General features: G+C 59.1%; 54 protein-coding genes (1 of these 54 running past the window's edge). 25 read left to right on the forward strand and 29 right to left on the reverse strand.

The features are described 5' to 3' along the window. Positions 1-118: 118 nt before the first annotated feature. From JSY17_RS22565 to JSY17_RS22580, 4 genes are all read right to left on the reverse strand, one after another. Positions 119-1,288 (reverse strand): PAS domain-containing sensor histidine kinase, encoded by a 1,170-nt coding sequence (locus tag JSY17_RS22565; protein ID WP_206402663.1) that lies wholly within the window; start codon positions 1,286-1,288, stop codon positions 119-121. Further along, positions 1,278-2,099 (reverse strand): alpha/beta fold hydrolase, encoded by an 822-nt coding sequence (locus JSY17_RS22570; protein ID WP_117181046.1) that lies wholly within the window; start codon positions 2,097-2,099, stop codon positions 1,278-1,280. Before JSY17_RS22570 ends, JSY17_RS22565 begins: the two co-directional genes overlap by 11 nt. 81 nt (positions 2,100-2,180) lie before the next feature. After that, positions 2,181-2,618: a nucleoside deaminase gene (locus tag JSY17_RS22575; RefSeq protein ID WP_206402662.1), complete on the reverse strand. Its 438-nt coding sequence runs from the start codon at positions 2,616-2,618 to the stop codon at positions 2,181-2,183. Between the two features lie 35 nt (positions 2,619-2,653). Beyond that, a complete protein-coding gene (locus JSY17_RS22580) occupies positions 2,654-3,160 on the reverse strand; it encodes a hypothetical protein (protein WP_232849607.1) in 507 nt (168 codons plus the stop codon). A gap of 162 nt (positions 3,161-3,322) precedes the next feature. On the opposite strand from JSY17_RS22580, the gene JSY17_RS22585 reads away from it, so the two are divergent. After that, positions 3,323-3,736 (forward strand): GNAT family N-acetyltransferase, encoded by a 414-nt coding sequence (locus tag JSY17_RS22585; protein ID WP_206402665.1) that lies wholly within the window; start codon positions 3,323-3,325, stop codon positions 3,734-3,736. Position 3,737: 1 nt separating this feature from the next. Here JSY17_RS22585 and def read toward each other — a convergent pair whose 3' ends face one another. The 3 genes from def to JSY17_RS22600 form a co-directional block, all read right to left on the reverse strand. Next, complete coding sequence (gene def, locus JSY17_RS22590) at positions 3,738-4,277, reverse strand: peptide deformylase (RefSeq protein ID WP_206402661.1); 540 nt, start codon at positions 4,275-4,277, stop codon at positions 3,738-3,740. Positions 4,278-4,323: 46 nt separating this feature from the next. Continuing rightward, complete coding sequence (locus JSY17_RS22595; RefSeq protein ID WP_117185101.1) at positions 4,324-5,286, reverse strand: YihY/virulence factor BrkB family protein; 963 nt, start codon at positions 5,284-5,286, stop codon at positions 4,324-4,326. A 183-nt stretch (positions 5,287-5,469) separates the two neighbouring features. Further along, entirely contained in the window at positions 5,470-5,661 is a 192-nt protein-coding gene (locus tag JSY17_RS22600; protein ID WP_206402660.1) for a CsbD family protein, read from the reverse strand. Between the two features lie 219 nt (positions 5,662-5,880). On the opposite strand from JSY17_RS22600, the gene JSY17_RS22605 reads away from it, so the two are divergent. After that, complete coding sequence (locus JSY17_RS22605) at positions 5,881-6,261, forward strand: hypothetical protein (protein ID WP_117166113.1); 381 nt, start codon at positions 5,881-5,883, stop codon at positions 6,259-6,261. Positions 6,262-6,265: 4 nt separating this feature from the next. Here the strand turns inward: JSY17_RS22605 and JSY17_RS22610 are convergent, their stop codons facing one another. Beyond that, complete coding sequence (locus JSY17_RS22610) at positions 6,266-6,667, reverse strand: DUF2177 family protein (protein ID WP_117166112.1); 402 nt, start codon at positions 6,665-6,667, stop codon at positions 6,266-6,268. A 15-nt stretch (positions 6,668-6,682) separates the two neighbouring features. Beyond that, on the reverse strand, positions 6,683-7,519 hold the full coding sequence (locus JSY17_RS22615; RefSeq protein WP_117181041.1) for a CvfB family protein: 837 nt from the start codon (positions 7,517-7,519) through the stop codon (positions 6,683-6,685). A 298-nt stretch (positions 7,520-7,817) separates the two neighbouring features. Here JSY17_RS22615 and JSY17_RS22620 point away from each other — a divergent pair, with 298 nt between their 5' ends. The 4 genes from JSY17_RS22620 (at position 7,818) to JSY17_RS22635 (ending at position 10,540) form a co-directional block, all read left to right on the forward strand. Continuing rightward, the gene (locus tag JSY17_RS22620; protein WP_025261417.1) at positions 7,818-8,006 is read left to right on the forward strand and encodes a hypothetical protein; all 189 of its coding nucleotides are present in this window, start codon (positions 7,818-7,820) and stop codon (positions 8,004-8,006) included. Between the two features lie 151 nt (positions 8,007-8,157). After that, a complete protein-coding gene (locus JSY17_RS22625; protein WP_117166110.1) occupies positions 8,158-8,673 on the forward strand; it encodes a hypothetical protein in 516 nt (171 codons plus the stop codon). A gap of 144 nt (positions 8,674-8,817) precedes the next feature. Further along, positions 8,818-9,549 (forward strand): TorF family putative porin, encoded by a 732-nt coding sequence (locus tag JSY17_RS22630; RefSeq protein ID WP_117185100.1) that lies wholly within the window; start codon positions 8,818-8,820, stop codon positions 9,547-9,549. Positions 9,550-9,655: 106 nt separating this feature from the next. Further along, complete coding sequence (locus JSY17_RS22635) at positions 9,656-10,540, forward strand: DUF6279 family lipoprotein (RefSeq protein ID WP_206402659.1); 885 nt, start codon at positions 9,656-9,658, stop codon at positions 10,538-10,540. On the opposite strand, the gene JSY17_RS22640 is transcribed toward JSY17_RS22635, so the two are convergent. Both JSY17_RS22640 and JSY17_RS22645 read right to left on the reverse strand, forming a co-directional pair. Further along, a complete protein-coding gene (locus JSY17_RS22640) occupies positions 10,528-10,917 on the reverse strand; it encodes a transcriptional regulator (protein ID WP_117166107.1) in 390 nt (129 codons plus the stop codon). The two genes, JSY17_RS22635 and JSY17_RS22640, sit on opposite strands and share 13 nt — an antisense overlap. Before the next feature lie 194 nt (positions 10,918-11,111). Further along, a complete protein-coding gene (locus tag JSY17_RS22645; protein WP_117166181.1) occupies positions 11,112-12,452 on the reverse strand; it encodes a DEAD/DEAH box helicase in 1,341 nt (446 codons plus the stop codon). A 274-nt stretch (positions 12,453-12,726) separates the two neighbouring features. On the opposite strand from JSY17_RS22645, the gene JSY17_RS22650 reads away from it, so the two are divergent. Further along, positions 12,727-14,124 carry an MATE family efflux transporter gene (locus JSY17_RS22650; protein WP_206402658.1) on the forward strand — a complete coding sequence of 466 codons (1,398 nt, stop codon included), beginning with the start codon at positions 12,727-12,729 and terminating at the stop codon, positions 14,122-14,124. Between the two features lie 7 nt (positions 14,125-14,131). Here JSY17_RS22650 and JSY17_RS22655 read toward each other — a convergent pair whose 3' ends face one another. Next, positions 14,132-14,584 (reverse strand): MarR family winged helix-turn-helix transcriptional regulator, encoded by a 453-nt coding sequence (locus JSY17_RS22655; RefSeq protein ID WP_201012320.1) that lies wholly within the window; start codon positions 14,582-14,584, stop codon positions 14,132-14,134. Positions 14,585-14,690: 106 nt separating this feature from the next. Here JSY17_RS22655 and JSY17_RS22660 point away from each other — a divergent pair, with 106 nt between their 5' ends. Next, on the forward strand, positions 14,691-14,828 hold the full coding sequence (locus JSY17_RS22660; protein WP_117166105.1) for a DUF2256 domain-containing protein: 138 nt from the start codon (positions 14,691-14,693) through the stop codon (positions 14,826-14,828). Between the two features lie 21 nt (positions 14,829-14,849). On the opposite strand, the gene JSY17_RS22665 is transcribed toward JSY17_RS22660, so the two are convergent. The 3 genes from JSY17_RS22665 to JSY17_RS22675 all read right to left on the reverse strand — a co-directional run bounded on the left by JSY17_RS22665 (position 14,850) and on the right by JSY17_RS22675 (position 16,950). Further along, positions 14,850-15,716 carry a carboxylate/amino acid/amine transporter gene (locus JSY17_RS22665; protein WP_206402656.1) on the reverse strand — a complete coding sequence of 289 codons (867 nt, stop codon included), beginning with the start codon at positions 15,714-15,716 and terminating at the stop codon, positions 14,850-14,852. A 179-nt stretch (positions 15,717-15,895) separates the two neighbouring features. Beyond that, positions 15,896-16,495 carry an FMN-dependent NADH-azoreductase gene (locus tag JSY17_RS22670; RefSeq protein WP_200998508.1) on the reverse strand — a complete coding sequence of 200 codons (600 nt, stop codon included), beginning with the start codon at positions 16,493-16,495 and terminating at the stop codon, positions 15,896-15,898. A 140-nt stretch (positions 16,496-16,635) separates the two neighbouring features. Then, positions 16,636-16,950: a 3-phosphoglycerate kinase gene (locus JSY17_RS22675; RefSeq protein ID WP_117166103.1), complete on the reverse strand. Its 315-nt coding sequence runs from the start codon at positions 16,948-16,950 to the stop codon at positions 16,636-16,638. A 64-nt stretch (positions 16,951-17,014) separates the two neighbouring features. Between JSY17_RS22675 and JSY17_RS22680 the strand changes: the two genes are divergently transcribed. From JSY17_RS22680 to JSY17_RS22695, 4 genes are all read left to right on the forward strand, one after another. Continuing rightward, positions 17,015-17,938, forward strand: a complete 924-nt coding sequence (locus JSY17_RS22680) for a LysR family transcriptional regulator (protein WP_117166102.1) — start codon at positions 17,015-17,017, stop codon at positions 17,936-17,938. Between the two features lie 15 nt (positions 17,939-17,953). Next, the gene (locus JSY17_RS22685) at positions 17,954-18,742 is read left to right on the forward strand and encodes an alpha/beta fold hydrolase (RefSeq protein WP_122369915.1); all 789 of its coding nucleotides are present in this window, start codon (positions 17,954-17,956) and stop codon (positions 18,740-18,742) included. Between the two features lie 117 nt (positions 18,743-18,859). After that, positions 18,860-19,429 carry a peptidylprolyl isomerase gene (locus JSY17_RS22690; RefSeq protein WP_117166100.1) on the forward strand — a complete coding sequence of 190 codons (570 nt, stop codon included), beginning with the start codon at positions 18,860-18,862 and terminating at the stop codon, positions 19,427-19,429. 107 nt (positions 19,430-19,536) lie between these two features. Next, positions 19,537-21,369, forward strand: a complete 1,833-nt coding sequence (locus JSY17_RS22695; protein WP_117181031.1) for an ABC transporter ATP-binding protein — start codon at positions 19,537-19,539, stop codon at positions 21,367-21,369. A 122-nt stretch (positions 21,370-21,491) separates the two neighbouring features. Here JSY17_RS22695 and JSY17_RS22700 read toward each other — a convergent pair whose 3' ends face one another. Beyond that, on the reverse strand, positions 21,492-22,619 hold the full coding sequence (locus JSY17_RS22700) for a GNAT family N-acetyltransferase (RefSeq protein ID WP_206402654.1): 1,128 nt from the start codon (positions 22,617-22,619) through the stop codon (positions 21,492-21,494). Between the two features lie 271 nt (positions 22,620-22,890). Here JSY17_RS22700 and JSY17_RS22705 point away from each other — a divergent pair, with 271 nt between their 5' ends. Beyond that, positions 22,891-24,156: a putative porin gene (locus JSY17_RS22705; RefSeq protein WP_117185093.1), complete on the forward strand. Its 1,266-nt coding sequence runs from the start codon at positions 22,891-22,893 to the stop codon at positions 24,154-24,156. Between the two features lie 132 nt (positions 24,157-24,288). On the opposite strand, the gene JSY17_RS22710 is transcribed toward JSY17_RS22705, so the two are convergent. From JSY17_RS22710 to fadD1, 3 genes are all read right to left on the reverse strand, one after another. Continuing rightward, positions 24,289-25,410, reverse strand: a complete 1,122-nt coding sequence (locus tag JSY17_RS22710; RefSeq protein WP_200998512.1) for a beta-ketoacyl-ACP synthase III — start codon at positions 25,408-25,410, stop codon at positions 24,289-24,291. A 298-nt stretch (positions 25,411-25,708) separates the two neighbouring features. Continuing rightward, positions 25,709-29,620, reverse strand: coding sequence for an ATP-dependent RNA helicase HrpA (hrpA, locus tag JSY17_RS22715; protein ID WP_206402652.1), 3,912 nt, complete (start codon positions 29,618-29,620; stop codon positions 25,709-25,711). Between the two features lie 127 nt (positions 29,621-29,747). After that, complete coding sequence (fadD1, locus tag JSY17_RS22720; protein WP_117185090.1) at positions 29,748-31,439, reverse strand: long-chain-fatty-acid--CoA ligase FadD1; 1,692 nt, start codon at positions 31,437-31,439, stop codon at positions 29,748-29,750. Between the two features lie 445 nt (positions 31,440-31,884). Here fadD1 and JSY17_RS22725 point away from each other — a divergent pair, with 445 nt between their 5' ends. After that, complete coding sequence (locus JSY17_RS22725) at positions 31,885-32,829, forward strand: alpha/beta hydrolase (RefSeq protein WP_200976909.1); 945 nt, start codon at positions 31,885-31,887, stop codon at positions 32,827-32,829. 39 nt (positions 32,830-32,868) lie between these two features. Next, on the forward strand, positions 32,869-33,339 hold the full coding sequence (locus tag JSY17_RS22730) for a MaoC family dehydratase (protein ID WP_117185089.1): 471 nt from the start codon (positions 32,869-32,871) through the stop codon (positions 33,337-33,339). Between the two features lie 566 nt (positions 33,340-33,905). Here JSY17_RS22730 and ccoM read toward each other — a convergent pair. From ccoM to JSY17_RS22740, 3 genes are all read right to left on the reverse strand, one after another. Then, positions 33,906-34,016: a cytochrome c oxidase subunit CcoM gene (gene ccoM, locus JSY17_RS25915; protein ID WP_025261439.1), complete on the reverse strand. Its 111-nt coding sequence runs from the start codon at positions 34,014-34,016 to the stop codon at positions 33,906-33,908. Positions 34,017-34,173: 157 nt separating this feature from the next. After that, positions 34,174-34,332, reverse strand: a complete 159-nt coding sequence (locus JSY17_RS22735) for a hypothetical protein (protein WP_117166093.1) — start codon at positions 34,330-34,332, stop codon at positions 34,174-34,176. 81 nt (positions 34,333-34,413) lie between these two features. Next, a complete protein-coding gene (locus JSY17_RS22740) occupies positions 34,414-34,752 on the reverse strand; it encodes an aspartate-semialdehyde dehydrogenase (RefSeq protein ID WP_200980509.1) in 339 nt (112 codons plus the stop codon). A 215-nt stretch (positions 34,753-34,967) separates the two neighbouring features. Between JSY17_RS22740 and rapA the strand changes: the two genes are divergently transcribed. Beyond that, positions 34,968-37,814 carry an RNA polymerase-associated protein RapA gene (gene rapA, locus JSY17_RS22745; protein ID WP_206402649.1) on the forward strand — a complete coding sequence of 949 codons (2,847 nt, stop codon included), beginning with the start codon at positions 34,968-34,970 and terminating at the stop codon, positions 37,812-37,814. A gap of 156 nt (positions 37,815-37,970) precedes the next feature. Here the strand turns inward: rapA and JSY17_RS22750 are convergent, their stop codons facing one another. After that, on the reverse strand, positions 37,971-39,308 hold the full coding sequence (locus JSY17_RS22750; protein ID WP_206402647.1) for a spinster family MFS transporter: 1,338 nt from the start codon (positions 39,306-39,308) through the stop codon (positions 37,971-37,973). A gap of 321 nt (positions 39,309-39,629) precedes the next feature. Between JSY17_RS22750 and JSY17_RS22755 the strand changes: the two genes are divergently transcribed. After that, positions 39,630-41,942 (forward strand): putative bifunctional diguanylate cyclase/phosphodiesterase, encoded by a 2,313-nt coding sequence (locus JSY17_RS22755; protein ID WP_206402646.1) that lies wholly within the window; start codon positions 39,630-39,632, stop codon positions 41,940-41,942. Between the two features lie 54 nt (positions 41,943-41,996). Here the strand turns inward: JSY17_RS22755 and JSY17_RS22760 are convergent, their stop codons facing one another. Then, on the reverse strand, positions 41,997-42,302 hold the full coding sequence (locus tag JSY17_RS22760; protein ID WP_200980513.1) for a DUF2288 domain-containing protein: 306 nt from the start codon (positions 42,300-42,302) through the stop codon (positions 41,997-41,999). Positions 42,303-42,635: 333 nt separating this feature from the next. On the opposite strand from JSY17_RS22760, the gene JSY17_RS22765 reads away from it, so the two are divergent. The 7 genes from JSY17_RS22765 to JSY17_RS22795 all read left to right on the forward strand — a co-directional run bounded on the left by JSY17_RS22765 (position 42,636) and on the right by JSY17_RS22795 (position 50,181). Continuing rightward, entirely contained in the window at positions 42,636-43,763 is a 1,128-nt protein-coding gene (locus tag JSY17_RS22765; protein WP_117166087.1) for a branched-chain amino acid ABC transporter substrate-binding protein, read from the forward strand. Between the two features lie 261 nt (positions 43,764-44,024). Then, positions 44,025-44,954 carry a high-affinity branched-chain amino acid ABC transporter permease LivH gene (gene livH, locus JSY17_RS22770; RefSeq protein WP_117166086.1) on the forward strand — a complete coding sequence of 310 codons (930 nt, stop codon included), beginning with the start codon at positions 44,025-44,027 and terminating at the stop codon, positions 44,952-44,954. After that, positions 44,951-46,207, forward strand: coding sequence for a high-affinity branched-chain amino acid ABC transporter permease LivM (locus JSY17_RS22775; RefSeq protein ID WP_117166085.1), 1,257 nt, complete (start codon positions 44,951-44,953; stop codon positions 46,205-46,207). The genes livH and JSY17_RS22775 overlap by 4 nt, the downstream gene beginning before the upstream one ends. Continuing rightward, entirely contained in the window at positions 46,204-46,971 is a 768-nt protein-coding gene (livG, locus tag JSY17_RS22780; protein ID WP_117166084.1) for a high-affinity branched-chain amino acid ABC transporter ATP-binding protein LivG, read from the forward strand. Before JSY17_RS22775 ends, livG begins: the two co-directional genes overlap by 4 nt. Continuing rightward, on the forward strand, positions 46,972-47,673 hold the full coding sequence (locus JSY17_RS22785; RefSeq protein WP_117166083.1) for an ABC transporter ATP-binding protein: 702 nt from the start codon (positions 46,972-46,974) through the stop codon (positions 47,671-47,673). It abuts the gene before it with no gap. 114 nt (positions 47,674-47,787) lie between these two features. Continuing rightward, positions 47,788-48,480, forward strand: a complete 693-nt coding sequence (locus JSY17_RS22790; protein ID WP_117183424.1) for a COG3650 family protein — start codon at positions 47,788-47,790, stop codon at positions 48,478-48,480. Between the two features lie 93 nt (positions 48,481-48,573). After that, positions 48,574-50,181, forward strand: a complete 1,608-nt coding sequence (locus tag JSY17_RS22795) for an NAD(P)/FAD-dependent oxidoreductase (protein ID WP_201012324.1) — start codon at positions 48,574-48,576, stop codon at positions 50,179-50,181. A gap of 131 nt (positions 50,182-50,312) precedes the next feature. Here JSY17_RS22795 and JSY17_RS22800 read toward each other — a convergent pair whose 3' ends face one another. Further along, the gene (locus tag JSY17_RS22800; protein ID WP_117183422.1) at positions 50,313-51,407 is read right to left on the reverse strand and encodes a PLP-dependent cysteine synthase family protein; all 1,095 of its coding nucleotides are present in this window, start codon (positions 51,405-51,407) and stop codon (positions 50,313-50,315) included. Positions 51,408-51,646: 239 nt separating this feature from the next. Here JSY17_RS22800 and nhaA point away from each other — a divergent pair, with 239 nt between their 5' ends. Next, complete coding sequence (nhaA, locus tag JSY17_RS22805; protein WP_117183421.1) at positions 51,647-52,831, forward strand: Na+/H+ antiporter NhaA; 1,185 nt, start codon at positions 51,647-51,649, stop codon at positions 52,829-52,831. A gap of 57 nt (positions 52,832-52,888) precedes the next feature. On the opposite strand, the gene JSY17_RS22810 is transcribed toward nhaA, so the two are convergent. The 4 genes from JSY17_RS22810 to JSY17_RS22825 form a co-directional block, all read right to left on the reverse strand. Continuing rightward, entirely contained in the window at positions 52,889-53,353 is a 465-nt protein-coding gene (locus JSY17_RS22810) for an outer membrane lipoprotein (protein ID WP_117166078.1), read from the reverse strand. A gap of 149 nt (positions 53,354-53,502) precedes the next feature. After that, the gene (gene pdxH / locus JSY17_RS22815) at positions 53,503-54,150 is read right to left on the reverse strand and encodes a pyridoxamine 5'-phosphate oxidase (protein ID WP_122371959.1); all 648 of its coding nucleotides are present in this window, start codon (positions 54,148-54,150) and stop codon (positions 53,503-53,505) included. 78 nt (positions 54,151-54,228) lie between these two features. Beyond that, the gene (locus JSY17_RS22820; protein ID WP_117185082.1) at positions 54,229-55,263 is read right to left on the reverse strand and encodes an OmpA family protein; all 1,035 of its coding nucleotides are present in this window, start codon (positions 55,261-55,263) and stop codon (positions 54,229-54,231) included. Between the two features lie 158 nt (positions 55,264-55,421). Continuing rightward, a protein-coding gene (locus tag JSY17_RS22825; protein WP_200998522.1) for a serine hydrolase domain-containing protein crosses the window boundary here: on the reverse strand, positions 55,422-56,222 show its 3' portion. 348 nt of this gene lie beyond the right edge of the window; the window shows 801 of its 1,149 coding nt (coding positions 349-1,149); the start codon falls outside the window, past its right edge; the stop codon is at positions 55,422-55,424.

The following is a 56,222-nucleotide window of genomic DNA, read 5'->3' on the forward strand; positions in this document are numbered from 1 at the left end:
CTCAATGGCCTGAGCCCTGTCGACTACAGGGCTCAGGCTGCTGGCTAAAATCGTCCAACTTTTGGGGGGCAGTTCAGGACTGTGGGAGGCAGCTTGCTGGCGACTTCACCGTTCGCATTCAGGCTCTCTGCGGAATGCTCGCGGTAAAGGTCGTGCCATGTTCGGGACTGGAAAGGACGGTCACGTCACCCAGGTGCGCCCGGACAATCTCCCGGACAATGAACAGCCCCAGCCCGACACTGCGACTTTCGGTGTCACTGGCACTACGCACGGCAGGCTCGAACAGGCTCTCGATCTGCTCGGGCGGTATCGGCTCACCGAAGTTATGCACCGACAGGCGCATCATGTTCGGCTCCAGGGTTGAGGTCACCACGATTTCGCCATCCGCCGAACCGTAGTTGATGGCGTTGGCCACCAGGTTGCCGATGACCTGCCCCAGGCGATCGGCATCGGCATTGCAGGTGCCCTGGCCTTCCTGGCGATGAGTGATGACATGGCCGGGAAATGACTGACGCAACTCTTCGACACAGCGCTCGGTCACGGCATGCAGGTCGATGGGCTGTGGCGTGACCGAAATGCCACGCCCGACCCTGGCATCGGTGAAGTCCAGCAGGTCAACGATCATGCGCTGGGCACGGTCGGTCGCATGATTGATATGGCCCAGCATGCGCTCCTGTCTTGGCTCCAGTGCACTGCGCCCCAACAGACCCGAGGCCATCTTGATCGCCGACAGCGGGTTGCGCAGGTCGTGGCTGAAAATGCTCACCATCTGCTCGGCAAAGATCGCCCGGATTTCCGCCTCGACATGGGCCAGACGCAAGCGGTTGCGGGCCGATGTCAGTTCGGTCTGAACGCTCATCTGTTGCAACAGCAATTCTTCGGCAAGCTTTTGCGCCGACAGCAGCTCACGTTCGTATTTGTTGCGTTCTTCGGCGATAAACAGCGCCAGTTCATTGAAAAATTCGTCACCATGCTCCCGGCGTATGCCATTGAGCATCATCGGGATGGAGCGACCGTCCGCATGAATCAGCTCAAGTTTGACTTCGGCAACCGAACCCCGGGCATGAAGCAACGGTGCCCAGTGAGTCTGATGGAAAATCTTGCCCGCCATATTCAGCAGGTCCTGAAAACGCCGCCCCAGCAGCGCTTCTTTTTCCACACCCAGCCAGACACAGAAAGTCTGGTTGACCCGCACGATGGTGCCGTTTTCCCGGGTCAGCAGCAAACCGCAGGGAGCACCATCGAACAGGTCGTTGCCGTCGGGTACGGCAGGCCCGTCAGGCGACATGTTCTGTATATCCAAAAGGTTGCAAAAACTCACTCATTGCCGCAATGCAAGCCTTTGGCGCACTCATATGAGGGTAATGACCCACGTTTTCGATCACACGCAATGTACTGTTCTCAATGACACGGTTGAGGTATTCGCCCACCTGGACCGGGACAACCATGTCATCACTGCATTGCAGAATCAGGGTCTGGCTGGAAAAACGCTCCACGTCCTTGCGGTGATCCGACATGAAGGTCACGCGGGCAAACTGCTTGGCGATATCGGCGTTGGTACGGCAGAAGCTGTCGGCCAGCTCCTGGCCCAGCTCCGGCCGGTCGGCAGACCCCATGAGCGTGGGTGCCATGGTGCTGGACCAGCCCAGATAGTTGCTTTCCAGAGTGTGCAGCAAGGAGTCGATATCCGTCTGGCTGAAACCGCCAACGTAGCCTTCGTCGTTCAGGTAGCGCGGCGACGGGCCCACCATGATATGCGCGGCAAAACGGCCGGGCTCCTGAAGCTCGGCCAGTACGGCGATCATGGCGCTGACCGAATGCCCGACATGAATGACCGGGCCGGGGTTGGCGAACTCACTGACCACTTCCAGAAGATCCCTGGCATAGCCGCGCAGGGAGGCATATCTGTGCGGGATATAAGCCGACAGTTCGGACTTGCCGCTGCCTACCAGATCGAACAGCACGACCTTGAAATGCCTGGCGAATACCGGAGCAATAAAGCGCCACATGTTCTGGTTGCAGCCAAAACCGTGAGCAAAAATCAATGTGGCCGGTCCATCGCCCATGACGTTTACGTTATTGCGTCGCTGAACCGACATGACGGGCCCCGTACTTCAAAGTGACTGAGTCGAGATTATCACCCTTCAGAGAGCCCGCGAAGGCTTGCCAGCATAAAGCCTCTACTCGCCGATATCTTCATTCCACAGCTCGGGCCGGCTGGCGATAAAACCGTGCATCATGTGCTGGCAGGTCCTGTCGTGCAGCACATCGACTTGCACCCCGCGAGAGCGCAACAGCTCTTCTTCGCCCATGAATGTCTCGTTTTCGCCCACGATGACCTTGCCGATTCCGTAAAGCAGAATCGCCCCGCTGCACATCGCACAGGGCGACAACGTGGTATAGAGCACCGAGTCGCGGTAGACGCTGGCAGGCTGACGACCCGCGTTTTCCAGCGCATCCATCTCGCCATGCTTGATGGCGCTGCCTTCCTGGACGCGACGATTGTGTCCACGACCGATGATCTTGCCATCGTGAACGATGACCGAACCGATAGGAATTCCGCCCTCAGCCAATCCCTGTTGCGCCTCGTCAATGGCGGCCTGCATGAATAGGTCCATGGTGTTTTCCTCGCTTTCGTTGTTGCTTACCGTGCCTATCGGGCAAGCGACTTCTGCGCATTGCCCAGCGCTTGGGCAACGAAAGTCTCCAGCAGTTCGGACGAACGCTCCTTCATCCGGATGCCGACCTCGTTGCTCCTGACCTTGAGTTTGTTCAGCAAGGGCAAGGAGCCGCTGCCCTCATTGAGGGACTGCAATTCCTGCGCCGAAAAGGACTGCGCATAGGCTGCCGCGAGGTTGCGGTCCCATTGCACCTGATAGTCTGGTTGCAGGCGCTGCAGTTCCTTGTGCACCAGATCCTGAGCCTGGTTCTTGCCAACCGCCTCCACGATGCTGGCAAAAGTGACGGAACGCGAAGCGACCTGATAACCCAGCCAGCCAAGGCTGTCGCCCAGATGGCGCTCCTGGACGAACAGCAGCGCCGTATCGTCCGCTTCATCGGCCTGGACGCTCTGGGCCAGCGTCCAGCTCAGCAGCAGGCTGCATCCCAGGAAAGTCAGACGTGTCCTGGATACGACGGGCAGACCGCGATGGTTGTTCATGGCCTCCTCCTGAGCTCAATGGACTGCATTCCTGAACTTAACAGTTAATCTGCGCTTTACCAGAACCGGGGTCGCATCCCGGCGATTCATGCCGCTATCAGGAATATCTGTGTGCCGGAGCGATGATTTATGCTTGCCCGCCGCGAAGACCAGAGCCCGATCATGCCCGACATTCAGTTCAGCACCCTGCCCGAAACCTGCCGCCCTTTGCTGGACAAGTTCTACCGCGAACACAAATCGTCCATGCGCGCCGTGCCTCACGGGACGTTGTGGGTGGCGAAGCAGACGCAGATCGTCGGCGCGCTTTGTCTGAGCGAAGTCGCTGACGGGCACTGGCTGACCGGTCTGTTCGTGGCCCCGCAAGTGCGTGGCCAGGCAATCGCCCGTCGTCTGATCGGCCATGCACTGGAGCCCTTGAAAGGCCCGGTCTGGCTGTTCTGCCACCCGGACCTTCAGGCGTTTTATGAATTGAGCGGTTTCGAGACAGCCCAGCGGCTGCCGCATTCACTGGGCGAAAAGTTCATGCGTTTCAGCCGCAGCAAGGCGCTGGTCGCCTTGTGCCGGAGCGGCGCCTGACTCACTCGTCGGCGTTGGGGTCCATGTCCGGGAACATGACCTCGATAAAGCCGAACTTGCTGAAGTCGGTGATGCGCGAAGGGTACAGACGGCCGATCAAGTGATCGCATTCGTGCTGGACCACACGGGCATGAAACCCTTGGGCGGTGCGCTGGATCGGCTGGCCGTCCGGGTCGAAGCCTTCGTAGCGAATGCTCTGATAGCGATCGACCATGCCACGCAAGCCCGGCACCGACAGGCAACCTTCCCAGCCCGCTTCAAGGGTCGGGCTCAAAGGCGTGATCAGCGGGTTGAGCAGAATGGTCTGGGGCACGGCTTCGGCCTGGGGATAGCGCTCGCTGCGCTCGAAACCGAATATCACCAGTTGCAGATCGACGCCGATCTGCGGGGCCGCAAGACCCACGCCGCCGATACTTTCCATGGTCTCGAACATGTCGGCAATCAGCGTCTTGAGCTCACTGCTGCCGAACATCTCGCGGGGCACGGGAGGCGCGATGCGCAGCAGGCGCTCGTCGCCCATCTTGAGAATCTTGCGGATCATGATGAGTGTCGGTCTCTTGAACGGAAAGGCGATTCTGGACCCTGATTCAGGATTCGTCAGCCTTTAATGTGCTGTGCACCGAATGATCGCGCCCCAGCCCCGAAACATGCTGTTTGGCGGTGGATTCCACGCCATTGTCGCCGGCTTCCTTTTCCCCGACATCCTTGCCTTCCCGGGACATGTGCTCGATCACCGCATTCATCTCCGCACCGAGCAGCAACACCGCAGCCGAAATGTAGAAGTACAGCAGCAGCACAATGATCGCGCCGATGCTGCCGTACATGGCGTTGTAGTCGGCAAAGGTCTTGACGTAGAAACCAAAGCCCAGGGAAGCGATGATCCACACCACTACCGCCAGCACGGAGCCCGGGGTAATGAAGCGGAACTCCTGTTTCACGTCGGGCATGACGTAATAGATCACGGCCACGGCAACCATCAGCAGCAGGATGATCATCGGCCAGCGCAGCACGGTCCACAGCGTAACAATGAAGTCTTCCATGCCGATCTGCGAGGCAAACCAGCTCATGACCTGCGGGCCGACCACCATGAACCCGGCAGCGGCCAGCAGCATGCCGGCAATACCCACGGTGTAGAGAATCGATAACGGAAAACGCTTCCAGATCGGACGTCCTTCGACCACATCGTAGGCCGCGTTCATGGCGCTCATCATCAGGCGCACGCCTGCCGAAGCGGTCCACAGCGCAATGACGATACCGATGGATAACAGGCCGCCCTTGGATTGCTGCAACTGGTCGATTACCGGGTTGACCTGTTCCAGTGCCTGCGGCGGCAGGACCAGTTCCGATTGCAGGCGCAGCCAGGAGAAGAAATCCGGCAGGTGCAGGAAACCGATCAGGGCAATGAGGAACAGCAGGAACGGAAACAGCGAGAACAGCATCTGGTAGGCCAGTGCCGATGCGTAAGTAGACATCTCGTCATCGAGAAACTCGGTAACGGTACGAACCATCACTTTGCCCAGAGGCAACTGACGCATGTGAGGAAAGATCATGGCGTCTCCTTGCGCTAAACCCTTTTGCATTATATCGCCGGGCCGACAATTGCGATTATGCGGCTGCCCATATGCCAACAGTGTTGCAGTGGCGTCAAATGGACTGGGCGAGTTGTAAAAGGTTTCAAGCCATGATGGATAAAGGCCATCTCGCGATGACCTTTATCCGGTTTCCCTGACACTCTACGCCTTGTCTGCGCCCTTCTTCACGGCGTCCCTGGCTTTACCCTTGAGCTGCTGGGCTTCGCCCTTGAGCTCCTGAGCCTTGCCTTCGGCCTTCAATCTGGTGTTGTCGGTCGCCTTGCCAATACCTTGCTTAACGTTACCAACCGCTTCATTGGCCATGCCTTTGATTTTATCGCCAGTACTACTCATGAAGTATCTCCCGGGTCTTGAAGACCGTTCTGGATCGGATGTCGTAACCTCGACATAAGGATTGACCGGGGGCCTTCGCGCAGAGTTTCAATTATTTTCAGGCCAGAGAGTGCCGTTCGTCCGCTCATGGACAGGCCTTGTTTACGGTGTTTGTGAGAGAATGCGCGTCGCAGTCAGTCTGTGCCCGGCACACTGAACAAACCGATCCACAGGAACGTTATGAAACTCGATAAAAAGCTGGCCATCGCACGCAGGAACCAGGATCTGGGCGGCGCCGTGCTGGGCGTCAACAACACCCATTTCGCCATTCTGGACCCCAAACGCAACATCTGGTGGTTCGACCTGCCTGTGACACGCCTGCAAGTCGGCCAGTACGAATGGCTGCATCTGCTGCTGCACACGCCGGCGACCGATCAACTGCTGCACCTGAAGGTGACCACCGTCTTCATGCGTGACCACATGGAAGGCCTGGAAGTGCGCAACGCCGGCAAACGCAAGCCAACCGTAAGCCTGGAACTGAGCGCCGACAAGGACTCGTTCCTCAAGGACATGCGCCCCCGAGGCAGCAACCTGAGCTTTGCGGGTTTCCTGCAGAAGTAAGGCGTCAGGCCAGGCGGCGTGTCACCAGATACCCCGCCGTTGCGGCCAGGGCCGAAACTACGGTTCCCCAGGCCAGATCGACAAGCGCCAACTGTGCAGGCCAGCCTTGCAGGGTCGCCCAGTTGGTCAGATCGTAAGTGCCATAGGCGATCAGCCCCAACAGCCCGCCATACAGTCCCGCATGCCCCGTGCGCTGCACCTTGAGCGCGGGCAGGACCGCGAATATCACCAGCCCCGCCGCGTACAGCAGATAGAACACCAGCGCAGGCCCGAGCAGCGGCGTGGCCAGCATCAGCGAGCCGAGCCAGTCCCGATAGGTCGAGCCCATGAGCAATCCCAGCCAGATCCCGTCCAGAATCAGAAAGGCCAGAAGCGTACCGAAGTAAGCCGTAAGGATTCTTTTCATGGGCACACCCCGATATCAGGTCAATTCGATACGGTCAGGGTGAATCACAATCTGACCTTGCTTATACAAGGCACCGATCGCTTTCTTGAAGTTCCCTTTACTGACACCGAACAGACCGCTGATGACCTGCGGATCGCTCTTGTCGCTGACCGGCAGCACGCCGTTGTTCTCACGCAGTCTGGCGAGGATCTTGGCATTCAGGCTGCCAGCGGCCTCTGCACCCACCGGTTGCAGGCTCAGGCTGATGTTGCCGTCGGCACGGACTTCCTTGATGAAGCCTTTTTCCTGTTTGCCGGGGCGCAGGAACTTGAACACCTCGTTCTTGTGGATCAGGCCCCAGTGCTTGTTGTTGATGATTGCCTTGAAGCCCATGTCGGTGGCTTCGGCAACCAGCAGGTCGACTTCCTGACCGGCGCTGTAATTGGCAGGCGTCTTGTCCAGGTAACGGTCCAGGCGCGCAGTGGCGGTGATACGTCGCGTCTTCTTGTCCAGATAGACATGCACCACGCAGTAATCGCCCGCATGCAGGGTGCGCTTTTCTTCGGAGTACGGCAGCAGCAGATCCTTGGGCAGCCCCCAGTCCAGGAACACACCGATGCTGTTGACCTCGACCACCTTGAGGCTGGCGAACTCGCCGACCTGCACCTTGGGCTTTTCAGTGGTGGCGATCAGTTTGTCTTCGCTGTCCAGATAGACGAAAACGTTGAGCCAGTCTTCATCCTCAGTAGGAATATCCTTGGGGATATACCGATTGGGCAGCAGGATTTCTCCATCCGGACCACCGTCCAGATACAGACCGAAGTTGGTGTGCTTGACCACTTGCAAGCTGTTGTAACGCCCGATTAACGCCATTTGCAGATACCCTCATTACGTGGGCGGCATTCTACCCGACTTTACGTTCGCATTCGCGATACACACGGCTCGCCCTGCCCGCCCGAGCCCCGCTCGTCAGTTGCTCCGGGCAGCAAAAACGTTCTCTCCCTGTCGCGCAGCACAACAACTCTTCATTTAAAACAGTCGGTTAAGTGCGTCATGCCGAGTTCCGGGGCAGGTCGAGACAGGGCATTCAGGCCGCTCAGGCCCCAGATAAGCCAGCAGGATCCTGCCATTTGATGTACGATGGCTGGCCGTACTGAAGTTTATGAAGGTTATGGCAGTCATGCGTATCAAGGCATCCCACACCAAGGCAAAACCCGCTCCAGCCGTTGAAACGAGCGATTCGATCAATGCCCAGATCGCAGCTTTCCTCAAGTCCGGCGGCGAAATCCAGCAAATCGCCAAAGGCGTGAGCGGCCAGACTTTTACCCCGTCCAAGCACATCAATCTCGGCAAGAAGTAATTCTTCCCGACTGCTTCGCGGTTTCCATGCGCCCTGCGAAACAGGGCGCTAGCTACATCTCCCGTCTCACTGCTAATCTCTTTCGGTATCTCCAAACCAAGAGCAGGAAACGCTCTGGTAGCAGACCCCTTTTGCTTTGCGGAATGCTTGAATGAAGAACTGGATGCTTTTCGGCGCTCTGATTTACCTCGGTGGTTGTGCTTCGCATCACTGCGAAAACGGCCCCAATGAAAATCCCCTCACTGACAGTCCGTGCCGTGCAGGTCATCTGCTGTATCAGCACGACATGCTGCAGGCCAAGCTGTTGATCAGCGAGGCGGATCGCGAAAACTATGAGCTGGCCGAAGCCATGCTGCGACGCGCAGCCATAGACGATGCTTCCGGCGAAGCCGAGTTCTATCAGGCCGTGCTGCTGATTCGCGAGCAGGCCGATCAGAAGCAGATCATCGATCTGTTGCAGACCGCAGCAGACAAATACAGGCATCCCCTGGCCATTGCCCTGCTCTCCCAGCAACTGAGCATGAGCGATCCGAAAAAGTCCGAACACTATCGCGCCGAATACGCCGAACTCGATGTCGCCAAGAGCGGCTACCCCTCGTTCGAACAGGCACTGGTGGTCATTCGCGGGCTGATCATCCCGCCCAGCCCGACAACAGCCAGCAACTGAAGATCCTGCGGATCGACGAACGGTCCGCATCCCTGTCATTTCATCGGTATGCTTGCGAGGCTCTAGCTCGCGGCTTGTGTCGGGCCCTGCGCCGATTTCGATACGCCATTATGACCACACTCCTCGACACACAAGGAGTGAGCCATGCTCAACCCTCGATTACCGATACTGGCCCTCGGCACCTTGTTGGTGTGTCAGCAGGCGTCTGCCCAGATCATGGAGCGCAGCCTTGGCGACTTCAGTCTGAAACTGGCAACCACACCCACTCGCAGCATGGCACAGGGGCTGGTGACGCCCAGCGGCAGCAGTTCCGGCTCGTTTCACGGCGGTCTGGACCTGACCCATGACAGCGGCTTCTACTTCGGCCAGTGGTCCCCGAACATGGGCATCAATGCCGATACCGCCCTTGAAGTCGACTCCTACATGGGCTTCAAGAAACCCTTCGACAACACCCTGGGGTACGAACTGGGGGTCATCCGCTACAGCTATCCCGATACCAGCCAGGTCGACAGCCATGAGTTCTATGCCGGGTTGCGCGTCCTCAACAGCCGGGTCGGCGCGGCCTTCAGCAATGATGTCGGCACCCGCAACAGCACTGTCTTCATTGACCTGGGCGGGATCGAGCGACTGGGCCTCGGGGTTCGCCTGCAATACGCCAACCACCAGTTCGATACCCCACAAGCCGGCGAAGACGGCTCATTGGTCAACGGTTTCAACGACTGGTCCCTGAACCTGTCGCGCCCCTGGCTGGGGATCGACATGAACCTGATCTACAGCGGATCGAGCCTCAGCGGAAGCGATTGCAGTGTCTACAGCGGTCACAACCCGTACTGCGAAGGGACCTTTACCATCAAGGCCGTTCGCTCGTTTTTCTAGGCTCTGCACGACACTTCCCGTAACCGGTTTCCTGCGACGCCGCGAGTAAGTTGAACTGCCAGCTCCTACACTCCTCTACAGTCACTCAGCCTGTCGAGGAGTTGTCATGCATTGCTTCAAAGCCTTCATTACGCTGTTGATGGCCTTGCCATTGCTTGTTGCATGCAACCAGGTGGGCCTGGCGTATCGCAATCTGGATGTGATCATTCCCTGGACGCTCAGTGACTATCTGGACATGAGCAGCCCACAGAAAAGCTGGCTCGACGAGCGCCTCAAACAGCATTTGAGCTGGCATTGCAGCACCCAACTGCCCGACTACCTGATGTGGTTCAACCGCCTTGAGCAAATGGTGCAGACCGATCAGGTCACCCAGGCCGAACTTGAAGCACGCACCGAGGAAGCCAAGGAAGCCCTCGCGAAAATCTCCCGCCAGGTCACGCCTTCGGCCATCGAACTGCTGTCCCGCTTCGATGACAAGCAGGTTCAGGAAATGCAGAACGCCTTTGCCAAGGATCAGCGCAAGCAGGAAAAGAAATACCTCGACGAACCTCTGGAAAGACAAATCGCCGAACGCGCCGCACGTATGGAAAAGCGCATGACACCCTGGCTTGGCAAGTTGAATCCGGCGCAGAAGGCACGGGTACAGGCCTGGTCGGCGTCACTGGGCGAACAGAGCCGGGGCTGGGTAGAAAACCGCGCCCGCTGGCAGAACCTGTTTCTGGCGACGGTACAGCAGCGCCAGGCCAAGGACTTCCCGCAACGCATCACCGCACTGCTGCAGAATCGCGATACCTTCTGGACCCCGGAATACCGCGAGAACTACAACAAGGCCGAGCACGCCGCGATTTCACTCATCGTGGACGTGGTCGGCCAGAGTACGCCTGACCAGCGCAAGCTCCTGCTGGCCAGGATCGCGGACATGCGTGAGGACTTCGCGGACCTGGATTGTCTGAAAGCCTCACAGAAGGCTGACGGGCGTCAGGCCACCTGAGCCTTGGACGCCACCTCATCGAAAGTCGCCGGCTCCAGCGCATCGGCCTGTTCATCCAGTACCTGACGCGGATGATCATTGCCCGGAATGCTGCTGTCGATCATGGCCAGCAGGCTTGAGCCGCGTGGTGTCAGGATAAAGTTCGTACCGGTGCCGCCCTCGTCTTCAGGGCGTGGTTCGATGTAACCGTGCTTGAGCAACAGCGCTTCCAGATCGGCCGCCTCGGTCTTGAGGTGATCCAGATTTCCCACTGCTTCGCCTTCGGCGGCCTTGGCAACCGCATGATCTTCGGCGTATTTGCGCGGAGCAAAAGACTCGCCAGCGCTGTTCTGAACTTCATGAAGCAGACGTTCGATAAGGTCCCAGTTGTAAGCCATTTTGTAAAACCTCCGTCCAGCATGGATGAATAGCCCATGACATCCGGCCATGGGCTTGCTACTCAGAGGTTGTGACCTGTTGCGAGGGTGGCCGTTCAGCCTGTGCGCCCGGCGGCAGAAAGGTATAGCGCCGTCGCGGCAAGCGCGCTCCTACAGGGTTGCAGGAGCGCGCTTGGCCGCGACGGTATGTGACATCACTCAGCAGCAGGTGCCGGCGTACTGCGTTTTTTCAACGGAGCCATGCCGTCCTTGCTCACCAGCGAATCGGACTTGGGACGGTTGACGGTCTTGCGCTTGGTCGGCCCCTTGGCGGCAACCTTTTTCTTGTCGCCCTTGGTATCGGTCTTTTTCTTCTTGGTGCCAGCGGCCTTGCCCGACGCCTTGACCTTCTTCGGTCCGCCGTAGGTGCCTTTGACTTCCTTGATGGTGCGGCGCTCGAAGCTTTGCTTGAGGTAGCGCTCGATGCTGGACATCAGGTTCCAGTCACCGTGGCAGATCAGGGAAATCGCCAGGCCTTCGCTACCGGCACGACCGGTACGACCGACACGGTGGACATAATCGTCGCCGCTGCGTGGCATGTCGAAGTTGATGACCAGATCCAGGCCATCCACATCCAGGCCACGCGCTGCGACATCGGTAGCCACCAGAACCTTGGCACCGCCCTGCTTCAACCGTTCGATTGCGGCCTTGCGATCCTTCTGGTCCTTGTCGCCATGCAGCACGAATGCCTTGTATTCCTGGGCGACCAGACGTCCGTAAAGACGGTCGGCCATGGCTTTGGTGTTGGTGAACACAATGGCTTTCTGGTACGTCTCGTTGGCCAGCAGCCAGTTGAGGATCTGCTCCTTGTGGACGTTGTGGTCAGCCGTGATGATCTGTTGACGAGTACCGGACGCCAGCTCGCTGACGTTGTTGAGCAGCAGATGCTGTGGATCTTTCAGGACCTTCTGGATCATTTCCCGCAGACCGGCACCGCCGGTGGTCGCCGAGAACAGCATGGTCTGCTGACGATCGGCGCATTCGCCCGCCAGACGTTCGACGTCTTCGGAGAAGCCCATGTCCAGCATGCGGTCGGCTTCGTCGAGGACCAGCACTTCGACCAGTTTGAGGTCCAGGTTGCCCGCGTTGAGGTGTTCCAGCAGACGACCCGGGGTGCCGATCAGAATGTCCGGCACCTTACGCAACATCGCGGCCTGAACCTTGAAATCCTCGCCACCGGTGATCAGACCGGCCTTGATGAAGGTGAACTGCGAGAAACGCTCGACTTCCTTGAGGGTCTGCTGCGCCAGCTCGCGGGTCGGCAGCAGGATCACGGCGCGGATATCGACACGCACCTTGGCCGGGCCGATCAGGCGGTTGAGGATCGGCAATACAAAAGCGGCCGTCTTGCCGCTACCGGTTTGCGCAGTCACCCGCAGGTCACGCCCTTGCAATGCCAGCGGAATGGCGGCGGCCTGCACAGGCGTAGGCTCGACAAATTTAAGCTCGGCCACAGCTTTAAGCAGGCGTTCGTGCAGGGCGAATTCGGAAAACACGGGTACTACCTCGACGAAATACAAAAATACAGCTGCATAGCGTAACGGTTTCGAGCGCCGGGGCCGAGTTTCTTTACCACTCTGGGTGGATTTTGTTGCTTGATCCGGCCCATGAACGGCTCGAATGGCCTCAGCAGATGGCCAGTTTCACGCGTGCATCATCATCGATCAGCGGGCGACGATTGCCGTCGGATCGAAAATCGTCTTATTATGGGCATATACCCATTAAATCAGTGACACTCGCTGATGCCCTCCTGCCGAGACCGGATCTGCCATGTCAAAAGTTCCCCCCATGGTTGCGGAGCAACTCACAGCAAAAGCATCGCCGCCCGTTGACTCTGCCCGCGAAAGGCTTCTCAACGGACCGATTCTTTCGACGCTACTGCTGCTCGCCTGGCCAACGGTCGCCGTCCTGCTGGCACAGACCGCCGTTACCATGGCCGAGGCCTATTACGTGGGGCTGCTGGGCACCGCGGCCCTGGCAGGCGTCGCTCTGGTATTTCCGTTCTACATGCTCATGGTGACGATGTCCGCAGGTGGAATCGGCAGTGGCGTGGCTTCTGCGGTGGCGCGGGCCGTGGGTGCCGGAAACGGACAGGATGCCGATTCCCTGCTGATGCACTCCATCATCCTCGCAGTCTTCATCGGTCTGTCATTTACAGCCGCCGCACTGCTGCTGGGGCCTGTTCTCTATCATGTGATGGGAGGGCGAGACACAGCACTGGCCGCTGCGCTGGAGTACTCCAACTATCTGTTTCTGGGCGCGGTCCCGATGTGGATCGTCAATCTGATCAGCGCATCGCTGCGTGGCTCGGGGAACGTCAAGGTTCCAGCGCTCATCACCCTGACGGGTGCGCTCATTCTGATTCCCGTCTCCCCGGCGCTGATTTTCGGCTTTGGCCCGGTTCCGGCCATGGGTATCGCCGGGGCCGGTATAGCCTTTGCCATCTACTACGTGGCTGCCGCCTTGTTCCTGGTGCGCTACATGATGTCGGGCAAGGCGAACCTCAGCATCACAAAGGTCGCGTTCGAGTGGCGCCTGATCAGGGAAATCATGAAAGTAGGAATTCCCGCAGCGCTCAGCACGGTCATGACCAACCTGATTGTCATCCTCATCACAGGTGCCGTCGGGCTGGCGGGCACCGATGCACTGGCCGCCTTCGGAATTGCTTCGCGCCTGGATTACGTGATGATTCCCTTGCTGTTCGGTCTGTCCGCAGCCGTATTGACCATGGTGGGCATCAACGTCGGGGCCGGCAGGATCGATAGGGCCAGACGGGTTGCCTGGATCGGGATGCTGGTGGGCACCGGCTTCGTCGGGGTCATTGGCCTGATCGTCGCGATTTTCCCGATGCTGTGGCTGCAGTTTTTCAGTACCGACCCCGCCGTGCTGGAACCGGCGAAAAACTACCTGCACATTGTTGCGCCTTTCTATGCCGCGCTCGGGTTCGGCTTCGTGTTTGGCTTTGCCGCACAAGGCGCTGGCCATGCAGGCGCGCCTTTCCTGGCGATCACTACCCGCATGCTGCTGGCCACGTCGTTGAGCTGGCTGGCCGCGCTGTATCTGGAGCCCGATCTGACAAACATCGCGATTGCCACCGCCTTTTCACTGGTGGCGTATGCACTGGTCAGTTACCTGGCCATGCTCAAGGGAGTCATCCGGTCGTCTTGAACGATGATCAGTCCTCGGTCAGCACCAGACGCTCGTCGTAGGCGATATCGAGCAATGCCTTGCACAATTCGGCCGCCGCTTCCTCGCCGAAGGTCTTGAGAAAGCGTTCCTGAGCCTGTCGCCACAAGATACGGGCTGAGTTGAATGCCGCCTGGCCCTGCGCTGTCGCCACGATCAGCCGCCGACGGCGATCTTCAAGGCTCACCTGCTGCGCCACCAGCCCATCGCGCTCCAGAGGTTTGAGGTTATGGCCGAGCGAAGAGCGGTCCAGTACCAGAGCATCGGCCAGCTCCTGTAACGTGGGCGGCGAGTCGGTGCGGGGAACCAGCTCCGCAAGAATCGCAAACTGGGTCGAACGCAGTCCCGAAGGGGCCAGAGCATCGTCATAGAGTTGGGTAAGCCGCCTTGAAGCCTTGCGCATCGCCGTCGCATAGCAGCGGACGGGGAGTTGAACAGCCATTGGGAAACGCTCTATTGAATGAACACGGAGTCGGATATGTGGCCTGACGGAGTATAACGAGGTCGACAGGTCCGTCACCAATGACAACTGGGCGGAGAAAATCGGTTTGAAGAAAAGTGAGCTGCCCGTAAAAACCTGTGCGACTTGCGGATTGCCTTTCACCTGGCGCAAGAAGTGGGCGCGCTGCTGGGATGAGGTGCGCTATTGCTCGGAGCGTTGCCGGCGGCATAAACGTGTCGAGTGAATGCGGCCCTCAGGATTCCGCCTACCCCCGTGCCAGCAAAGGCCTGGCTCCGAACCGGCTGATCCACAGCGACACCACGATCAGTGCCCCGCCTATGAACAGGCGGCTCAGTGACTCGTGCTGGTTCCAGATCAGCAGATTGACCAGCAGACCGACCGGCACATGCAGGACGTTGAACACCGCCAGGGTTGAACCTGATACCAGACACGCGCCCTTGTTCCACCAGTACATGCCCAATGCCGTGGAACACAACCCCAGGAACAGCAGGACGCTCCATTGCCGGGTGTCGTTGGGCACATTCTGCGGGTTGCCGAACATCAGGAAGGCAGGCAGCACCACCGCCAGCGCACCGAGGAAGAAATAGCCGAAACGCCGATAGTGCGGCAAGTCGCTCGGATGGCGCGCCACCAGATGCTTGTAGAGGACTTGTCCGGCGGCATAGGTGAAGTTGGCCAGTTGCAACAGCAGGAAACCGCCGAGGAAATCGCCATCCAGCCCGTCATAGCGGATCACCCCTGCCCCCAGCACCGCGACGCCGGCCGCCAGCAAGGACCATGGGTTGAAGCGCCGGTTGAGGGCGTCTTCGATCAGAGTGACGTGCAGCGGCGTCAGGATGGTGAACAGCAGCACTTCCGGCACCGTCAGCACGCGGAAGCTCAGGTACAGACAGACATAGGTGATGCCGAACTGCAGCGCGCCGATCAACAGCATGCCACGCATGAACTTCGGCTCGACCTTTCGCCAGTGAGTCAACGGAATGAACACCAGCCCCGCCAGCACCACGCGAATCAGCACAGCGAGGTAGCTGTCGACATGGCCTGCCAGATAGACACCGATCAGGCTGAAGGAAAACGCCTGGATCAGCGTCACGATAAGTAGATAGCCCATGTGCGCCCCTTTTTTGAAGGTCGCGAACATAGCGGGTTGCTGGTTTGGGTGTCCAGCTTGAATCTTACGAAGAGGTTAGCCACAACCCGTGGGAGAGGCCTTGGCTGCGACGACCAGTAGAAGTGCAACACATTTTCAATGCCTGGCTGCGCGGCCAAGGCCCCTCCCACAAGTGACAATCAGGCGACTTCAGCCAGCTTGGCGAGCGCTTGGCTCAGGCCTTTTTCACTGAATTCAGGCCCCATGTTCAGGCCCTCTGCATTGATGAAAGTGACATCGTGAATACCTACAAAAGCCAGCACCTGACGCAGGTAGGGTTCCTGATGATCCTGGCTGCTGCCGGCATAGATGCCGCCACGGGCGGTCAGCACGAAAGCGCGCTTGCCGGTCAGCAGGCCTTGCGGGCCGGTTTCCCCGTACTTGAAGGTCACGCCAGCACGCAACACATGGTCGAACCAGGCCTTGAGCGTGCTGGGGATCGAGAAGTTGTACATCGGTGCCGCCAGAACCAGCACGTCTGCGGCGATCAGCTCACCGGTCAACCGGTCAGAGCGCTCCAGCGCCGCCTGTTCGGTGGCGGTGCGCTGCTCAACAGGTTTCATCCAGCCCCCCAGCAGGGTCGCGTCCAGATGAGGAACAGGCTCGCTGCCCAGGTCACGCACGGTGACTTCATCACCGGAATGAGCGCTCTTCCACTGACTGATGAATTGCTGCGTCAGTTGACGTGAAACCGAATCCTGCTGGCGGGCGCTGCTTTCGATAACCAGTACACGGGACATGACCTTTGATCTCCATCCAAGAGTGTGTTGTTTCAATGGAGGAGAAGGCTAAACGTGAACCTATCGATTAAAAAGCGCAAAAATCTGCTTCTATATATCTAATAATTTGTCTTATCCGCTGGAGCGCTCTACCCTCAGTTTTACGCAGGCTCACAATTGAGCGTGATCCGCAGCTTGATGATGCTGCGATTGAACTTGGAAGAGACATCGACGCTTTTGCCGGCGGCGACCTGAACGCGACGCGTGCGTGGCGCTTCGGGACCGTTGCGAAACACTACCGAACACTTGGCATCGACACTGCCGTAGTTGTTCACGGTAATGGAGCCGGTGTCGTGGTAGGTGTCGTGGCTGTTGTAGTCGATCTGCACCCCCTGGTAATGCTTCTCCACCTCGATGGGGTAGGCAAAGGCACTCAAGGGCAGCATCGCCAGCAACACACAGCACAATCTGTTCATCGGGCAGTCTCCAGAGAAAGGACTGTCAGATTAGGACAATAGGGATGGAAAGAGGAATAACAGAATGAAAGCCCCTCGCGTGACCCTCGATCAATGGCGCACTTTGCAGGCCGTTGTCGATCACGGTGGTTTTGCCCAGGCCGCCGAGGCTCTGCACCGTTCCCAATCGTCGGTCAGCTATACCGTGGCGCGCATGCAGGATCAGCTGGGTGTGCCACTGCTGCGCATCGATGGGCGCAAGGCCGTGTTGACCGAAGCCGGTGGCGTGCTGCTGCGCCGTTCGCGACAACTGGTCAAACAGGCCAGCCAACTGGAAGACCTGGCTCATCATATGGAGCAAGGCTGGGAGGCCGAGGTGCGTCTGGTAGTCGATGCGGCCTACCCCACGGCGCGACTGGTACGTGCCCTGAGCGCATTCATGCCGCAGAGTCGTGGCTGCCGCGTGCGTCTGCGTGAAGAAGTACTGTCCGGGGTCGAAGAAGTCCTGCTCGAAGGCACGGCCGATCTGGCTATCAGCGGCTTCAGCATTCCCGGTTACCTCGGCACCGAAATGAGCACCGTGGAATTCACTGCCGTTGCCCACCCCGAACACCCCTTGCATCAGGTCAATCGCGAATTGACGTTCCAGGATCTGGAAAGCCAGTTGCAGGTAGTCATTCGCGACTCCGGTCGCCAGCAGCCTCGCGACATCGGCTGGCTCGGTGCCGAACAGCGCTGGACCGTCGGCAGCCTCGGCACGGCAACCACTTTTGTCAGCAGCGGCCTGGGGTTTGCCTGGCTGCCCAGGCACATGATCGAACGAGAGCTCAAGGAAGGCGTGCTCAAGGTCCTGCCACTGGACAAGGGGGGCAGCCGCAACCCGTCGTTCTATCTGTACTCCAGCAAAGACAAACCGCTGGGCCCGGCAACCCAGATACTGATCGACTTGATCAGCACCTTCGACACAGCTCCGCTGACAGCGGCATTCGCGGCGCCTCAACAAGTCTGACAGGGGAAGGACCCTATGAACTTTTTCGAACACGACGGATGTTCGCTGCACTACGAGGAATACGGCCAGGGCGAACCGGTCTTGCTGCTGCACGGCCTGGGTTCCAGTTGCCAGGACTGGGAATACCAGATCCCGGCGCTGGCCGAGCATTACCGGGTCATCGTCATGGATGCACGAGGCCATGGTCGCTCGGACAAACCCCGTGAGCGCTACAGCATCAAGGGCTTCAGCGCCGATGTCGAAGCCCTGATCGAGCATCTGCACCTGGGGCCGGTGCATATCGTCGGCCTGTCCATGGGCGGGATGATCGGTTTTCAGATCGCGGTGGATCAGCCTGGCCTGCTCAAGAGCCTGTGCATCGTCAACAGTGCGCCGCAGGTCAAGGTCCGCAGCTTCAGCGACCTGAGGCAACTGATCAAGCGCTGGACGCTGGCGCGGGTGGTGAGCATGAACACCCTGGGACACGCCCTGGGCAAGCTGCTGTTTCCCAGACCGGAACAGGCCGAACTGCGCCAGAAGATGGCCGAGCGCTGGAGCCGGAATGACAAGCGCGCCTACCTGGCCAGTTTCGATGCGATTGTCGGCTGGGGCGTGGAGAAAAAACTGTCACGGATCACCTGCCCGACGCTGATTATCAGCGCCGACCGCGACTACACGCCGGTGGCCCTCAAGGAAGCCTACGTCAGAGAGTTGCCCAACGCCCGGCTGGTGGTCATCGAAAACTCCCGCCATGCCACGCCGCTGGACCAGCCCGAGCAATTCAATCGCACCGTTCTGGAATTCATCGCGTCAACCAAGGTCTGAAAACCGCATGCGCTTCACATGCGGGGTTTCAGGCTTCGATCACGCTGGGCAAAAAAAGCCAAACGTGGTTACCTTGCCAGCCACAGTCGACATCATCACTGAAGGATTCTCTGCCCCATGCTGAAAAAAATCGCCCTCGCCGCCTGCTCCGTGTTGTTCGCAGCCAACCTGATGGCGGCCCAGCCTCCAGCCAAGGCCACTCATGTGGTGCTCGACACCAGCTTCGGCCAGATTGAACTTGAACTGGCCGACGAAAAAGCGCCGATCAGCACCCAGAACTTCCTGGGCTATGTCGACAGCGGTTTCTACAACAACACCATTTTCCATCGCGTGATCCCGGGCTTCATGGTTCAGGGCGGTGGCTTCACCCAGTATCTGGTGCAGAAGAACACCAAGGACCCGATCAAGAACGAAGCGCAGAACGGTCTGCACAACGTGCGCGGCACCATCGCCATGGCCCGCACTTCGAGCGTGAACTCGGCAACCAGCCAGTTCTTCATCAACACCAATGACAACGCCATGCTCGACAACGGCGTGCGTGACTACGGTTACGCGGTGTTCGGCAAAGTGGTCAAGGGCATGGACGTGGTGGATCAGATCGTCAACGCCCAGACCAGCAACCAGAAAGGCATGCAGAACGTGCCTGTCGACCCGATCCTGATCAAGTCGGCCAAGCGCGTCGAGTAAAGGAAATTCGGACGCATGCAGCCGGGCTCGAGGCCGGCTGCATGTGCTCTGTCAGGGAGAGCCTCCAATCATCGAGGAGAACCCACATCGCGTGGGGATCATAGCCAATGCTTTATCGTCGTTTTGAAAAACTGATCGATACCTTCCGAGACGCACCTACCGCCTCCCCGCCCAATACAGTCCTAGCGTTCTACGTCTATTACCTGCGTCAGGTATGGCCGGTTTTCACCGCGCTGCTGGTGGTCGGGCTGATCGGCGCGCTGATCGAGGTCGCGCTGTTCAGTTACCTGAGCCGCATCATCGACCTGGCCCAGACCACGCCCGCCAAGGATTTCTTCACGGTCCATGGCAGCGAACTGATCTGGATGGTGATCGTGACCCTGCTGCTGCGCCCGGTCTTCGTCGGCCTGCATGACCTGCTGGTGCATCAGACCATCAGCCCTGGCATGACCAACATGATTCGCTGGCAGAATCACAGCTATGTGCTCAGGCAGAGCATCAACTTCTTCCAGAACGACTTCGCCGGGCGCATCGCCCAGCGCATCATGCAGACCGGCAACTCGCTGCGCGACTCGGCCGTACAGGCCGTGGATGCCCTCTGGCATGTGCTGATCTATGCCATCAGCTCACTGGTGCTGTTCGCTGAAGCCGACTGGCGCCTGATGATTCCGCTGATGCTCTGGATCGCGGCCTACATCCTGTCGCTCGCCTACTTCGTGCCAAGGGTCAAGGAACGCTCGGTGGTGTCCTCCGATGCGCGCTCGAAACTCATGGGGCGGATCGTCGATGGCTATACCAACATCACCACGCTCAAGCTGTTCGCTCATACCAATTTCGAGCAAAGCTATGCTCGCGAAGCCATCAGCGAACATACCCACAAGACCCAGATGGCTGCCCGGGTCGTCACCGCCATGGATACGGTCATCACCACCATGAACGGTCTGCTGATCGTCTCGACCACCGGCCTGGCCCTGTGGCTCTGGACCCAGTCGCTGATCTCCATGGGCGCCATCGCTCTGGCGACGGGGCTGGTGATCAGGATCGTCAACATGTCCGGCTGGATCATGTGGGTGGTCAACGGCATCTTCGAGAACATCGGCACCGTGCAGGACGGGCTGGAAAGCATCTCGCAACCGGTCACGGTCACCGACAAGCCTGACGCGCCGCAGTTGAAGATCGACAAGGGCGGCGTGAAGTTCGAGGGCGTGGATTTTCACTACGGGAATGGCAACGGCATCATTCACAATCTCAACCTGGAGATTCGTCCCGGAGAGAAGATCGGCCTGATCGGCCCTTCAGGTGCCGGCAAATCGACGCTGGTCAACCTGCTGCTGCGCATGTACGACGTACAGGCGGGCCGGATTCTGATTGATGGCCAGGATATTTCCGAGGTCACGCAGGAAAGCCTGCGGGCACAGATCGGCATGATCACTCAGGATACGTCGCTGCTGCACCGTTCGATCCGCGACAACCTGTTGTATGGCAACCCAGGTGCGACCGACGAACAGCTGTGGGAGGCCGTACACAAGGCCAGCGCCGAAGAGTTCATCCCGCTGCTGTCCGACTCCGAAGGCCGCACCGGTTTCGATGCCCATGTGGGGGAGCGTGGGGTGAAGCTGTCCGGTGGTCAGCGCCAACGTATCGCGATTACCCGTGTACTGCTCAAGGACGCGCCGATCCTGATCATGGACGAAGCCACTTCAGCGCTGGACTCGGAGGTCGAAGCCGCGATTCAGGAAAGCCTGGAAACCCTGATGCAAGGCAAGACCGTCATCGCCATCGCACACCGCCTGTCCACCATTGCCCGTATGGACCGTCTGGTGGTGCTGGAAAAAGGCCAGATAGCCGAAACCGGCACCCATGCCGAGCTGCTGGCCCATGGCGGGTTGTATGCACGGCTGTGGCAGCATCAGACCGGCGGGTTTGTCGGAGTGGATTGATACGACCTGTTGGAGGGCCTTGGCCGCGACAGCCAGTTCAGGCGCTGAAAATGTGTTGCCTGTCAGCTGGTCGTCGCGGCCAAGGCCCCTCCCACAAGTGACAGGTATGTCTTGACTGATTCCTACACGCCTGACTGCCGATACGGCAAAGCCCCCCGCGCATCTTCGGCGTAAGCCAGAATGCCGACTCTTTCCTGCTCCAGAAAATCACTTACGGCGTCCTTCAATCCGGGGTGCAGCAGGTAATGCCAGGAATGAGTGATCTGCGGCTCGAACCCCCGAATCAGTTTGTGCTCGCCCTGGGCACCGGCATCGAAACGCTGTAATCCCTTTTCGATAGCGTAATCCATGCCCTGATAGAAACAGGTCTCGAAATGCAGCCGGTCGAATTCGGCCAGGCATCCCCAATAGCGGCCATAGAAACTGTCGCCCCCTGTCAGGCTGAATGCCATGGCCACTGGCCGATGCCCCTGACGCGCCAGCACCACGCGAATCGCTTCGGGCATGCGCTCGGCCAGCAGGCTGAAGAATGCTCGCGTCAGGTACGGTGCCTGCCCACGGATTTCATAGGTATTGGAATAGCAGGCATACACGAAGTCCCACAGCACTTCGCTCATCTGCGCGCCTTCCAGCCACTCGAACTCGATCCCCTGCCCCGCGACCTGTTCGCGTTCCTTGCGCATCTGTTTGCGTTTGCGCGAACTCAAGGCGTCGAGGAAATCCTGAAAGTCCCGATAACCGCGGTTATGCCAGTGGAACTGACAACCATAGCGCTGCAACCAGCCAGGCTGAGCGACCAGCAAGGCATCGGCGGCAGGATCGGTGAAATTCACATGGGCGCTCGACAGGCCTTCGCCCTGCAGATAATCCGGCAGCCCCGCGAGCAATTGCAGTCCGGCTTGCGGCGTTTGCGCCAGAACACGCGAACCGCTCACCGGACTGAACGGTACAGCCGCAAGCAGTTTGGGGTAGTAGGCGATGCCCGCACGGCGACAGGCATCGGCCCAGCCGTGATCGAACACGTACTCACCGTAGGAATGCCATTTGCGATAAGCGGGCAAGGCTGCGATCAGTTCGCCTTTCTCGTAATGCACCAAATGCTCGGCCTTCCAGCCCGAACGGGGACCGAGGCTGCCGCTGTCTTCCAGAGCACTGAGAAAGGCGTGTCGCAGAAAGGGCTGACCCTCGGGAACCAGCGCATCCCACTGGGCAGGCACGACATCACTGAGGCTGGCGGTCGGGACGAACATGGGGACGTTCCAGGCAGATCGAAGGACGCAGCAGTATCCCTCATCGAAACGCAATGTTCACGATTTGTTGATCGGAAGGCTCTAGCTCGCATGTTTCAGACATTCAATCGTCACCAACATGCCATCGTATTGCCACCCTTCTGAAATAACCAGCCGCAATACTGGCGCCTGTTTTTAGAACAGAGGGTGCTAACCCTCTCCGCGCCCTGCCTGTTGGGTGGTTTTTACAAGGATGGCTTCCCCCATCCGCTATTCAGTTATGGAGATTGACATGCGTCTTGTTTCTAAACGTACTGCAGCCGCCCTTTCCGGCAGCCTGGCACTGGCCATGAGTGTTGGGGCCAATGCCGCAGTCGACGCCAAGCTGTTGGACATGCTCAGGGCCAACGGCTCGATCAACGAGGCTCAGTACGCTGAGCTGCAGACCGAACTGGCAAAAGACCAGCAAGCTCAGAAACAGGCTCTGGCCGATATCCAGCAGAGCAAATCCGCCTCTCAGGCAGAATTCGAGAAAAAGATCGCCTGGGCCACCAAGACCCAGTTCAAGGGCGATGTGCGGGTACGTCAGGAAACCGTCAAAATCGACGGCCAGACCAACGCTCAGGATAAAGACCGCCAGCGTATCCGCGCCCGTCTGGGTGCCTACACCGAAATCAACCCGCAGGTGAGCACCGGCATCCGTATCGCCACGGGCGGCAGCAACGATGCACGCTCCACCAACCAGGATCTGGACGGCTACTTCGTCAAGAAAGACCTGTGGCTGGACCTGGGCTACATCGACTACGCTCCGACCGCAGTCAAGAACCTGCATGTGATCGGCGGCAAGATGAACCAGCCGTGGGTCAGCATGGGCGACGTCATCTGGGATAGCGACATCAACCCGGAAGGTCTGGCCACCACCTACAAACTCCCGCTGGGCGGCAACACCGAGCTGTTCGGCAGCGCCGGTTACTACACCCTCAAGGACAACATCGACGGCGAAGGCACCCAGTTCCGTCATGACCTGAGCATGTACGCAGGCCAGATAGGTGCACGCTTCGCACCGACCGACGACCTGAAAGTCACCCTCGGCGGCAGCCTCTACGGTTTCAGCAACGACAAGGACAGTGCTGCCCTGCGCGTCAACGGCAACACTACCGATCAGTTCCGTCTGTATGAAGGTTTCGGCCAGATCGACATCAACGGCCTGGGCTTGCCGCTGTCCCTTTATGGCCAGTACATCGTCAACAACGACAGCACTGACGATCAGGACACTGCCTGGCTGACCGGCGTGAAAACCAAGGTGTTCGGCTTCAACCTCGACTACAACTACCGCGACACTCAGCGTAACGCCGTGGTCGGTGCCTTTACCGATTCGGATTTCGCCAACGGCACCACAGGTTCACGCGGCCACAAGCTAAAAGTTGGTTACGAAATCGACAAGAATTTCGCTGTCGGCGCGACCTACTTCCTGACCAAAGCCGACTACGCTACTTCAGCAAGCCCGCGTGATTCGGATGTGAAGACGCTGCAACTGGATGTAGAAGCCAAGTTCTAAGCAAGACTGGCTGCGCGTCGAGTTTTCATTAACGCTGCACGCTCTCGTTTTTACAGGCTGGCCTTGGCAGATCGCTCCCCATCATCCGTCGATCTGCCAATGCCGGCCTGTCTTTCTTTTCAGGCAGTGTGATCAACGCTTGCGCAGGATCACACTGCCAATCGAATACCCCGCCCCGAAAGAACTGAGCACACCCAGCGCGCCCTTGGGCAAGTCATCCTGGTAGGAGTGAAAGGCAATCACCGAGCCTGCCGAACTGGTGTTGGCGTAGGTGTCGAGAATCACCGGTGCCTCTTCGACGCTGGCATCGCGCCCCAACAGCTTCTTGACGATCAACTGATTCATGCTCAGGTTGGCCTGATGCAGCCAGAAACGCTGCACATCGCTGGCATTCAACCCGTTCTCGCTCAGATGAGTCCCCACCAGCTCCGCCACCATCGGACAGACATCGCGGAATACCTTGCGGCCTTCCTGGACGAACAGTTTGTCCGGCGCGCCTTCGCCTTCATCCGAGGTGCGATTGAGAAAGCCGAAGTTGTTGCGGATGTTATTGGAGAACGTGGTCAACAATTTGGTGCTGACGATATCGAACTGGTACGGGGAAGTGGCCAGATCGGCGCGCTCCACCACCACCGCCGTGGCACCGTCGCCAAAGATGAAATGGCTGTCGCGGTCGCGGAAATTCAGATGCGCGGTACAGATTTCCGGGCTGATGACCAACAAGGCACGGGCCTGACCCAATTGCACGCTGTTGCAGGCGGCCTGAATGCCAAAGGTGGCCGAGGAACAGGCGACGTTCATATCGAAGCCATAACCCTGAATGCCGAGAGCCGACTGGATTTCGATGGAGATGGCCGGGTAAGCGCGTTGCAGATTGGAGCAGGCAACGATCACCCCATCGATATCGGCAGCCGTCTTGCCTGCACGCTGCAAGGCCTGTTCGGCCGCCGCCACGCCCATCTGGCAGAGAATCGACCATTCGTCATTGGAGCGCTCCGGCAGGTTCGGCTTCATGCGCTGCGGATCGAGGATGCCTTGCTTGTCCATCACAAAGCGACTTTTGATACCCGAGGCCTTTTCGATGAACGCAACGCTGGACTCGCTCAGCGCCTCGACTTCGCCGCGCTCGATGGCGGCGGCGTTATCGCTGTTGAACTGGGCCACATAGGTATTGAAAGACTGCACCAGCTCTTCGTTCGAGATGCTGTTGGCCGGGGTGTACAGGCCTGTGCCGCTGATGACGACGTTGTGCACGGTCGTTCCTCTCTTATGAGTGTTGCAGGTAGTAGTACGGTAAGTGGCGACCAACAACTTATTGGAACCAGCGTACCAATACGCATGTAAATACTGGCTGTCGGGGCAAGGCAACACCCCGCAGCATACTTAAAGGCAAGGCGCGAAGTGTGCCATAACGGCGGGGGTTTGGCGCTAGTCAGGCGACCGGGAACTCATGTACGGAACCTGTAGGACCGGATTTATCCGGGAAGGCATCCTCTGCCTCCCACACGTGATTGATTGGCCTTGACTGACAGGCATTGGACCCAGACGGTTCTCAACCTTCCACCTGACTCCATTGTTTGCTCAGGCGCTTGTCCGAAACGGGGATTTTGGTACCCAATTGCTGGGCAAACAGAGACACACGATATTCCTCCAGCCACCAGCGGTAGACCGCCAGTTCCGGGTCGCGCTTGCCTTCCTGAGCATGTTTGGAGGCGCGAGCCTCGTACTGCGCCCACAGGCCGGACAGTTCGATACTCCACACCCGGTCCTTCTGCACCTGGCCCGGCAGTTTTTCCAGACGCATTTCGATGGCCTTCAGATAACGTGGCAGCTCCTTGAGCCATTGAGCCGGGGTTTCTCGCACAAAGCCCGGATAGACCAGATGCCCCAACTGGGACTTGATGTCGTTGAGGGCCACGGCCTGGGACAGGTCGATCTTGCCCTTGAAACGCTTTTGCAGGCCGTGCCAGAGCTTGAGAATGTCCAGAGTCAGTTTCGCCAGACGCTCGGCATGCTCGCTCCAGTTGCCGCGCTTGCGCTCGGCCAGCGACAGCAGGCCTGCGCCGTCACGCGGCAGCTGCGCCTCGCCTTCCAGAATGCAGGTGTCGAGGCTGGCCAGCAGAATATCCTCCACCAGCGCATCGATACGCCCAAGCTCGCGATGCAGCAAAGCCAGTTCGGTCTGCCCTGGCAGCTTGCTGCGCAGGAACTTCGCCGGCTCGGCCAATTGCTGCAGAAGCAAACGCTGCAAGGCTCGGCGGTGTTGATACTCGGCTTCGGCCTGGGTCGAGAAGCGCCCTTCCTTGACTGTGCCCGCCTCTTCCACCAGCGCCGGATAAACCGTCATGGACAGGCCCGCAATGTTCTGCTGGGTTTTCTGCGCCACCGGAGCGAACACCTTGGCCTCCACCGGCTGCTGACTTTTCGCACTTTGCGGTACGGCCAGTGCAGCCTGGCTGGCTTCGGCAAAGCGTGCCGTCAGCGCGGCCAGATCGCGTCCTTCACCGAGGAACTTGCCGTTCCCGTCGAGGACTTCCAGGTTCATCTTCAAGTGGCTTTCAAGTTGTTCAGCCGCTTCGGCCCAGGCTTCGTCGGCCACTCTGGCGCCGGTCATGCGCAGCAGTTCACGGCCCAGCGCCTGAGGCAACGAGCCTTCGCCGAAGGTAATGCGCTGCAAGGCGGCCTTGACGAAATCCGGCACCGGCACGAAGTTCTTGCGGATGGCCTTGGGCAGGTTGCGGACCAGCGCGATGCACTTGGTTTCCAGCAGCCCCGGCACCAGCCACTCCAGACGTTCGGCCGGCAGCGAGGGCAGCAGCGGCGCGGGCACGCGCAGGGTCACACCGTCACGCGGATGGTTGGGCTCGAAGTGATAAGTCAGCGCCAGACTCAATTCGCCCAGACGCAGGGTGTCAGGGTACTGCGCTGCCGTCACTTCACTGGCTTCACGGGCCAGCACGTCCTCTTCGCGCATGATCAACAGTTGCGGGTTTTTCTGGCTGTTGACCTTGTACCAGCTATCGAACGTTGCAGTCTGGTGAATCTCGGCCGGAATCCGCGCCTCGTAGAAACTGTACAGCGTGTCTTCGTCGGCCAGAATGTCGCGACGCCGGGCCTTGGCTTCCAGTTCGTCCAGTTGTTCCAGCAGACGCGTGTTGGCGCTCAGGCATTTGGCACGAGACTGGATATCGCCACGCACCAATCCTTCGCGGATAAACAGCTCGCGGGAAACCACCGGGTCCACAGGGCCGTAATGCACCGGACGACGACCAACCACAATCAGACCGAACAGGGTAACCTGCTCGAAAGCCACCACCTGCCCGCGCTTCTTCTCCCAGTGCGGCTCGAAGTGGTTTTTCTTGACCAAATGCCCGGCCAGCGGCTCGATCCAGTCGGAATCGATTTTGGCGACCATCCGCGCATACAGCTTGGTGGTTTCCACCAGTTCGGCGGTCATCAGCCATTGCGGGCGTTTCTTGCCCAGGCCAGAAGACGGATGAATCCAGAAGCGTCGCTGCCGCGCGCCCAGGTAATCGCCCTCTTCCGACTTCTGGCCGATCTGGCTCAGCAGGCCGGAAAGAATCGCCTTGTGGAATTTGGGATAGTCGGCAGGTTCCTTGTTGATCGCCAACTGCAAGTCACGGCAGATCAGGCTCAACTGGCGATGGGAATCGCGCCACTCCCGCAGACGCAGGTAATTGAGGAAGTTGCGACGACACCAGTTGCGCAACGGGCTGGCCGTCAGCGCCTGACGCTGCTCCTCGAAACCGCGCCACAGATTGACCAGCCCGGCAAAGTCCGAATCGGCGTCCTTCCATTGTGCATGGGCCTGATCGGCAGCCTGCTGGCGCTCGGGCGGACGTTCGCGCACATCCTGCACCGACATGGCACTGGCCACGATCAGGACTTCCTGAAGACTGCCCTGCTTCGCCGCTTCAAGCAGCATGCGCCCCATGCGCGGGTCAACCGGCAGACGCGCCAACTGGCGGCCCAGCGGGGTGAGCTGGTTTTCGCGATTGACGGCCGACAGCTCCTGCAACAGGTTGAAGCCATCGCTGATGGCCTTGCCGTCCGGCGGCTCGATAAACGGAAACGCGGTGATTTCGCCCAGGCGCAGGTGCAGCATCTGCAGGATGACCGCCGCCAGGTTGGTACGCAGAATTTCGGGATCGGTAAATTCAGGACGCCCGTTGAAATCCTCTTCGCTGTACAGGCGCACACACAGGCCAGGCTCGACCCGGCCGCAACGGCCCTTGCGCTGGTTGGCGCTGGCCTGGGAAATGGCTTCGATGGGCAGACGCTGAACCTTGGCCCGATAGCTGTAGCGGCTGATACGCGCCGTACCGGTGTCGATCACATAACGGATGCCCGGCACCGTCAGGGAGGTCTCGGCGACGTTGGTCGCCAGCACCACGCGCCGCCCGGGGTGCGACTGAAAGATGCGCTGCTGTTCGGCAGGCGACAGACGCGCATACAGCGGCAGGATTTCCGTGTGCTTGAGCTGGGCCTTGCGCAGCACTTCCGCCGCATCCCGGATTTCCCGCTCGCCGGGCAGGAACACCAGCACATCGCCCGGGCTCTTGCGCTCGCTGCGCTCGAAAGCGGCCAGTTCATCCAGGGTAGCCAGAATTGCCTGATCCACGGTCAGGTCGTCTTCGACGCTGTTGCCCTCTTCGTCCTGCTCGCTGGTCAACGGGCGATACCAGGTGTCCACCGGGAAGGTGCGCCCGGAGACTTCAATGATGGGTGCCTTGTCGAAATGCTCGGAGAAACGCTGCAGGTCGATGGTAGCCGAAGTGATGATCACCTTGAGGTCCGGGCGACGCGGCAGCAGGGTTTTCAGGTAACCAAGCAGGAAGTCGATGTTCAGGCTGCGCTCATGAGCCTCGTCGACAATGATGGTGTCGTAGCGCTCCAGAAAGCGGTCGTGTTGGGTTTCAGCCAGCAGGATACCGTCGGTCATCAGTTTGATGAGGGTGTTGCTGTCGCTCTGGTCCTCGAAACGCACCTGATAACCGACCAGTGCGCCCAGCGGTGTGGCCAGCTCTTCCGCGACCCGGCTGGCAACGCTGCGCGCCGCGATCCTGCGTGGTTGGGTATGACCGATCAGACCGTGCTGGCCGCGACCGATTTCCAGGCAGATCTTGGGCAACTGGGTGGTTTTGCCCGAACCGGTCTCACCGGCAATGATCAGCACCTGATGCTTGAGCAGCGCCTCCTTGATTTCATCGCGCTTGGCGGCAATCGGCAGGTTTTCGTCATAGCGGATCGACGGCACGCTGTCGCGCCGGGAATTAACCAGAGCAAAGGACGCCTGCACCTTCTCCACCCACTGTGCCAGCTTCGCGTCATCAGGCTTTTTGCGCAGCTCATGCAACTGACGACGAAAACGATGGCGGTCGCTGATCATCGCGTGATCGAGGTTTTTCAGCAGTTGGTCGATGGAGAGGCTTTCTTCGGTCATCAGGCGCGCAGGGTCTTTTTGAAGATGCGGGGCGCGGATTGTCGCAGATTTGGCGGGGGGATGCTTTTTCGCGAATGAATTCGCTCCCACAGCAGGAGCGGATTCATTCGCGAAAGCGGGTCAGGGCTTACTTCTTGACGCCCAGCTTTTTCAGTTCTTCGTCGCGCAGTTCTCGGCGCAGGATCTTGCCGACGTTGGTGGTCGGCAGAACATCGCGGAACTCTACGCTGCGCGGCACCTTGTAGCCGGTCAGGTTGGCGCGCATATGCTCCATGACCTGCTCCTTGGTCAGGGTAACGCCCGGCTTGGCGACCACGAAAACCTTGATCGACTCACCGGACTTCTCGTCCGGTATGCCGATGGCTGCGCATTGCAGCACGCCCGGCAAACCTGCCAGCACGTCTTCCAGCTCGTTGGGGTAGACGTTGAAACCCGAGATCAGAATCATGTCCTTCTTGCGATCGACAATACGCATGTAGCCATCGGGCTGGATAACCGCGATATCGCCAGTCTTGAGCCAGCCTTCGGCATCGAGAATCTCGTCGGTGGCCTCCTGGCGCTGCCAGTAGCCCTTCATGACCTGAGGGCCCTTCACGCACAGCTCGCCCACTTCACCCAATGGCAACTCGTTGCCCGCATCGTCGATGACCTTGCACAGGGTCGAGGGCACCGGAATGCCGATGGTGCCCATCTGGATATTGCTGATCGGGTTGACCGTCGCCACAGGGCTGGTTTCGGTCATGCCATAACCTTCGCAGATCGAGCAATTGGTGACTTCCTTCCAGCGCTCGGCTACCGCCAGTTGCAACGCCATGCCGCCGGACAGAGTGACCTTGAGGCTGGAGAAGTCCAGATTGCGGAACTCCTGGTTATTGCACAGCGCGACGAACAGGGTATTGAGCCCCACGAAACCGCTGAACTTCCACTTCGACAACTCCTTGACCATCGCTGGCAGATCCCGCGGGTTGGTGATCAGGATATTGTGGTTGCCGTTGAGCATCATCGACATACAGTGAAAGGTGAACGCGTAGATATGATACAGCGGCAACGGGGTGATCAGAATCTCGCAGCCTTCATGCAGGTTGGCACCCATCAAGGCCTTGCATTGCAACATGTTGGCAATCAGGTTGCGGTGGGTAAGCATCGCGCCCTTGGCCACACCTGTGGTGCCGCCGGTATATTGCAACACCGCGATATCGTTGCCGGCAGGCGAGGCTTCCTTGACCGGCTGGCCACGGCCCTTGCTCAGGATGTCGTTGAATTTGATGGCCTTGGGCAGGTTGTAGGCCGGCACCATCTTTTTCACGTACTTGATGACGCTGTTGATCAGCAGGCGCTTGAGTGGCGGCAGCAGGTCGGCCACTTCGGTGACAACGACATGCCTGACCTGGGTCTTGGGCACGACCTTCTCGGCCAGATGCGCCATGTTGGCCAGACACACCAGCGCCTTGGCACCGGAATCGTTGAACTGGTGTTCCATTTCCCGCACGGTATAGAGCGGGTTGGTATTGACCACGATCAGACCGGCGCGCATGGCACCGAAGACAACGATCGGATATTGCAGCAGGTTGGGCAACTGGACCGCGATGCGATCGCCCGGCTGCAGGTCGGTATGCTGTTGAAGCCAGGCAGCGAAAGCACCCGAGAGCTCGTACAGCTCGCCATAGGTGATGGTCTTGCCCAGGTTGCTGAAAGCCGGTTTATTGGCGAAGCGCTGACAAGACTGCTTCAATACGGCCTGGACGTTGGGATACTCATCAGGATCGATGTCGGTAGCGATACCGGACGGGTATTTATCCTTCCAGAAGTTCTCGATCATGCAGGCCAGCTCCGTAGCGATAGCGAATTCTTCACATCGCTGTACGCGATGATTTTTTTGTGTTTTGGAATTATGCAGTTCCCGCTTTTTCCGCTGATATGACTGGCAGAAAGCGGGCCGAGATTAGCAGCTTTGCCAGAGGCCGCCTAGAGGCAAAACAGCCCTCACCAGTCACCTTTGTGACTCTTGAATGACAAAGCGTCATTTTTAGAGTAATGATTCTATTGTTACGAATGTAACCGGAAATACTGGCGCAAATGCCCTTCCCAAGTCGCACTCACATCCCTTCTAAACGCTTCGGCGATACACAGACAACCATTATTCCCCTCACCAATACCGATTGCAGGCCACAGTGAATTTTGCAGTCGGACAACCTGACGCTGTCATCGGCGATACACTGAATGAACACCTCATTCGGGCATCGATCCAGACTCGGGAAATTGCCATGAACCACGAAGCCTTCTGGCTTGATGCCAGCGATAACAGCCGTCTGCATGTCAATGCCTGGTTGCCGGCAGCCCCACCAAAAGCCGTGGTGATGCTGTCTCACGGCATGGCAGAACACAGTGGCCGTTACGAAAGGCTGGGCATGGCCCTCAATGCAGTCGGCATCGGGTTGTATGCCCATGATCAGCGCGGACACGGCCTCACGGCAGCCCAGGGGGAACTCGGCCACTTCGCCGACGAGAACGGCTGGAGCAAAGTGGTGGGCGACCTGGCAACCCTGAGCCAGACCATCGGCCAGAAGCACCCGGGCCTGCCGCTGTTCCTGCTGGGCCACAGCATGGGCAGCTACATTGCCCAGGCTTACCTCATGCACCATGGCGCCAGCCTGCAAGGCGCAATTCTCAGCGGCTCGAATTTCCAGCCGGTTTCGCTCTATCGCAGCGCTCGCCAGATTGCCCGTCTGGAACGCTGGCGCCAGGGTCCCAAAGGGAGGAGCGCCCTGATCGAATGGCTGTCGTTCGGCTCGTTCAACAAGGCCTTCAAACCGGCACGTACACGCTTCGACTGGCTCAGCCGCGACCAGGAAGAAGTCGACAAGTATCTCTTCGATCCTCTTTGCGGTTTTCGTTGCACCAATCAGTTATGGTTCGATCTGCTCGGCGGGCTGCTGAAAATCAGCAAGCCGTCCAATCTGAAACAGATCGATCCGGGTCTGCCGTTGCTGATAATTGGCGGCGAATGTGATCCGGTGAGCGATGGGAAGCGTCTGAAAGATCTTGCTCATGCATTGGGACAGGCAGGTCATCAAGTCGTGCAACTTGAAATCTACCCCCAGGCGCGACATGAACTGCTCAATGAAACCAATCGCGATGACGTTACCCGTGACTTGATCGACTGGCTGCTGCGCTCGCTCGAACAACCACGTCCACACCGGGCCGAATGATTCCTTCCGGTTTAAAACATCCACTTTCAGGACAGCCACATGACCCAGGTCACCAACACTCCTTACGAAGCACTTGAAGTCGGCCAGAAAGCCAGCTACAGCAAAACGGTGGAAGAGCGTGATATTCAGCTGTTCGCCGCAATGTCGGGCGATCACAACCCGGTCCACCTGGACGCCGAATATGCTTCAAAGACCATGTTCAAGGAGCGTATCGCTCACGGCATGTTCAGTGGTGCGTTGATCAGTGCGGCAGTGGCCTGCGAGTTGCCTGGGCCGGGCACTATCTATATCGGTCAGCAGATGAGCTTCCAGAAGCCGGTAAAACTGGGCGATACCCTGACCGTGCGCCTGGAAATCCTGGAAAAGCTGCCGAAATTCCGCGTACGCATCGCGACCCGCGTGTTCAACCAGAACGATGAGCTGGTGGTAGATGGCGAAGCGGAAATCCTGGCTCCCCGCAAACAGCAGACCGTTGACCTGACCGTACTGCCGGAAATCACCTTCGGCTGATGAGTGCATGCTGGCCTTTCGCGAATGAATTGGCTCCGGTCCGTACATTTCGTCCAAAGTAACCAAAGCCATTGCGCCGGGTTCGGCCTCACCAACGTCGCGTTCTGCGGTGCTATCACGACCGCGGCAAAGAGCTTTTCTGCTTTTGCTTGTGCTTTTTTGTACCGAGATAGCCCAGACGCCGCCGATTGCGACGTAAGGGAAGGCCGAGTGGAGGTATTGCGCAGTGGGTTGCGAGGCAGGACGCCGAGCAAGCGCCGCAGGGCCATGGAAGGCCCTTCGGCGCGTACCCACGGAGCAATGCCGGAGCGAGGGAACCCCGGCTTGCCGGGGCCGAACCGGAGCCCATGGTTTTCCCCTCTTTTGCCGAAACAAAAGAGGGCCGCCGCAAAGGCGGAACCGGTAGAACCAGCAGATACCGATAATGGATATGTCCGCCGGAGCGCGTTTTACCCCAAGAAAAATACGTTTCAATTCATGGTTTGCGCCAATCGGGCAGGCAAAAAAATGGGCGACCGAAGTCGCCCTAAATGCCTTGCGTGCTCTTGTTGTGGAAGGCCTGAGCCTTACTTGCGCTTTTGCGAGTCCTTCCAGATAAAAAGTCCGAAGCCTGCGAAGAAAACAAGCATCAGGCCGACGGTGACGACCCCTGCGACAACCACATTGTCCAGAAACATAACTTCGCCTCCTGCTCTGCCCGTTCGATGGAGCTAGATTAACCACAACGGCGCACAAGAAAATTGACCCAGATCAGTTATCCCGAAGCTCGACAGGTGAGCCTGGGGACAACTGATCTGGGTCAACGGATATGAAGCGGGGAATGAACAGAAGGTATCAGCGTTTTTTCGGCTTCTTGCCGGACTTTTTCTTGCCGCCCAGTGGCATCGCCTGCTCAAAGGCGTTGCGCACTTCATTGAGGCGCTTGTCGTTCAGGTCGTGAATACGCCTGGCACGCTCGGCGCCCAGATCGATCAGCTTTTCATCTTCACTCATGACTGCAGCTCTCGGACACTCGGTATCAGGGCCAATAATGCTCAATCGCAGCGGCGATGACCAGCCAGGATGCATCGCGCCTCAAACCTCGACATCCACCCACAGCCCCTGACGCGGCTCATTGTCGATCAAGGGCACGACAGGCACGGTGTTGTCGGCATTCAGGGAAGTACCGGGAACGGCAAACTGTTCGATATGCTCGCTCTCTTCTTCATGAGGATGACGCTGTTGCTGCTGGCGCTGCTGTTCTTCACGCAGCAGCAAGGCGCTTCGCTCGGCATCTTCATGACGAAGATCGATATTGGTTTCACTGGAGCTCGGTTGCACCGGTGCGACAGGTGGTATGTCCGGCATGCGCTTGGCCGGGTCCAGTTGCGACGTCACGGGTACCACACTCAGCGGAAGCGTCGGTTGCAGCATGATTTTCGTCTCCTGTTATTGGGCTTTCGGCTGCCATTCCGTCGACTTGAACGCCTTTCGGGAAAACTTTTGGACTATGTTTGGCGTAATAAGTGCCCGAAAGGGCATATTTGTCATCATCGGGACCGATAACAGGTGTTTTTTCACTCCCGTCTTTGGCTTCAGGGCGTGTTCCGTTAACATAGTCGGCTTTTTCAAAGCGGGAGTCAGGCAGCATGGCGCAGCAGTATCAACCGGGGCAACGCTGGATTAGCGACAGCGAAGCCGAGCTGGGTTTAGGCACCGTTCTGGCACAGGATGGCCGCTTATTGACCGTGCTCTATCCGGCCACTGGCGACACGCGTCAGTACGCACTGCGTAATGCCCCATTGACCCGGGTACGCTTTTCTCCGGGCGATGTGATCACGCACTTCGAAAACTGGAAGATGACCGTGCGCGAAGTCGAGGATATCGACGGGCTGCTGGTCTATCACGGCCTCAATGCGCAGAACGAATCCGTCACTCTGCCGGAAACCCAGCTGTCGAACTTCATCCAGTTCCGTCTGGCCACCGACCGCCTGTTCGCCGGACAGATCGACCCGCTGGCGTGGTTCTCGCTGCGTTACAACACCCTCGAACACACCAGCCGCCAGTTGCAGTCCTCGCTGTGGGGCCTGGGCGGCGTGCGTGCCCAGCCTATCGCTCACCAGTTGCACATTGCCCGTGAAGTCGCCGACCGCATCGCGCCACGGGTCCTGCTGGCAGACGAAGTAGGTTTGGGTAAAACCATCGAAGCAGGTCTGGTTATCCATCGCCAGCTGCTTTCCGGCCGCGCCAGCCGCATCCTGATCCTGGTCCCGGAAAACCTTCAGCACCAGTGGCTGGTTGAAATGCGTCGTCGCTTCAACCTGCAGGTTGCGCTGTTCGACGCCGAGCGTTTCATCGAGAGCGATGCCGGCAACCCGTTCGAAGACACCCAACTGGCACTGGTCGCGCTGGAATGGCTGGTCGAGGACGAAAAGGCCCAGGACGCCCTGTTTGCCGCCGGCTGGGACCTGATGGTGGTCGACGAAGCCCACCACCTGGTCTGGCACGAAGAAAAAGTCAGCCCCGAATACTCGCTGGTCGAGCAACTGGCCGAAGTCATTCCCGGTGTCCTGCTGCTGACCGCAACCCCCGAACAACTGGGCCAGGACAGCCACTTTGCCCGTCTGCGCCTGCTGGACCCGAACCGTTTCCACGACTTGCAGGCATTCCGCGCCGAAAGCGAAAACTACCGTCCGGTAGCCGAAGCCGTTCAAGAGTTGCTGGATAAAGGCAAGCTGTCGGACGCCGCACACCAGACCATTCACGGTTTCCTGGGGGCAGAAGGTGAAAGCCTGCTGAACGCCGTGAACACTGGCGATGAAGAGGCCAAGGCGCGCCTGATCCGCGAACTGCTGGATCGTCATGGCACCGGTCGCGTGCTTTTCCGTAATACCCGCGCTGCCGTTCAGGGCTTCCCCGAGCGCCAGTTGCATCAGTACCCGCTGCCCTGCCCTGCCGAATACCTGGAACTGCCGCTGGGCGAACATGCCGATCTGTACCCGGAAGTCAGCTTCCAGTCGCAGCCGGAGATCAGCGAAGAAGGACGCTGGTGGCGCTTCGACCCAAGGGTCGACTGGCTGATCGACACCCTCAAGATGCTCAAGCGCGTCAAGGTGCTGGTCATCTGCGCCCACGCCGAAACCGCCATGGATCTGGAAGACGCGCTGCGCGTGCGCTCCGGCATCCCGGCCACCGTGTTCCATGAAGGCATGAACATTCTGGAGCGCGACCGCGCAGCCGCCTATTTTGCCGATGAAGAGTTCGGCGCACAGGTGCTGATCTGTTCGGAAATCGGCAGTGAAGGCCGCAACTTCCAGTTCTCCCATCATCTGGTGCTGTTCGACCTGCCAGCGCACCCGGACCTGCTGGAGCAGCGTATCGGCCGTCTGGACCGTATCGGCCAGAAACACACCATCGAACTGCATGTGCCGTTCCTGGAAACCAGCCCGCAAGCGCGTCTGTTCCAGTGGTATCACGAGGCGCTCAATGCGTTCCTTAATACCTGCCCGACCGGCAACGCCCTGCAACACCAGTTCGGCCCGCGCCTGCTGCCGCTGCTGGAAAGCGGTGACGACGATGAATGGCAGAGCCTGATCAACGAAGCCCGTACCGAGCGCGAGCGTCTGGAAAGCGAACTGCATACCGGTCGTGACCGTCTGCTGGAACTCAATTCCGGCGGCGCAGGCGAAGGCGAGGCGCTGGTAGAGGCGATTCTGGAACAGGACGATCAGTTCACCTTGCCGATCTACATGGAAACCCTGTTCGACGCCTTCGGTATCGACAGCGAAGACCATTCGGAAAACGCCCTGATCCTCAAGCCGAGCGAGAAAATGCTCGACGCCAGCTTCCCGCTGGGCGACGACGAAGGCGTGACCATCACCTACGACCGCAACCAGGCGCTGTCTCGCGAAGACATGCAGTTCATCACCTGGGAACACCCGATGGTTCAAGGCGGCATGGATCTGGTGTTGTCCGGCTCCATGGGCAACACCTCGGTGGCGCTGATCAAGAACAAGGCACTCAAGCCGGGCACCGTGCTGCTGGAACTGATCTACGTCAGCGAAGTGGTCGCGCCGCGCTCGCTGCAACTGGGTCGCTACCTGCCGCCTGCTGCACTGCGCTGCCTGCTGGATGCAAACGGTAACGATCTGGCCAGCCGTGTCTCGTTCAATACCCTGAACGATCAACTGGAAAGCGTGCCACGCGCCAGTGCCAACAAGTTCATCCAGGCGCAGCGCGATGTGCTGACGCCCAAGATCAATGCCGGTGAAGAGAAGATTGCTCCGAAACACGCCGAGCGCGTGGCCGAGGCACAACGTCGCCTGGCAGCCGATACCGAAGAGGAACTGGCGCGCCTGACTGCGTTGCAAGCCGTCAACCCGACCGTTCGCGACAGCGAGCTGACCGCCCTGCGCACCCAGCGCGAACAAGGCCTGGCCATGCTTGAAAAAGCAGCGCTGCGCCTGGAAGCGATCCGGGTGCTGGTGGCTGGCTGATAACCTGTTCGGTCAAGGCATAGCTGCTTGAAGTGGGAGGGGCCTTGGCCGCGACGACATGCTGAAAGGCAACACATTTTTCAGCGCCTGAACTGGCTGTCGCGGCCAAGGCCCCTCCCAAGGATTGCGGCCCGGCAACCTGCCTCTACATGACGCCTACCGAGGATTCAGCATCCTGTCGGTCATCCGCTTGGCATCTCTTGTGAAACAACGCGAAGCCAGCAGCAGAAACACCAGGGTCATGCCCAGGGTCACCGGGATCAGGTACATCGCATCGTGCAATCCGGTGGCCTTGAAGCTTTCATCCATCTGCACCGCTCCCGCCAGCGTCATCGCTTCATGGGCATAGTGATCGGATAACCAGCCGACCACTACCGGCCCAAGTCCACCGCCCAGCAGATACAACCCGGCAAAGAACAAGGCCATGGCCGTCGCCCGCAGACGCGGCTCCACCACATCCTGAATGGCGGTGTAGACGCAGGTATAGAAGTTATAGGCAAACAGCCAGCCGACGCTGAATACCGCGACAAACACCCCGATCTCGACGCGTCCCGCATGCAGGGCATAACCCGTGGCCAATGTAGCGATCAGCATGCTGAACGCCGCAAACAACAGCCGTCCATTGGGCGAGCGTTGGTGCAGCTTGTCCGCGATCAGGCCGCCCAGGGTCAAGCCGATCAGCCCGGTGAAGCCGACGATGATCCCGGTCGCCACCGCCGCTTCCTGCAGAGACACCTGAAAGTAGCGTTGCAGCATCGGCACCATGAACGAGTTGCAGGCATAGGTCGCAAAGTTGAAGGTCAGCCCCGCCAGCACCAGCCAGCAAAAGGTCGGAATCGATAACACCCGGCGAACCGGCTTTTCGATTTTCTCCTCGGCCATCTGCACACTTTCGGCAGCCCCACGCTTGGGCTCACGAATCATGAAGATGAACACCGCCAGAATCAGGCCGGGAACTGCTGCGATAAAGAATGGGGCCCGCCAGCTGTCGAACGCCTTGACCATCGCACCAATGGTGAAGAATGCCAGCAGCAGCCCCAGGGGCAGACCCAGCATGAAAATGCCGATGGCTCGCGAACGACGATGAGCCGGGAACAGGTCACCGATCAATGAGTTGGCCGCTGGCGCATAACTGGCTTCACCGATCCCGACGCCCATGCGCACCAGCAGGAACGTCCAGAAACTGTTGACCATCCCGTTGACTGCCGTCAGTCCGCTCCAGACAGCAAGCCCCCACCCCATCAGTTTCTTGCGCGACCCGGTATCGGCCATGCGCCCCAGAGGCAAGCCTGCAATCGCATAGACCAGAGTAAACGCCGTACCCAGAATCCCGAGCTGAAAGTCACTCAGGTGCCACTCCTTGCGAATGGGCTCGGTGATGATCGCCGGAATCGCTCGATCGAAGAAGTTGAACAGGTTGGCCAGAAACAGCAGAAACAAAACGCGCCAGGCATTGGAAGCCTGGACTGAGCTGTCGGTCGGGGGGTTGTTCATGAGGCATCCATCCCTTTTTTTCTGCTTACTCTAGAGCCCCGCCGCCCAATCGACTGTAAACATTCGTAAAAGGCCTCAAATCCAGGAATTCAGTTTTTTATAACGATTGGTTATTGAAGCAATTCCATTTTTTTGAGTGTTGACACTGGCAGGATTTTTTCAGCTTCTATACTCATGTCTATTCGCCACGCTCAGGTTTGTAGGGAAAGTCGGCAAGCGATCCTCAGGCAAGGTGAAAACGCCGCATGAGCGACGCGCAGCTACTTTACGTACAGAGCCTGGAGCCTCGGTGAACCCTGGCAGTGAACAATAGGGCTCGCTATGGAATGGCTCGGTTTGAATATGTTTGTCGGTTTTCCGGCCAACGGGCAATTACTGATCAACTGCAGTCATAACCTGTTTCTGGTGGCGCTGGCCTACGGAGTCGCGTGCGCAGCCTGCTTTGCAACGCTGGATATCTCGGATCGGGTCATTCAGGTCGAGGCGAGCAAGAATCGTCGTGTCTGGAAAGCCCTGGCCGCGCTATGCCTGGCGGGCGGTATCTGGGCCATGCACTTCATCAGCATGCTGGCTTTCCAGGCACCGCTGAAAATCAGTTATGACCTGCCCATCACCGTTTCGTCGCTGCTGATCGTGCTGGCCGCCGGGCTGCTCGCCGTCAAGGCACTGAGCATGGAAACCCTGAGCATCAAGCGTTGCCTGATCACAGCCCTGATCATGGGGCTGGCCATCAGTGTCATGCATTACGTCGGCATGGCGGCCATGCGCTCCGATGCCACGCAGTATTACGATCCGGGCATGTTTGCCCTGTCGATTCTGGTTGCCATCCTGGCCAGCATTGCGTTGCTGACCCTTTCCAGGCATTTGCGCCATCACAGCGGCATGTTTCACCAGATGTTCAGGTACGGCGTCAGCCTGTTGCTGGGCGCGGGTCTGCTGACCATGCATCTGATGGGCATGGAGGCCCTGCAACTGGTCCTGCCCCTGGAAGTGCAACTGCAGATCCCCAACACCGAAAACAGCCAGCAACTGGGGCTGACCATCGCCATCATCACCTTGTTGATCATTGCCGGCAGTATCAGCGCGGCGATGGCCGACAAGAAGCTGCAAAGCAAGGAGCATGACCTGCAGCGGGTCAACGCCCTGCTCAGCCAGCTGGATCAGGCCCGGGTATCGTTGCAGCAGGTTGCCCACTACGACCCGTTGACCAACCTCATCAACCGACGCGGGTTCAACCAGATATTCGGGGAGAAGCTGCTGGAACACAGCGTCAGCAACGGCATGCTGGCGGTGATGTTTCTGGATATCGACCACTTCAAGCGTATCAACGACAGCCTGGGCCATGACGCCGGCGATGAACTGCTGAAGGTCATTGCCGAACGGATCCGCAGCGCAACGCGGATTCAGGATGTGGTGGCGCGCTTCGGGGGCGACGAGTTCTGCATCCTGCTCAGCATTCCCGACTACGAAGAGGCACGGCATCTGGCTTATCGGGTCATGCAGAAGATGAAGGAAACCATCGCCCTGGCTGGGCGGCGCATGGTCATGACCACCAGTATCGGCATCGCAGTCTTTCCCCGTGACGGTTCAACCTGCGACGAACTGCTCAAGCACGCGGATCTGGCGCTCTATCAATCCAAGGGCAACGGCCGTAACCGGGTCAACTTCTTCAGCCCGGCTCTCAAGACCAAAGCCAGCCTGGAACTGCATCTGGAAGAAGAACTGCGCAATGCCCTGCGCGAAGAAACGGGCCTGCAGGTCTACTACCAACCCATCGTCGACCTGCGAACCGGTCATGTGGCCAAACTCGAAGCACTGGTGCGCTGGCATCATCCGCAACATGGCCTGCTGATACCCGACCGTTTCATCGGCATCGCCGAGGCCAACGGGCTGATTGCCGAACTGGACAACTGGGTGTTGCGCCGTGCCTGCAAGGACCTGGGTGCCCTGCGCCTGGACGGGTTCGACAAGATGATCATTGCGGTGAACTGCTCGGCGCTCAACCTGGCCAGGGATGAACTGGCCCATGAAGTCGAGCAGGCATTGAGCGAGGCCAACGTCTCCCCCGGTCGTCTGGAACTGGAGGTGACCGAGAACGCCCTGATGGGCAATATCAGCAACACCATCGTGATGCTCAAGCACATTCGCAGCCTGGGTGTCTCGCTCTCCATCGACGACTTCGGCACCGGCTATTCATCACTGGCCTATCTCAAGCGCCTGCCGCTGGACACCCTGAAGATCGACCGCTCCTTCATCATCGACATTCCCAAGTCGCCACAGGACATGGAGATCGTCCAGGCGATTATCGTCATGGCGCACACCTTGCGCCTGAAAGTCGTGACAGAAGGCGTGGAAACCCCGGCGCAACTGGAGTTCCTCAGCCAGTACGGCTGCGATTATGTGCAAGGCTATCTGTTCAGCAAGCCGCAACCGCTGGAGCGCCTGCTGCCGCTGGTCAAGCAGATGAACCAGCGCGAACCCGCGAGCCTTTTGCCAAACGCCCTGGTGTTTGAAATCAAGGATCTTGACGCAGAGATTCCCCGCTCACTGGATCTTTTCAGTGACCTGCCGGGCAGCGAACACCAGGCAGTACGCAGCGCAACCCGCACAAAACGCTCCAGATGGTCGGATTGAAGAACAGGGATCGGTGAAGGCGCGCCCTTCGGATGCGCCATTACAGTGCAAGCGTCAGCCTCGCGCCCTGTTCTGGATCAGCACCCAGGGCGAGACGACTACCGCCCACAGCAGCGGATCGCTTTCCACAAGCTCCATGGCCTTTGACTCGGACACCTTGCCGACCTGTCCACTGGCCAGCCAGGCGGAAACCCGGGTAGCGTCATTTTCAGCCACAGCCTCGGCAACCTCGATCAGATCCAGTGGTTCCTCGACCCACAACAGGGCACCTTTGGCAAAGAATGGTTGCAATTCTTTCCAGCTGATCGAAGCCGTTTCGCCAAGCAGTTTGGCATAGAGGGTGCTAGGTTCTTGCTTCATGGGTTTCACCAAAAGAAAAATCGGCGCAATGATAGCGCCGCCTTTTCCGCAGACAAACCCGAATGCGCATTAATCGATCATCGGAAAGTTATTCATGGGTCCATGAAATGGGGGTCGAATTCATGGGCTTAATTGGTTGAATTATGTAACTTTCTTTCGATTAAGCGACATCAACCGATTTCCCTCCCTGCGCCCAGCTTTTCAAGCCATCGACCAGCACTCTAAACTGTTCCGGTACAGTTGGCAGAGCCGGGGAGGCGATCGGTTATCACGTCCGATCCTGCAGCTTTAGCCATCAGGATTATAAAAACTACAACGCAAGAGTGGAGCATCATGACTAAGGGTACCAAGAAGCTTTCGAAGCTGTTTGCCGCATTGGTTATGGCGGGAGTTGCCAGCCATTCGTTCGCAGCAGATACCATCAAGATCGGCATCGCAGGTCCGAAGACCGGCGCAGTCGCTCAGTATGGCGATATGCAGTTCAGCGGTGCGAAAATGGCCATCGAACAGATCAACGCCAAGGGCGGCGTTGATGGCAAGAAGCTTGAAGCTGTCGAATACGACGACGCCTGCGACCCGAAACAAGCGGTTGCCGTGGCCAACAAGATCGTCAACGACGGCGTGAAGTTCGTCATCGGCCACCTGTGCTCCAGCTCGGCCCAACCGGCTTCGGACGTCTACGAAGACGAAGGCATCATCATGGTGACTCCGGCCGCTACCAGCCCGGACATCACTTCCCGTGGCTACAAGCTGGTGTTCCGCACCATCGGTCTGGACAGCGCTCAAGGCCCGGCTGCAGGCGACTATATTGCCAAGCAGGTCAAACCCAAGGTCGTTGCCGTCATCCACGACAAGCAGCAGTACGGTGAAGGCATTGCCACTGCAGTCAAGCAGACCCTTGAAAAGGACGGCGTGAAAGTTGCCCTGTTCGAAGGTATCAATGCTGGCGACAAGGACTTCTCTTCGCTGATCGCCAAGATGAAACAGGCCAACGTCGACTTCGTCTACTACGGCGGCTACCACCCGGAACTGGGCCTGATCCTGCGCCAGTCCCAGGAAAAAGGCCTGAAAGCCGGCTTCATGGGCCCTGAAGGCGTGGGTAACGCTTCGATCTCGCAGATTGCCCAGGATGCTTCCGAAGGCCTGCTGGTCACCCTGCCTGCCTCCTTCGACCAGGATCCGGCCAACAAGGCTCTGGTTGATGCCTTCAAGGCCAAGAAAGAAGACCCGAGCGGTCCGTTCGTGTTCCCGTCCTACTCGGCCGTGACCGTGATTGCCGACGCAATCAAGATCGCCAAGAGCGAAGACACCGACAAGGTCGCCGCTGCCCTGCGTGCCAACACCTTCAAGACTCCGACCGGCGACCTGGCATTCGATGCCAAGGGCGACCTGAAGGACTTCAAGTTCGTGGTTTACACCTGGCACAAAGACGGCACCAAGACCGAGGCTCCCGTGAAGTAATCACGTGCCTTGATCGACCTCAGAGCCCACTGCTACCTCAGTGGGCTTTGTTTTGCGAGGCGCATGGATCCCACAGGGTCCTGACGTCCCTGAATATCTTGAAACCGTTACCCGTGATTCACGAGGGGCTGCTGTCGTTTGCGCACGGCTCGTGCTGAAACGGCAACAGACCCAGCTGCATCAACGTGGACCCAGAGCACGACGTGCAGCCGGTAGAGATTCAACCAGTGAAACACAGAGCAGGTTTTTAGGAGCGCTGTAATGCCCGAGATAGATATCTATCACTTTTTCCAACAGCTGGTTAATGGCATGACCATTGGCAGCACTTATGCCTTGATTGCCATCGGTTACACCATGGTCTACGGCATCATCGGCATGATCAACTTCGCCCACGGCGAGGTGTACATGATCGGTTCCTACGTGGCGTTCATTGCCATCGCAGGTCTGACGATGATGGGCCTGGGCAGCTTGCCGCTGCTGATTACCGCAGCCTTCGCCGCAAGTATTGTCGTGACCAGTGCCTACGGTTATGCAATCGAACGTGTGGCCTACCGGCCATTGCGCGGCAGTAACCGGCTGATCCCGCTTATTTCTGCCATCGGTATGTCCCTGTTCCTGCAGAACACCGTGTTGCTTTCCCAGGACTCCAAGGACAAGTCGATCCCCAACCTGATTCCCGGCAACTTCGTGTTCGGCTCTGCCAGCACCCATGAAGTCGTGATCTCGTACATGCAGGTGCTGATCTTCGTCGTGACGGTGATCGCGATGCTCGGCCTGACCTGGTTCATCTCCCGCTCCCGCCTGGGTCGTGCGTGCCGCGCCTGTGCCGAAGACATCAAGATGGCCAACCTGCTGGGTATCAACACCAACAACATCATTGCCCTGACCTTCGTCATCGGTGCCGCCCTGGCTGCCATCGCTGCCGTACTGCTGAGCATGCAATACGGCGTGATCAACCCCAACGCGGGCTTCCTGGTCGGTATCAAGGCGTTCACCGCAGCCGTGCTTGGCGGTATCGGCAGTATTCCGGGCGCCATGCTCGGTGGCCTGGTACTGGGCGTAGCCGAAGCCTTTGGTGCCGACGTGTTCGGCGACCAGTACAAGGATGTCGTTGCGTTCAGTCTTCTCGTATTGGTGCTGTTGTTCCGGCCGACCGGCCTGCTTGGCCGTCCGGAGGTTGAAAAAGTATGACCAAGAATCTCAAGTCGGCGTTTTTCAGCGCCTTGCTGGTGCTGGCTGTCGCCTACCCGGTGCTGGGACTGAAACTGGAGATCGTCGGGGTAAACCTGACGGTCATTGGTGCCAGTGCCACCACCGTGACAATCATCCTGGCCTGTGCCGCGCTCATGTTCGTGCGCGTGCTGTTCCATGAGCAGATCTCCGCAGCCTGGCGCGCATCGCCGAGCCTGCCGAGCGTACCGTCCAGGGCCAGCAACTTCCTGACCCTGCCGAGCACCCAGCGCTGGTTCATTCTGGCACTGGTCATGGTTGCACTGGTCTGGCCATTCTTCGGCTCCCGTGGCGCGGTGGACATCGCGACCCTGATCCTGATCTACGTGATGCTGGGCCTGGGCCTGAACATCGTGGTCGGTCTGGCGGGCCTGCTGGACCTGGGCTATGTCGGCTTCTATGCCGTCGGTGCCTATAGCTATGCCATGCTCTCCCACTACTTCGGTCTGGGCTTCTGGATCTGCCTGCCGATTGCCGGGCTGATGGCCGCACTGTTCGGCTTCCTGCTGGGCTTCCCGGTATTGCGCCTGCGCGGTGACTATCTGGCCATCGTGACGCTGGGCTTCGGTGAAATCATTCGTCTGCTGCTGCGTAACATGACCGACTTCACCGGCGGCCCGAACGGCATCAGCAACATCGAAAAACCGACGTTTTTCGGTCTGACGTTCGAGCGCAAGGCGGCTGAAGGCATGCAGACCTTCCACGAGTTCTTCGGCCTGACCTACAACTCGATCAACAAGGTGATCTTCCTCTATCTGGTCGCCCTGCTGCTGGCTCTGGCGGCGCTGTTCGTCATCAACCGCCTGCTGCGCATGCCCATCGGCCGTGCCTGGGAAGCATTGCGTGAAGACGAAATCGCCTGCCGCGCTCTGGGTCTGAATCCGACCGTGATCAAGCTGTCGGCCTTCACCCTGGGTGCAGCGTTCGCAGGTTTCGCCGGTAGTTTCTTCGCCGCCCGTCAGGGTCTGGTGACACCGGAGTCCTTCACCTTCATCGAATCGGCAATCATCCTGGCCATCGTCGTTCTTGGCGGCATGGGCTCGCAGCTTGGCGTCATCCTCGCTGCCATCGTGATGATCCTGCTGCCCGAGTTGATGCGTGAATTCAGCGAATACCGCATGTTGATGTTCGGCGCCATGATGGTGCTGATGATGATCTGGCGTCCTCAAGGTTTCCTGCCTATGCAGCGCCCTCACATGGAGCTGCGTAAATGAGCCGTCCATTACTGCAAGCATCGGGTCTGAGCATGCGCTTCGGTGGCCTGCTGGCCGTCAACGGCGTGGGCCTGACCGTCAATGAAAAACAGGTCGTGTCGATGATCGGCCCCAACGGCGCCGGCAAGACCACGGTCTTCAACTGCCTGACCGGTTTCTACAAGCCTACGGCGGGCACCATCCTGCTCGATGGCGAGCCGATCCAGGGCCTTGCCGGCCACGAGATCGCCCGCAAGGGCGTGGTCCGGACCTTCCAGAACGTGCGTCTGTTCAAGGAAATGACCGCCGTGGAAAACCTGCTGGTCGCCCAGCACCGGCACCTGAACACCAACTTCCTGTCCGGCCTGTTCAAGACCCCGGCATTCCGCAGAAGCGAGCGCGAGGCCATGGACTATGCCGAGCACTGGCTGGAAGCGGTGAACCTCAAGGAGTTCGCCAACCGGGCGGCCGGCACCCTGGCCTATGGTCAGCAACGCCGCCTGGAAATCGCCCGCTGCATGATGACCCGCCCGCGCATCCTGATGCTCGACGAGCCGGCAGCCGGCCTGAACCCCAAGGAAACCGAGGACCTCAAGGCGCTGATCGGCGTGTTGCGCAACGAGCACAACGCCACGGTATTGCTGATCGAGCACGACATGAAACTGGTCATGAGCATTTCCGACCATATCGTGGTGATCAACCAGGGTACGCCTCTGGCCGACGGCACACCGCAAGAGATCCGCGACAATCCTGAAGTGATCAAAGCCTACCTGGGGGAAGCGTAAATGCTGCAGTTTGAAAACGTTTCCACCTTCTACGGCAAGATCCAGGCGCTGCACAGCGTCAACGTCGAAGTCCGCAAGGGCGAAATCGTCACCCTGATCGGTGCCAACGGCGCGGGCAAGTCCACGCTGTTGATGACCCTGTGCGGATCACCACGCGCCCACAGCGGCAGCATTCGCTACATGGGCGAGGAACTGGTGGGCCTGGAGTCTTCGGTCATCATGCGCAAGAGCATCGCGGTGGTGCCGGAAGGCCGTCGCGTGTTCTCTCGCCTGACCGTCGAAGAGAACCTGGCCATGGGCGGCTTCTTCACCGAAAAGGGCGATTATCAGGAGCAGATGGACAAGGTTCTGCATCTGTTCCCGCGCCTCAAGGAACGCTTCACCCAGCGCGGCGGCACCATGTCCGGCGGCGAACAGCAGATGCTCGCCATCGGCCGTGCGCTGATGAGCAAGCCCAAGCTGCTGTTGCTGGACGAACCTTCGCTGGGTCTGGCACCGATCATCATTCAGCAGATTTTCGAGATCGTCGAACAGCTGCGTCGTGATGGCGTGACCGTGTTCCTGGTAGAACAGAACGCCAACCAGGCCCTGAAAATTGCCGACCGCGCCTATGTTCTGGAGAACGGTCGCGTGGTGATGCAAGGTTCCGGGGAAGAGCTGCTGGTGGACCCGAAAGTACGGGATGCCTATCTGGGCGGTTGACCGTTGGGCATGGGGCGAATTTATTCGCGAATAAATTCGCCCCATGCCTGGTAGTGCCCTTGTGATGAAGCGGCAGGCTGAGTAACGTGGCGGCACCAATCTGGAGACCGCCCCATGTCCGCTGTTCGTTCCGCCTTTGTATTCGCCCTCTTGCCACTGTTCGCCGGGTGCCAGATGCTCGGCCTTCCCCTGGGCAAATCGCAGGATGCGACCAAAGTGTCTACCGCCGGCATGATTCGCATGCAAGGCGATCTGATCGGGGAAAACGGACAACTGCTGTTCAAGCCATGCCATGAGCAACGCCGCTACGTGGTCAAGGATCGCGGCAATACCGGCATCCTTCAGGAAGCCGCTTCTCTGGCCGACAGCAATGGCCAGGTGTTTGCCGATCTGCGGGGCAACTTCGTTGCCAGCAAGGCCGTCAACAGTGACGGGCAAGTGGACCTGTATCAGTTCTATCGCGTCGCACGTCCCGACCAGTCCTGCGAAGACCTCAACTTCAAGCGCCTGACCCTGCATGCCAGCGGCAACAAACCTGCCTGGAACGTCAATGTCGGCGGCAAGGGCATGGTTCTGGAGCGTGAAGGTCAGGAACCGCTGGCGTTCCCTTATCTCGAAGAACAACTGCCCGACGGCAGCTTCAGCGTCAGCACCGAAGCCAACAATCAACGCATCGAACTCTGGGTAACGCCTCAGCGCTGCGTCGACAGCGTCAATGGATCGGTACAGCACCTGAGCGCCGAACTGCGCGTCAACGGCCAGACCCAGCGTGGCTGCGGCTATTACGGCGGTTCGCGCAACGATTGATGCGACTCGCCGTGACAGGGGTTCAGGGCTTATAATCGCCGGTTCTTGTAGTGCTGTCGGGCTGAACCTGCGGCCCGAAAACTGGACCCCTTAATGTTACGAATCACCGAACTCAAGCTGCCGATCGATCACCCGGACGAAGACCTGCGCGCTGCCCTGTTGCAGCATCTGGGTATCGACAGCAGCGAACTGCTGGACTTCACCCTGTTCAAGCGCAGCTACGATGCGCGCAAGAAGTCCTCCGAGCTGTTCTTCATCTACACCATCGATTTCCAGGTTCGCGACGAAGAAGCCCTGCTGCGCAAACTGGCCAATGACCGCCATGTCGGCCCGGCACCGGATGTCAGCTATAAAGTCGTGGGCCATGCCCCTGCGGATCTGAAAGAGCGCCCGATCGTGGTCGGCTTTGGCCCCTGCGGGATTTTCGCCGCACTGCTGCTGGCTCAGATGGGCTTCAAGCCGATCATTCTCGAACGCGGCAAGGAAGTGCGCCAGCGCACCAAGGATACCTGGGGCCTGTGGCGCAAGAAGATCCTCAACCCCGAATCCAATGTGCAGTTTGGCGAGGGCGGTGCCGGGACCTTTTCCGACGGCAAGCTCTACAGCCAGATCAAGGACCCGAAATTCCACGGCCGCAAGGTGCTGCACGAGTTCGTGAAAGCCGGTGCCCCGGAAGAAATTCTCTACGTCAGCAAACCGCACATCGGCACCTTCCGTCTGACGGGCGTGGTTGAAAACATGCGTCAGCAGATCGAAGCCCTGGGCGGTGAAGTTCGTTTCCAGCAGCGTGTGACCGACTTGCGGATCGAAGACGGCCAGTTGCAGGGTGTCGTACTGGACAGCGGCGAACGCATCGAGTCGCGCCATGTCATCCTGGCGCTGGGTCACAGCGCCCGCGATACATTCCGCATGCTGCACAGCCGTGGCGTGTACATGGAAGCCAAGCCGTTCTCGGTAGGTTTCCGTATCGAGCATCCGCAATCGCTGATCGACCGTGCCCGACTGGGTAAATATGCCGGTCACCCGAAACTGGGCGCTGCCGACTACAAGCTGGTGCACCATGCCAGTAACGGTCGTTCGGTCTACAGCTTCTGCATGTGCCCGGGCGGTACTGTGGTCGCTGCGACCTCAGAGCCGAACCGTGTGGTCACCAACGGCATGAGCCAGTACTCGCGCAACGAGCGCAATGCCAACTCGGGCATCGTGGTCGGCATTACCCCGGAAGATTACCCGGGCAGCCCGCTGGCCGGGATCGAGCTGCAGGAACGCCTGGAATCCCACGCTTTCGTGATGGGCGGCGGCACTTATGAGGCGCCTGCACAACTGGTTGGCGACTTCATTGCCGGCAAGGCTTCTACAGAGCTGGGCAGCGTCGAGCCGTCCTACAAGCCAGGCGTAAAACTGATGGATCTGGCCGACGCCCTGCCCGCCTATGCCATCGAAGCCATTCGCGAAGCATTGCCAGCGTTCGACAAGCAGATCAAAGGCTTTGCCCTGCATGATGCGGTGCTGACCGGCATCGAAACCCGCACCTCAGCCCCGCTGCGCATCACGCGTGGCGCGGACATGCAGAGCCTCAACGTCAAGGGCCTGTACCCGGCAGGCGAAGGCGCCGGTTATGCCGGCGGCATCCTGTCCGCAGGTGTGGACGGCATCCGGATTGCCGAAGGGCTTGCGCGCAACATGCTGGGAATCGAATAAGCACTCCCCCTTGCCGGGTCACAATGCGGGAGGGGCCTTGGCCGCGACAGCCGGTTTGAAGCGCGCTGAAAGATGTGTTGCCTGTAAGCTGGTCGTCGCGGCCAAGGCCTCTCCCACAAGGGACAAGCCTCCTACAGGCCTGCTCGCAACACATCGTCGGGCAAGGCCTTGCCCTGTTCGGCGCAGGCCGCAATGCCTTCGATCAGTCCGGCCAGTTCATAACCCTGAGCCTTGAGCCAGTCCTCATCGTAATAGGTGCTGGCATAGCGCTCCCCGCCATCGCACAGAATCGCCACGATCGAGCCCTCCTCTCCCGCATCGACCATCTGCCGGGCTGCCAGCAGCGCGCCTATGAGGTTGGTGCCGCTGGACCCGCCGACCTTGCGCCCCAGGCGTCCGGCCAGGTAATGCATGGCCGCCAGCGACAGGGCGTCCGGCACCTTGACCATGGCATCGATCACATTGGGCAGGAAAGAAGCCTCGACCCTTGGTCTGCCGATACCTTCGATACGCGACCCGCATTCCAGACGCAGGCTGGCATCACCGCTGCGGTAATAATCGAAGAACACCGAACGCTCGGCATCGGCGCACAGCACTCGCGTGGAGTGCTGGCGATAGCGCACGTAACGTCCCAGCGTCGCCGTCGTGCCGCCCGTACCGGGGCTGGAAATCAGCCAGGTCGGTACCGGATGCTTTTCAAAACGCAGTTGCTGATAGATCGACTCGGCAATGTTGTTGTTCGCCCGCCAGTCGGTGGCCCGCTCGGCATAGGTGAACTGGTCCATGAAATGCCCGCCGGTTTCCCGCGCCAGCCTTTCGGACTCGGCATAGATCTGCGTCGGATCCTGGACCAGATGGCTCTTGCCACCATAAAAGGCAATCTGCTCGATCTTCGCCCGGGAAGTGCTCGCCGGCATCACGGCCACGAACGGCAGGCCCAGCAGGCGGGCAAAGTAGGCCTCGGAAATCGCCGTGGAGCCGCTGGATGCCTCGATTACCGGCGCTCCGGCCTTGAGCCAGCCATTGCACAAGGCATACAGAAACAGCGAACGCGCCAGACGGTGCTTGAGGCTACCGGTGGGATGGCTGGACTCGTCCTTGAAGTACAGCTCTACACCGGGCAACCCTGGCAGTGACAAGGGAATCAAGTGGGTGTCGGCGCTGCGCTGGAAGTCTGCTTCGATGATGCGGATGGCTTCGCGGGACCAGGGACGGTTATCGATCATGGACTGACTGCTCTTCTATTCCGAATGACCGGAAGTTACATAAAGTTGTTGAGAACAAAATTTTAGGAAATAACCTACATCCAAAACAGGCACAGTTAGGAATTAATAAGTTACATAATTGTTAGACTTCAGAAACTGCAAAAGGGCCGTTACCTTTAGAACCAAAACGAATATAACTTTTGTTTTAACCCCGCCAGGTAAACGGTAGGGTAGCGGGCTTTTCCTTGAAACCATGGAGCATGACCGCACCGATGCGCAATACGATCATACGTTTCTTTCAACTTGAAGCAGCAGGCGGCCTGCTGCTCATCGCTGCTGCTGCCCTGGCCCTGATCATCAATAACTCGCCGCTGTCGTGGCTATATAACGAATTCCTCAATATTCCGGTAGTGGCCCAGATTGGCGCAATCAAGATCGCCAAGCCCCTGCTGTTATGGATCAACGACGGCCTGATGGCACTGTTCTTTCTGGTCATAGGGCTTGAGGTCAAGCGCGAAGTACTTGAAGGCCAACTGTCCAGGCCATCACAAGTCGTATTGCCCGGCGCTGCAGCCATTGGCGGCATGGTCGTTCCGGCACTCATCTATTACGTGCTCAACAAGGACAACCCTGCCGCCCTGGGTGGCTGGGCCATTCCCATGGCAACCGATATCGCCTTTGCCCTGGGCGTGCTCGCCCTGCTCGGCAAGCGCGTGCCGGTATCGCTCAAGCTGTTCCTGATGACACTCGCCATCATCGACGACCTCGGTGCGATCGTCGTCATTGCGCTGTTCTACTCGGGTGAACTGTCGAGCCTGTCGCTGATGCTCGCGGGAGCCTCCATCCTGGCCCTGATCGTGATGAACAGGCTCGGCGTGGCAAAGCTCGGGCCCTATCTGCTGGTCGGCCTCGTACTGTGGGTCTGTGTGCTCAAGAGTGGCGTGCATGCGACGCTGGCGGGCGTGGTTCTGGCCTTCTGCATACCGCTGCGCATCAAAGCCTCGAAGGCTTCACCGCTGCTGAGCCTGGAGCATGGGCTGCACCCTTGGGTCGCCTACGGAATCCTGCCGCTTTTTGCCTTTGCCAACGCCGGTGTTTCCCTGGCTGGCGTTACGCTGGAAAACTTCACCCATCCAGTGCCCATGGGGATTGCTGCCGGTCTGTTGATCGGCAAGACGCTGGGGGTCTTCGGGCTGACATGGCTGGCGATCCAGACGGGGCTTGCGAAGCTGCCGAACGAAGCCAACTGGGGGCAGGTCCTGGGCGTTTCGATCCTCTGCGGGATCGGCTTCACCATGAGCCTGTTCGTTGGCTCACTGGCTTTCGAAGCGGGTGCAAGCGACTACGCGGGAGAAGATCGCATGGGCATCCTCACCGGCTCCATTCTCTCGGCACTGATTGGTTATGCCGTCATGCTCCTGTACAGCAGAAAGCACCGGGCCTGATCGCCATAAAAAACCCGAGCCAAGGCTCGGGTTTTTCATCACTGGCTGTCAGACAGATCAGTGTGTTACGCGGCTCGTGCCATTGACGGTCATGATGCGCACGCGCTCGCCGACACGGAAAATCTCGTTTTCCTGAACCTGCTGCACATAGGCACGCATGCTGCCATCGTCTTCACGCACGGTGATTTCCACACCTTGAGTACGGGTCAGACCTTCTTCGGTCATGGAGCCAAGCAGGCCACCGGCCACGGCACCGATCACCGCAGCAACGACACTGCCGCGCCCGCCACCGATGGCGCTACCGCCTACACCACCGACAACGGCACCGGCACCTGCGCCGATTGGCGTCTTGGTGCCTTCGATTTTGACTGGTCGCAGAGATTCGACAGTACCCAGGCGAACGGTCTGTACAGTCCTGGCTTCTTCACGGGAGTAGGAATCCCCCGTGAGACTCGAGGTACAACCGCCCAGTGTCAGCGCCATCGCTGTGAACGAGGCGACCAGAAAAGCAGACTTGCGCATAAAGGCATCTCCAAAGGAACAAGTGGCCATTAGACTCCGCCCTGTCGACGCTGTCACGGTCCTGCTCCTGCAATTTAAATTCATTCAGGCGTCATACAGCGACGCTACATGTAACGCTACGATGATCTGGTAACAGAATAGTTCATGCCTCAGGGGGCCAGACGTTCCCGTGCCCACTGACCGTCTATCAAACGATAGTTCAAGCGATCATGCAAACGACTTGGACGCCCCTGCCAGAACTCGATCCGCTCAGGCAAAAGACGATAGCCGCCCCAATGATCCGGGCAATGAGGCTGTGTATCGAGAAAACGCTGTTCGGTCTGCCTGATCAGGCCTTCAAGTTCCGCACGATCGGCTATGACGCGACTTTGCGGTGACGCCCAGGCACCCAGGCGGCTGCCCAGCGGACGAACCTGAAAATACGCATCGGACTCCTGCGCACTGACCTTGACCACACGCCCTTCGATACGTACCTGACGTTCAAGGGTCGGCCAGAAGAAGGTCATGGCCGCAAACGGACGTGCAGCCAGATGCTGCCCCTTGGCACTGTCATAGTTGGTGAAGAAGGTGAAGCCCAGCGCATCCAGTCCCTTGAGCAGCAGAACCCGGCAATGCGGACGCCCTTCTTCGTCGACTGTCGCAAGCGTCATGGCATTGGCTTCTACCGGAGGCTGTTCTGTCTTGACCGCTTCGTCGAACCATTTGTGGAACAGGGCGAAGGGCTCATCGGGTGCCTGCGCTTCGGTCAAACCATCGCGGGCATAATCACGGCGCATATCGGCCAGGGCTTGGGTCATGACGGGTTCCTTCACCGAAATAATGCGAAGTCTGACCCGTACATTCCCGGGCGGGAATGATACGGGTCAGTCAGACGATCAGTTGCTGGCCTGATCGCCGGTTTTCTTGGCGGCATCCTTGGCAGGCGCGGCTTTGGCTGGAGCATCCTTGGACGCAGTGGTTTTCTTGGCTGGGGCCGCGGTCTTGGCGGGCGCAGCTTTCTTGGCAGTGGTGGCCTTGGCAGGTGCCGCCTTCTTGGCGGTGTCCTTCTTGGTCGAAGCGGCTTTCTTGGCCGAAGCAGGTGCTGCTGCCGGCACCACAGGCTTCACGTCCTGAGTCGCAACCATGGTCGGTGCGGCCGGTGGCAAGGCGTATTTGCTCATCAGAGCGACCATGGTGTCCTGAGGCGTAAGCAGGATTTCGACACGACGGTTGAGCGAGCGGCCCTGGGCGCTGTCGTTGGCAGCACGAGGCATCACGGCCCCCATGCCGCGCAGGCTCAGGCGATTACGCTCCAGGCCACTGAGACGGAAGATCGCTGCAACGGACTGCGCACGCTCCTGGCTGATTTTCTGGTTGGCAGCCGCGACACCGGAAGTGTCGGCGTGGCCAAGCACCAGTACGGCAGCCTTGGAATCGCCTTCGACGACCTTGGCCAGACGAGTGATAGGACCGAGGGTCACAGGCAGCAGCATCGCAGGACGATCGGGGTTGAACGAGGTGTCGACCGGCGCGGTGATGGCCAGCAGGTCTTCACGTCGCTCCAGCTCGAACGGGCTGTCCTTGATCGCCGCACGCAGGCGCGGTTCGTACTCGTCGAGCCAGGCCTGGGTGATTTTCGGGTCGGGCGCCGGAGCAGCCTTGGGCTCGTCCTTCTTGGTTTCGCTGCTGCCAAACGGCCAATACCAGGGATTGCTCTTTTCAGTCTTGGCAAGGGAGTCGGCAACCACAGGCTCTTTTTGAGGGGCCGGTGTCGGGGCTTTTGCGACATCAGCAGGGGTGTCCTTGCCAAAACCAAACTGCCACCAATGGCCTCCCGTGTCGGCAGCATCGGCAGAATCGGTTTTCGGGGTTTGGGCACAACCGGTAACAGCAAGACACAGGGCGAAAGCGAGGCTTTTATTGAATGACATGGATGACCCACAACTGTATTGATGACAAGGGACGTATGAACTTGGCTACGTCCGTATAACACGCATAAAGACTCAGTTGGAAAAAGAAACCGTCGTACGGTTCCTGTTACACCTCATTAACTGACAGTCGGTATGAAACAAGCACTTATGAGTGATAGTTACTGCAAACACTCACGCAGAGTCCTGACCAGCTTCTGGGCCCGCGGGTCCATCAGCACATAAGGCCCCAAAGTGTGGGTGACAAAGCCGAAAGCGACCTCGTGATCGGGGTCGGCAAAGCCCACCGAACCGCCCGCCCCCGGGTGCCCGAAAGCCTTTGGGCCCAGGCCATAGGTGGCATTGGGCACATCTGGCTGGTCGAGCATGCAGCCCAGGCCAAAGCGCGTGGAAGTCCTCAGGGTCTTGTCCTCGCCGACGCTGTGTTCACGGGTCATTTCATTGAGCAGTTCGGCTTCGAGCAGGCTGCCATCGAGCAGACCGCTGTAGAACCCGGCAAGACTGCGCGCATTGCCATGACCGTTGGCCGCCGGTTGCTGCATGCGGCGCCATTCAGGCTTGTTGGTACTGGTCATGATCGAAGGCGGATTGGTAAAGGCCTTGGTGGCGATGGATTCAGGCTCGCGCATCAGCGCCTGCAACATGCGCTGGGCAGCCTCGTCCCCCATATTGCCCTTGCTGCGAGCAACGTGGGCGACACGGTCGAACTCTTGATCGGCCAACCCGACATGAAAGTCGAGCCCCAGAGGCTTTGCGATCCGGGCCACGATGGATTCACCCGGACCACGCCCGTCGGCACGGCGCAGCATCTCGCCGATCAGCCAGCCATAAGTGATCGCCGCATAGCCATGGCCCTGGCCCGGCGTCCACCAGGGCTGCTCGGCCGCCAGGGCCGCCGTCATGGTGTCCCATTCGTAAAGGGCCGTGGCAGGCAATTGTTCGCGCAAAGCGGGCAGACCGGC

It is taken from the genome of Pseudomonas capsici, assembly GCF_017165765.1.
In the GTDB taxonomy this organism is placed as follows: Bacteria; Pseudomonadota; Gammaproteobacteria; order Pseudomonadales; family Pseudomonadaceae; genus Aquipseudomonas; species Aquipseudomonas capsici.

What these genes read in the sequence shown, in the direction of transcription:
- JSY17_RS22565 (WP_206402663.1), bottom strand. Translation starts at nt 1,288, where the DNA reads ATGTCGCCTGACGGGCCTGCCGTACCCGACGGCAACGACCTGTTCGAT.
- JSY17_RS22570 (WP_117181046.1), bottom strand. Translation starts at nt 2,099, where the DNA reads ATGTCGGTTCAGCGACGCAATAACGTAAACGTCATGGGCGATGGACCG.
- JSY17_RS22575 (WP_206402662.1), bottom strand. Translation starts at nt 2,618, where the DNA reads ATGGACCTATTCATGCAGGCCGCCATTGACGAGGCGCAACAGGGATTG.
- JSY17_RS22580 (WP_232849607.1), bottom strand. Translation starts at nt 3,160, where the DNA reads ATGAACAACCATCGCGGTCTGCCCGTCGTATCCAGGACACGTCTGACT.
- JSY17_RS22585 (WP_206402665.1), top strand. Translation starts at nt 3,323, where the DNA reads ATGCCCGACATTCAGTTCAGCACCCTGCCCGAAACCTGCCGCCCTTTG.
- def (WP_206402661.1), bottom strand. Translation starts at nt 4,277, where the DNA reads ATGATCCGCAAGATTCTCAAGATGGGCGACGAGCGCCTGCTGCGCATC.
- JSY17_RS22595 (WP_117185101.1), bottom strand. Translation starts at nt 5,286, where the DNA reads ATGATCTTTCCTCACATGCGTCAGTTGCCTCTGGGCAAAGTGATGGTT.
- JSY17_RS22600 (WP_206402660.1), bottom strand. Translation starts at nt 5,661, where the DNA reads ATGAGTAGTACTGGCGATAAAATCAAAGGCATGGCCAATGAAGCGGTT.
- JSY17_RS22605 (WP_117166113.1), top strand. Translation starts at nt 5,881, where the DNA reads ATGAAACTCGATAAAAAGCTGGCCATCGCACGCAGGAACCAGGATCTG.
- JSY17_RS22610 (WP_117166112.1), bottom strand. Translation starts at nt 6,667, where the DNA reads ATGAAAAGAATCCTTACGGCTTACTTCGGTACGCTTCTGGCCTTTCTG.
- JSY17_RS22615 (WP_117181041.1), bottom strand. Translation starts at nt 7,519, where the DNA reads ATGGCGTTAATCGGGCGTTACAACAGCTTGCAAGTGGTCAAGCACACC.
- JSY17_RS22620 (WP_025261417.1), top strand. Translation starts at nt 7,818, where the DNA reads ATGGCAGTCATGCGTATCAAGGCATCCCACACCAAGGCAAAACCCGCT.
- JSY17_RS22625 (WP_117166110.1), top strand. Translation starts at nt 8,158, where the DNA reads ATGAAGAACTGGATGCTTTTCGGCGCTCTGATTTACCTCGGTGGTTGT.
- JSY17_RS22630 (WP_117185100.1), top strand. Translation starts at nt 8,818, where the DNA reads ATGCTCAACCCTCGATTACCGATACTGGCCCTCGGCACCTTGTTGGTG.
- JSY17_RS22635 (WP_206402659.1), top strand. Translation starts at nt 9,656, where the DNA reads ATGCATTGCTTCAAAGCCTTCATTACGCTGTTGATGGCCTTGCCATTG.
- JSY17_RS22640 (WP_117166107.1), bottom strand. Translation starts at nt 10,917, where the DNA reads ATGGCTTACAACTGGGACCTTATCGAACGTCTGCTTCATGAAGTTCAG.
- JSY17_RS22650 (WP_206402658.1), top strand. Translation starts at nt 12,727, where the DNA reads ATGTCAAAAGTTCCCCCCATGGTTGCGGAGCAACTCACAGCAAAAGCA.
- JSY17_RS22655 (WP_201012320.1), bottom strand. Translation starts at nt 14,584, where the DNA reads ATGGCTGTTCAACTCCCCGTCCGCTGCTATGCGACGGCGATGCGCAAG.
- JSY17_RS22665 (WP_206402656.1), bottom strand. Translation starts at nt 15,716, where the DNA reads ATGGGCTATCTACTTATCGTGACGCTGATCCAGGCGTTTTCCTTCAGC.
- JSY17_RS22670 (WP_200998508.1), bottom strand. Translation starts at nt 16,495, where the DNA reads ATGTCCCGTGTACTGGTTATCGAAAGCAGCGCCCGCCAGCAGGATTCG.
- JSY17_RS22675 (WP_117166103.1), bottom strand. Translation starts at nt 16,950, where the DNA reads ATGAACAGATTGTGCTGTGTGTTGCTGGCGATGCTGCCCTTGAGTGCC.
- JSY17_RS22680 (WP_117166102.1), top strand. Translation starts at nt 17,015, where the DNA reads ATGAAAGCCCCTCGCGTGACCCTCGATCAATGGCGCACTTTGCAGGCC.
- JSY17_RS22685 (WP_122369915.1), top strand. Translation starts at nt 17,954, where the DNA reads ATGAACTTTTTCGAACACGACGGATGTTCGCTGCACTACGAGGAATAC.
- JSY17_RS22690 (WP_117166100.1), top strand. Translation starts at nt 18,860, where the DNA reads ATGCTGAAAAAAATCGCCCTCGCCGCCTGCTCCGTGTTGTTCGCAGCC.
- JSY17_RS22695 (WP_117181031.1), top strand. Translation starts at nt 19,537, where the DNA reads ATGCTTTATCGTCGTTTTGAAAAACTGATCGATACCTTCCGAGACGCA.
- JSY17_RS22700 (WP_206402654.1), bottom strand. Translation starts at nt 22,619, where the DNA reads ATGTTCGTCCCGACCGCCAGCCTCAGTGATGTCGTGCCTGCCCAGTGG.
- JSY17_RS22705 (WP_117185093.1), top strand. Translation starts at nt 22,891, where the DNA reads ATGCGTCTTGTTTCTAAACGTACTGCAGCCGCCCTTTCCGGCAGCCTG.
- hrpA (WP_206402652.1), bottom strand. Translation starts at nt 29,620, where the DNA reads ATGACCGAAGAAAGCCTCTCCATCGACCAACTGCTGAAAAACCTCGAT.
- fadD1 (WP_117185090.1), bottom strand. Translation starts at nt 31,439, where the DNA reads ATGATCGAGAACTTCTGGAAGGATAAATACCCGTCCGGTATCGCTACC.
- JSY17_RS22725 (WP_200976909.1), top strand. Translation starts at nt 31,885, where the DNA reads ATGAACCACGAAGCCTTCTGGCTTGATGCCAGCGATAACAGCCGTCTG.
- JSY17_RS22730 (WP_117185089.1), top strand. Translation starts at nt 32,869, where the DNA reads ATGACCCAGGTCACCAACACTCCTTACGAAGCACTTGAAGTCGGCCAG.
- ccoM (WP_025261439.1), bottom strand. Translation starts at nt 34,016, where the DNA reads ATGTTTCTGGACAATGTGGTTGTCGCAGGGGTCGTCACCGTCGGCCTG.
- JSY17_RS22735 (WP_117166093.1), bottom strand. Translation starts at nt 34,332, where the DNA reads ATGAGTGAAGATGAAAAGCTGATCGATCTGGGCGCCGAGCGTGCCAGG.
- JSY17_RS22740 (WP_200980509.1), bottom strand. Translation starts at nt 34,752, where the DNA reads ATGCTGCAACCGACGCTTCCGCTGAGTGTGGTACCCGTGACGTCGCAA.
- rapA (WP_206402649.1), top strand. Translation starts at nt 34,968, where the DNA reads ATGGCGCAGCAGTATCAACCGGGGCAACGCTGGATTAGCGACAGCGAA.
- JSY17_RS22750 (WP_206402647.1), bottom strand. Translation starts at nt 39,308, where the DNA reads ATGAACAACCCCCCGACCGACAGCTCAGTCCAGGCTTCCAATGCCTGG.
- JSY17_RS22755 (WP_206402646.1), top strand. Translation starts at nt 39,630, where the DNA reads ATGGAATGGCTCGGTTTGAATATGTTTGTCGGTTTTCCGGCCAACGGG.
- JSY17_RS22760 (WP_200980513.1), bottom strand. Translation starts at nt 42,302, where the DNA reads ATGAAGCAAGAACCTAGCACCCTCTATGCCAAACTGCTTGGCGAAACG.
- JSY17_RS22765 (WP_117166087.1), top strand. Translation starts at nt 42,636, where the DNA reads ATGACTAAGGGTACCAAGAAGCTTTCGAAGCTGTTTGCCGCATTGGTT.
- livH (WP_117166086.1), top strand. Translation starts at nt 44,025, where the DNA reads ATGCCCGAGATAGATATCTATCACTTTTTCCAACAGCTGGTTAATGGC.
- JSY17_RS22775 (WP_117166085.1), top strand. Translation starts at nt 44,951, where the DNA reads ATGACCAAGAATCTCAAGTCGGCGTTTTTCAGCGCCTTGCTGGTGCTG.
- livG (WP_117166084.1), top strand. Translation starts at nt 46,204, where the DNA reads ATGAGCCGTCCATTACTGCAAGCATCGGGTCTGAGCATGCGCTTCGGT.
- JSY17_RS22785 (WP_117166083.1), top strand. Translation starts at nt 46,972, where the DNA reads ATGCTGCAGTTTGAAAACGTTTCCACCTTCTACGGCAAGATCCAGGCG.
- JSY17_RS22790 (WP_117183424.1), top strand. Translation starts at nt 47,788, where the DNA reads ATGTCCGCTGTTCGTTCCGCCTTTGTATTCGCCCTCTTGCCACTGTTC.
- JSY17_RS22795 (WP_201012324.1), top strand. Translation starts at nt 48,574, where the DNA reads ATGTTACGAATCACCGAACTCAAGCTGCCGATCGATCACCCGGACGAA.
- JSY17_RS22800 (WP_117183422.1), bottom strand. Translation starts at nt 51,407, where the DNA reads ATGATCGATAACCGTCCCTGGTCCCGCGAAGCCATCCGCATCATCGAA.
- nhaA (WP_117183421.1), top strand. Translation starts at nt 51,647, where the DNA reads ATGACCGCACCGATGCGCAATACGATCATACGTTTCTTTCAACTTGAA.
- JSY17_RS22810 (WP_117166078.1), bottom strand. Translation starts at nt 53,353, where the DNA reads ATGCGCAAGTCTGCTTTTCTGGTCGCCTCGTTCACAGCGATGGCGCTG.
- pdxH (WP_122371959.1), bottom strand. Translation starts at nt 54,150, where the DNA reads ATGACCCAAGCCCTGGCCGATATGCGCCGTGATTATGCCCGCGATGGT.
- JSY17_RS22820 (WP_117185082.1), bottom strand. Translation starts at nt 55,263, where the DNA reads ATGTCATTCAATAAAAGCCTCGCTTTCGCCCTGTGTCTTGCTGTTACC.